General features: G+C 66.4%; 48 protein-coding genes, 5 pseudogenes and 2 riboswitches (2 of these 55 cut by a window edge). Of the genes and pseudogenes, 24 read left to right on the top strand and 29 right to left on the bottom strand.

Annotated elements, in window-relative coordinates; all coding sequences use genetic code 11:
* Positions 1–283: the 3' portion of a HigA family addiction module antitoxin gene (locus ROP_RS15255; protein WP_012690288.1), read on the top strand. The gene continues 11 nt to the left of window position 1, outside the view; only the last 283 of its 294 coding nucleotides appear in the window; its start codon lies off the left edge, out of view; the stop codon is at positions 281–283.
* A gap of 274 nt (positions 284–557) precedes the next feature.
* On the opposite strand, the gene ROP_RS15250 is transcribed toward ROP_RS15255, so the two are convergent.
* Positions 558–1,283 carry a recombinase family protein gene (locus ROP_RS15250; RefSeq protein ID WP_012690286.1) on the bottom strand — a complete coding sequence of 242 codons (726 nt, stop codon included), beginning with the start codon at positions 1,281–1,283 and terminating at the stop codon, positions 558–560.
* Positions 1,284–1,589: 306 nt separating this feature from the next.
* Between ROP_RS15250 and ROP_RS15245 the strand changes: the two genes are divergently transcribed.
* Positions 1,590–2,537 carry a hypothetical protein gene (locus ROP_RS15245; RefSeq protein WP_012690285.1) on the top strand — a complete coding sequence of 316 codons (948 nt, stop codon included), beginning with the start codon at positions 1,590–1,592 and terminating at the stop codon, positions 2,535–2,537.
* A gap of 1,031 nt (positions 2,538–3,568) precedes the next feature.
* On the opposite strand, the gene ROP_RS15240 is transcribed toward ROP_RS15245, so the two are convergent.
* Together ROP_RS15240 and ROP_RS15235 are read right to left on the bottom strand one after the other, a co-directional pair.
* The gene (locus ROP_RS15240) at positions 3,569–4,357 is read right to left on the bottom strand and encodes an alpha/beta fold hydrolase (protein WP_012690282.1); all 789 of its coding nucleotides are present in this window, start codon (positions 4,355–4,357) and stop codon (positions 3,569–3,571) included.
* Positions 4,358–4,418: 61 nt separating this feature from the next.
* Complete coding sequence (locus ROP_RS15235) at positions 4,419–5,330, bottom strand: LysR substrate-binding domain-containing protein (RefSeq protein WP_012690281.1); 912 nt, start codon at positions 5,328–5,330, stop codon at positions 4,419–4,421.
* Between the two features lie 121 nt (positions 5,331–5,451).
* Here ROP_RS15235 and ROP_RS15230 point away from each other — a divergent pair, with 121 nt between their 5' ends.
* The 4 genes from ROP_RS15230 to ROP_RS43415 are packed head-to-tail and all read left to right on the top strand — an operon-like array spanning position 5,452 to position 8,355.
* Positions 5,452–5,985 (top strand): thiamine pyrophosphate-binding protein, encoded by a 534-nt coding sequence (locus ROP_RS15230; protein WP_012690280.1) that lies wholly within the window; start codon positions 5,452–5,454, stop codon positions 5,983–5,985.
* A complete protein-coding gene (locus ROP_RS15225) occupies positions 5,982–6,596 on the top strand; it encodes a thiamine pyrophosphate-dependent enzyme (protein WP_012690279.1) in 615 nt (204 codons plus the stop codon). Before ROP_RS15230 ends, ROP_RS15225 begins: the two co-directional genes overlap by 4 nt.
* A gap of 49 nt (positions 6,597–6,645) precedes the next feature.
* Positions 6,646–8,121, top strand: a complete 1,476-nt coding sequence (locus tag ROP_RS15220; protein ID WP_012690278.1) for an aldehyde dehydrogenase — start codon at positions 6,646–6,648, stop codon at positions 8,119–8,121.
* A gap of 30 nt (positions 8,122–8,151) precedes the next feature.
* Positions 8,152–8,355, top strand: a complete 204-nt coding sequence (locus tag ROP_RS43415; RefSeq protein WP_012690277.1) for a hypothetical protein — start codon at positions 8,152–8,154, stop codon at positions 8,353–8,355.
* A 14-nt stretch (positions 8,356–8,369) separates the two neighbouring features.
* Here ROP_RS43415 and ROP_RS15210 read toward each other — a convergent pair whose 3' ends face one another.
* The 3 genes and pseudogenes from ROP_RS15210 to ROP_RS15200 form a co-directional block, all read right to left on the bottom strand.
* Entirely contained in the window at positions 8,370–9,149 is a 780-nt protein-coding gene (locus ROP_RS15210; RefSeq protein ID WP_012690276.1) for an enoyl-CoA hydratase/isomerase family protein, read from the bottom strand.
* Between the two features lie 16 nt (positions 9,150–9,165).
* The gene (locus tag ROP_RS15205; RefSeq protein ID WP_012690275.1) at positions 9,166–10,539 is read right to left on the bottom strand and encodes an MFS transporter; all 1,374 of its coding nucleotides are present in this window, start codon (positions 10,537–10,539) and stop codon (positions 9,166–9,168) included.
* A 59-nt stretch (positions 10,540–10,598) separates the two neighbouring features.
* Positions 10,599–11,144 (bottom strand): annotated as a pseudogene (locus ROP_RS15200) (acyl-CoA dehydrogenase family protein); the annotation flags it as partial.
* A gap of 77 nt (positions 11,145–11,221) precedes the next feature.
* Here ROP_RS15200 and ROP_RS42590 point away from each other — a divergent pair.
* Positions 11,222–11,374 (top strand): annotated as a pseudogene (locus ROP_RS42590) (acyl-CoA dehydrogenase); the annotation flags it as partial.
* 63 nt (positions 11,375–11,437) lie between these two features.
* On the opposite strand, the pseudogene ROP_RS41180 reads toward ROP_RS42590, so the two are convergent.
* Positions 11,438–12,297, bottom strand: a pseudogene (locus tag ROP_RS41180) (CoA transferase).
* A gap of 30 nt (positions 12,298–12,327) precedes the next feature.
* On the opposite strand from ROP_RS41180, the gene ROP_RS15190 reads away from it, so the two are divergent.
* On the top strand, positions 12,328–13,029 hold the full coding sequence (locus ROP_RS15190; protein WP_012690271.1) for an IclR family transcriptional regulator: 702 nt from the start codon (positions 12,328–12,330) through the stop codon (positions 13,027–13,029).
* An 82-nt stretch (positions 13,030–13,111) separates the two neighbouring features.
* On the opposite strand, the gene ROP_RS15185 is transcribed toward ROP_RS15190, so the two are convergent.
* A complete protein-coding gene (locus ROP_RS15185; protein ID WP_012690270.1) occupies positions 13,112–14,485 on the bottom strand; it encodes an MFS transporter in 1,374 nt (457 codons plus the stop codon).
* A gap of 489 nt (positions 14,486–14,974) precedes the next feature.
* Complete coding sequence (locus ROP_RS15180; RefSeq protein ID WP_231868921.1) at positions 14,975–15,379, bottom strand: acyl-CoA thioesterase; 405 nt, start codon at positions 15,377–15,379, stop codon at positions 14,975–14,977.
* 40 nt (positions 15,380–15,419) lie between these two features.
* On the opposite strand from ROP_RS15180, the gene ROP_RS15175 reads away from it, so the two are divergent.
* Positions 15,420–16,787 (top strand): MFS transporter, encoded by a 1,368-nt coding sequence (locus ROP_RS15175; protein ID WP_012690268.1) that lies wholly within the window; start codon positions 15,420–15,422, stop codon positions 16,785–16,787.
* An 80-nt stretch (positions 16,788–16,867) separates the two neighbouring features.
* On the opposite strand, the gene ROP_RS15170 is transcribed toward ROP_RS15175, so the two are convergent.
* On the bottom strand, positions 16,868–18,463 hold the full coding sequence (locus tag ROP_RS15170) for an AMP-binding protein (protein ID WP_012690267.1): 1,596 nt from the start codon (positions 18,461–18,463) through the stop codon (positions 16,868–16,870).
* A 224-nt stretch (positions 18,464–18,687) separates the two neighbouring features.
* Here ROP_RS15170 and ROP_RS15165 point away from each other — a divergent pair, with 224 nt between their 5' ends.
* Complete coding sequence (locus ROP_RS15165) at positions 18,688–19,920, top strand: PucR family transcriptional regulator (protein WP_012690266.1); 1,233 nt, start codon at positions 18,688–18,690, stop codon at positions 19,918–19,920.
* 1 nt (position 19,921) lies between these two features.
* On the opposite strand, the gene ROP_RS15160 is transcribed toward ROP_RS15165, so the two are convergent.
* Together ROP_RS15160 and ROP_RS15155 are read right to left on the bottom strand one after the other, a co-directional pair.
* The gene (locus ROP_RS15160; protein ID WP_012690265.1) at positions 19,922–21,103 is read right to left on the bottom strand and encodes an acetyl-CoA C-acetyltransferase; all 1,182 of its coding nucleotides are present in this window, start codon (positions 21,101–21,103) and stop codon (positions 19,922–19,924) included.
* A gap of 32 nt (positions 21,104–21,135) precedes the next feature.
* On the bottom strand, positions 21,136–22,275 hold the full coding sequence (locus tag ROP_RS15155) for an acyl-CoA dehydrogenase family protein (protein ID WP_012690264.1): 1,140 nt from the start codon (positions 22,273–22,275) through the stop codon (positions 21,136–21,138).
* 101 nt (positions 22,276–22,376) lie between these two features.
* Between ROP_RS15155 and ROP_RS15150 the strand changes: the two genes are divergently transcribed.
* A complete protein-coding gene (locus ROP_RS15150; protein ID WP_012690263.1) occupies positions 22,377–22,961 on the top strand; it encodes a TetR/AcrR family transcriptional regulator in 585 nt (194 codons plus the stop codon).
* A gap of 6 nt (positions 22,962–22,967) precedes the next feature.
* On the opposite strand, the gene ROP_RS15145 is transcribed toward ROP_RS15150, so the two are convergent.
* On the bottom strand, positions 22,968–24,803 hold the full coding sequence (locus ROP_RS15145) for a helix-turn-helix domain-containing protein (RefSeq protein WP_043824792.1): 1,836 nt from the start codon (positions 24,801–24,803) through the stop codon (positions 22,968–22,970).
* Between the two features lie 141 nt (positions 24,804–24,944).
* Here ROP_RS15145 and ROP_RS15140 point away from each other — a divergent pair, with 141 nt between their 5' ends.
* Complete coding sequence (locus ROP_RS15140) at positions 24,945–26,312, top strand: FAD-binding oxidoreductase (RefSeq protein WP_043824790.1); 1,368 nt, start codon at positions 24,945–24,947, stop codon at positions 26,310–26,312.
* Between the two features lie 79 nt (positions 26,313–26,391).
* Here ROP_RS15140 and ROP_RS44130 read toward each other — a convergent pair.
* The 7 genes and pseudogenes from ROP_RS44130 to ROP_RS15110 all read right to left on the bottom strand — a co-directional run.
* Positions 26,392–27,126: pseudogene (locus ROP_RS44130) on the bottom strand (MFS transporter); the annotation flags it as partial.
* A pseudogene (locus ROP_RS41175) lies at positions 27,125–27,259 on the bottom strand (pyridoxal-5'-phosphate-dependent protein subunit beta); the annotation flags it as partial. The pseudogenes ROP_RS44130 and ROP_RS41175, both read right to left, overlap by 2 nt.
* Positions 27,260–27,507: 248 nt before the next feature.
* Positions 27,508–28,740, bottom strand: coding sequence for a Dyp-type peroxidase (locus ROP_RS15130; protein ID WP_012690258.1), 1,233 nt, complete (start codon positions 28,738–28,740; stop codon positions 27,508–27,510).
* Positions 28,733–29,278, bottom strand: a complete 546-nt coding sequence (locus tag ROP_RS15125) for a copper chaperone PCu(A)C (protein ID WP_012690257.1) — start codon at positions 29,276–29,278, stop codon at positions 28,733–28,735. Before ROP_RS15125 ends, ROP_RS15130 begins: the two co-directional genes overlap by 8 nt.
* A 1-nt stretch (position 29,279) precedes the next feature.
* Positions 29,280–29,804, bottom strand: a complete 525-nt coding sequence (locus ROP_RS15120; RefSeq protein ID WP_050785076.1) for an Rv2732c family membrane protein — start codon at positions 29,802–29,804, stop codon at positions 29,280–29,282.
* Complete coding sequence (locus ROP_RS15115) at positions 29,804–31,318, bottom strand: PepSY-associated TM helix domain-containing protein (RefSeq protein ID WP_012690255.1); 1,515 nt, start codon at positions 31,316–31,318, stop codon at positions 29,804–29,806. The genes ROP_RS15120 and ROP_RS15115 overlap by 1 nt, the downstream gene beginning before the upstream one ends.
* Positions 31,319–31,592: 274 nt before the next feature.
* Entirely contained in the window at positions 31,593–32,123 is a 531-nt protein-coding gene (locus ROP_RS15110; RefSeq protein WP_012690254.1) for a hypothetical protein, read from the bottom strand.
* 100 nt (positions 32,124–32,223) lie between these two features.
* Between ROP_RS15110 and ROP_RS15105 the strand changes: the two genes are divergently transcribed.
* Positions 32,224–33,819, top strand: coding sequence for an FAD-binding oxidoreductase (locus ROP_RS15105; RefSeq protein WP_012690253.1), 1,596 nt, complete (start codon positions 32,224–32,226; stop codon positions 33,817–33,819).
* Positions 33,820–33,863: 44 nt separating this feature from the next.
* On the opposite strand, the gene ROP_RS15100 is transcribed toward ROP_RS15105, so the two are convergent.
* Positions 33,864–34,271, bottom strand: a complete 408-nt coding sequence (locus tag ROP_RS15100; RefSeq protein ID WP_012690252.1) for a hypothetical protein — start codon at positions 34,269–34,271, stop codon at positions 33,864–33,866.
* Positions 34,272–34,418: 147 nt separating this feature from the next.
* Positions 34,419–35,840, bottom strand: coding sequence for a short-chain fatty acyl-CoA regulator family protein (locus ROP_RS15095; protein WP_012690251.1), 1,422 nt, complete (start codon positions 35,838–35,840; stop codon positions 34,419–34,421).
* Between the two features lie 152 nt (positions 35,841–35,992).
* Here ROP_RS15095 and prpD point away from each other — a divergent pair, with 152 nt between their 5' ends.
* From prpD to ROP_RS15065, 6 genes are all read left to right on the top strand, one after another.
* A complete protein-coding gene (gene prpD, locus ROP_RS15090) occupies positions 35,993–37,495 on the top strand; it encodes a 2-methylcitrate dehydratase PrpD (RefSeq protein WP_012690250.1) in 1,503 nt (500 codons plus the stop codon).
* Positions 37,495–38,433, top strand: coding sequence for a methylisocitrate lyase (gene prpB / locus ROP_RS15085; RefSeq protein ID WP_012690249.1), 939 nt, complete (start codon positions 37,495–37,497; stop codon positions 38,431–38,433). Before prpD ends, prpB begins: the two co-directional genes overlap by 1 nt.
* Complete coding sequence (locus tag ROP_RS15080; protein WP_012690248.1) at positions 38,433–39,557, top strand: bifunctional 2-methylcitrate synthase/citrate synthase; 1,125 nt, start codon at positions 38,433–38,435, stop codon at positions 39,555–39,557. Before prpB ends, ROP_RS15080 begins: the two co-directional genes overlap by 1 nt.
* A gap of 72 nt (positions 39,558–39,629) precedes the next feature.
* Positions 39,630–39,774, top strand: a riboswitch (cobalamin riboswitch).
* 42 nt (positions 39,775–39,816) lie between these two features.
* Complete coding sequence (locus ROP_RS15075) at positions 39,817–40,857, top strand: ABC transporter substrate-binding protein (RefSeq protein ID WP_012690247.1); 1,041 nt, start codon at positions 39,817–39,819, stop codon at positions 40,855–40,857.
* Positions 40,858–40,859: 2 nt separating this feature from the next.
* A complete protein-coding gene (locus ROP_RS15070) occupies positions 40,860–41,894 on the top strand; it encodes a FecCD family ABC transporter permease (protein WP_012690246.1) in 1,035 nt (344 codons plus the stop codon).
* Entirely contained in the window at positions 41,891–42,679 is a 789-nt protein-coding gene (locus ROP_RS15065; RefSeq protein ID WP_012690245.1) for an ABC transporter ATP-binding protein, read from the top strand. Before ROP_RS15070 ends, ROP_RS15065 begins: the two co-directional genes overlap by 4 nt.
* A gap of 188 nt (positions 42,680–42,867) precedes the next feature.
* On the opposite strand, the gene ROP_RS15060 is transcribed toward ROP_RS15065, so the two are convergent.
* The 3 genes from ROP_RS15060 to ROP_RS15050 all read right to left on the bottom strand — a co-directional run bounded on the left by ROP_RS15060 (position 42,868) and on the right by ROP_RS15050 (position 46,077).
* On the bottom strand, positions 42,868–43,893 hold the full coding sequence (locus tag ROP_RS15060; protein ID WP_012690244.1) for a methionine synthase: 1,026 nt from the start codon (positions 43,891–43,893) through the stop codon (positions 42,868–42,870).
* Between the two features lie 26 nt (positions 43,894–43,919).
* A complete protein-coding gene (locus ROP_RS15055) occupies positions 43,920–44,891 on the bottom strand; it encodes a putative oxygenase MesX (RefSeq protein WP_012690243.1) in 972 nt (323 codons plus the stop codon).
* Positions 44,892–45,123: 232 nt separating this feature from the next.
* Positions 45,124–46,077, bottom strand: a complete 954-nt coding sequence (locus ROP_RS15050; protein ID WP_012690242.1) for a LysR family transcriptional regulator — start codon at positions 46,075–46,077, stop codon at positions 45,124–45,126.
* 189 nt (positions 46,078–46,266) lie between these two features.
* On the opposite strand from ROP_RS15050, the gene ROP_RS43200 reads away from it, so the two are divergent.
* Positions 46,267–46,413 carry a hypothetical protein gene (locus ROP_RS43200; protein WP_158306510.1) on the top strand — a complete coding sequence of 49 codons (147 nt, stop codon included), beginning with the start codon at positions 46,267–46,269 and terminating at the stop codon, positions 46,411–46,413.
* Between the two features lie 22 nt (positions 46,414–46,435).
* On the opposite strand, the gene metE is transcribed toward ROP_RS43200, so the two are convergent.
* Together metE and ROP_RS15040 are read right to left on the bottom strand one after the other, a co-directional pair.
* Positions 46,436–48,697, bottom strand: a complete 2,262-nt coding sequence (gene metE / locus ROP_RS15045) for a 5-methyltetrahydropteroyltriglutamate--homocysteine S-methyltransferase (RefSeq protein WP_012690241.1) — start codon at positions 48,695–48,697, stop codon at positions 46,436–46,438.
* Between the two features lie 135 nt (positions 48,698–48,832).
* Positions 48,833–49,028, bottom strand: a riboswitch (cobalamin riboswitch).
* Between the two features lie 132 nt (positions 49,029–49,160).
* Positions 49,161–49,976 carry an enoyl-CoA hydratase gene (locus tag ROP_RS15040; RefSeq protein ID WP_231868920.1) on the bottom strand — a complete coding sequence of 272 codons (816 nt, stop codon included), beginning with the start codon at positions 49,974–49,976 and terminating at the stop codon, positions 49,161–49,163.
* A gap of 303 nt (positions 49,977–50,279) precedes the next feature.
* Here ROP_RS15040 and ROP_RS15035 point away from each other — a divergent pair, with 303 nt between their 5' ends.
* Positions 50,280–51,635, top strand: coding sequence for an MFS transporter (locus ROP_RS15035; protein WP_050785208.1), 1,356 nt, complete (start codon positions 50,280–50,282; stop codon positions 51,633–51,635).
* Positions 51,636–51,648: 13 nt separating this feature from the next.
* Here ROP_RS15035 and ROP_RS15030 read toward each other — a convergent pair whose 3' ends face one another.
* Positions 51,649–52,122: an Lrp/AsnC family transcriptional regulator gene (locus ROP_RS15030; protein WP_012690238.1), complete on the bottom strand. Its 474-nt coding sequence runs from the start codon at positions 52,120–52,122 to the stop codon at positions 51,649–51,651.
* Positions 52,123–52,522: 400 nt separating this feature from the next.
* Between ROP_RS15030 and ROP_RS15025 the strand changes: the two genes are divergently transcribed.
* Complete coding sequence (locus tag ROP_RS15025) at positions 52,523–53,131, top strand: TetR/AcrR family transcriptional regulator (protein WP_012690237.1); 609 nt, start codon at positions 52,523–52,525, stop codon at positions 53,129–53,131.
* A gap of 138 nt (positions 53,132–53,269) precedes the next feature.
* On the opposite strand, the gene ROP_RS15020 is transcribed toward ROP_RS15025, so the two are convergent.
* Positions 53,270–54,718 (bottom strand): APC family permease, encoded by a 1,449-nt coding sequence (locus ROP_RS15020; RefSeq protein WP_012690236.1) that lies wholly within the window; start codon positions 54,716–54,718, stop codon positions 53,270–53,272.
* Positions 54,719–55,191: 473 nt separating this feature from the next.
* Here ROP_RS15020 and ROP_RS15015 point away from each other — a divergent pair, with 473 nt between their 5' ends.
* Together ROP_RS15015 and ROP_RS15010 are read left to right on the top strand one after the other, a co-directional pair.
* A complete protein-coding gene (locus ROP_RS15015) occupies positions 55,192–56,835 on the top strand; it encodes a fatty acid--CoA ligase (protein WP_012690235.1) in 1,644 nt (547 codons plus the stop codon).
* A 71-nt stretch (positions 56,836–56,906) separates the two neighbouring features.
* A protein-coding gene (locus ROP_RS15010) for a phytanoyl-CoA dioxygenase family protein (RefSeq protein ID WP_012690234.1) crosses the window boundary here: on the top strand, positions 56,907–57,671 show its 5' portion. The gene runs 129 nt beyond the window's last position; only the first 765 of its 894 coding nucleotides appear in the window; it begins with the start codon at positions 56,907–56,909; the stop codon falls past the right edge of the window.

Below are 57,671 nucleotides of genomic sequence, written 5' to 3'. Positions count from 1 at the left end.
CCTGAGCCCCATTCACCCCGGCGAGATCCTCCGCGAGGACTTCCTCGAGCCTTTCGGTATCACGCAGAACCGCCTGGCCACGATCATCGGTGTGCCGCCCCGGCGGATCAACGAGATCGTGCTCGGCAAGCGGTCGATCACCGCAGACACCGCGCTGCGGCTGGCCCAGGCGTTCGGCAACAGCGCCCAGTTCTGGCTCAACATCCAGGACCGCTACGAGCTCGACCTTGCGGCCGACAAGCTCGGCGACACCCTCGCCAAGATCACGCGCCTCTCGGCATAGATCGGCAGACATCGGACTCGGCACCAGGCGGACGATCCGGCGCACTCGCCGAGCTGCGGTTGCCCCAGCGCTTCCCCGTTAGGTGCCACCGCTGGTGAGCATCAACGTTTGCGGGGTTGGATATCGAGTCGCTGTCGCGTGTTGTGGTTGCCGCAGACGAGTTCTGGAGTAGTGGTCCATTCGTGACGTTCGAGCCACGCCAGGACCGGCGGGGGTAGGTCGTCCCTGGAGGAGCCGGTGAGCAGCGGGCCGTCACCGCACCTCGAGCAGCTGATCACCACGACGTGGCCGTGCGGTTGGCAGCGGGCGCAGTGCCGCGCCTCGTGCAGGTGCTCGCGCTCGTCGAGGTCCGCGCCGCCGCCGGATCCGGTGACGGCGAGGGCTTCTCCTCGCCCGTGGCGGCGTCGTCGGCGGTGAGCGTCTCGGCCTGTCGGGTCGGCAGATGCCGGTAGAGGGTCGAGCGGGTGAGCCCGGTCTTCGCGGTGATCTCGGCGATGGTGGCCCCGCCGTCCCGGAGCTGGGTGGCGTAGGCGAGCTGGGCGTCGGTGACCACGCTGGGTCGGCCGGTCCGGCGGCCCGTCTTCTCTGCCACCGTGCGGGCGTGCGCGGTCCGCTCGACCGCGTAGGTGCGTTCCATCTGCCCGAATAGTGCCAGCAGCACCACCGCCAGCTGGCCCATCGGGTCGTCCGGGTTCGTCGAGTCGATGCGGATCGGGTCGGCCAGATTGCGGAAGCCGATGTCGCGTTGGTGCAGGTCGTGGATCAGGTTCAGGGTGTCGCGGCCGGTGCGGCCGAGACGGTCGAGGGTGTGCACCACGATCACGTCACCGCAGCGGGCGTATTCGAGCAGCGCCTGTAGTCCGGGCAGTTCGGTAGTGGTCCCGGACTTCTTGTCCACGTAGATGTTCGCCGGGTCGATCCCCGCCTCGGTGTGCGCGTCGATCTGCCGGGCGAGGTCCTGCTTGCTCGTCGATACCCGTGCATACCCCAGCTCCTGCACCGAGCGTACCGAAAGTCAGGTCTGTACGAATATTGTGACATGCAATTGTGGGACTAACTTTTGAAACGCAGTGACCTAGGTGTTGGCGGCATCCGGAAGCGGTCCTGGTGGCGTCTCATTTCCAAGGATGTGAGACGCGGGTCGGAGTCGGAGTCGGAGTGAGATCGGGGGATTCGGTTCGACGTTCGCAAATCAACGCGAAGGGGGAAGCGGGGATGGGGTGTCGGTCGTCGCCTCTATGCTCCGGATTTCGGTACGCGAGATTCCGGGCCCGTCTCTTGCGACCTCGGCAGACAGGACACGGAGATGCCTGACACGGACTCCAGCTATGTGCACCCGAAGAGTTACGCGAACACGAGAGGCGGCTGTTCGACCACTATCTCGGGCGAGCACTACATATCTCACGCGCTGATCCGCCTCTACACATTCGACGATCCCGACGTCCGGATCCAACCGACACCGAATTACCGGATCCCCGTCGGCATCCAGCCAAGGAGATTCGTCGCTAATGTGCTCTGCACGGCGCACAACAATGGACTCAGCGATGCGGACAGCGCAGCGCTCGCCTTCGCGACCTTCCTGCGCAGCATCGCTCTCCGGTACATGAACGGAGCCGGCACCTGGGGTGAGCCGGAAGAGGTCGAGGTGTCAGGAGAGGACTTCCAGCGATGGGTGCTCAAACTACTGATCACCCATGCCGCGGCGGACGTGTTCACCGGGAACAACGGCGAGCGCGTAACGACCGTCTCCGATGAGGCGATCGACCTGTTGCTCGATCGTGCGGGCTGGCCCAGCACGTGGGGACTCGGTGTGACTGGCGATCTCTCAAACACGCATCTGTCGTTCGATCCGTTCACCCGAATCGAGACGGTCACGAGCGACTGGTGTTCGGCTGCAACACTTATCAAGCACGATCCGAAATTGCTGTTCGGCGGAGTCGTCGAGCTTGCGGGTGTCAGCTTCACGCTCTGTCTGTTCAACCAGTCCGAAGCACTGCTGCACGATGACGAGATCAATCCACTTCGCCGGGTCACTCGAACGCAGTCCCACCACGATTCCTGGAGCCCGGGCGAGGACTCGCGGGCCGTGGGCAAGCGCACCCATCTCCATCGCGTCGGGAGGCACGACACGTTGCGGCCAGGTCATCATTTGAGCGTGACACATGCCGTTGGTGTCGAACGGTCGAATCCGGCGCGTGCTTTCGCGCCGACTCTCTGCCGCTCAGGGCGACCATCGTCGTCCGGTTGTGGTTGACCGCGATCGTGTCCGCAAGCGGAACGCTGACCGGCACGTTCCGATAGCCATCCCCTGACCGGAACTCGCTGACCTGCGACGTCCCGTAGAGATCGTCCGTTGACCATTTCCGCAATGGGGGGGGCGGTAAGTGGGACATCGTCATGTGTGACTTGTCCCGCCCGCTCGCGATATCGATGTAAAGCTCCTGGTCGCCGTTCCCGCCTACTTGGCGGTTCTCCCCTGCAGTTCGTCGAATGATACGCAACTGGATCTCGCTGGTCGAAAAGCATCTAGGGTCCTTGTCACGGGTGTCGGCGAATGCTTCGTGCAGGTCGGGCAGGATCCCGGCGAGGTGGTTCATCGGTCATGCCGGTCGACCCGGCGGCAGGAACAACCCGAACAAGCGCAGGCCGATCTTCTCCTCCGAGAAGAGCCGCCATCCCCGACAAGCTCATCGATCACCCCCATTCCCCACGGTCTGCCACCCCACCTCTCGCAGAGCCTCGACTGTAACGCCGACCTCCGACAAGAACCGCTCGATCCACGCCACCGGCGAATCGGGGCAATCGATCCCGCCACACCCCACCACCGTGGACCGGCCCACAGGCCGCGTCGTCGAGCATCCGCCCGCGCCCCGCCCGCTGCTCCCTCGAGACACGAACCGCGATCCTCGCAGATCCGAGATCCCGCACCAATAGCATTCTCCCCCACCATCGTGCTGATCGGCCGGCGAACCCTCCCATCCTACCGAACCCGGCACCCGGCACCCCAATGAATACCTCCTCCCTCGCGGGAGTCGCTCCCGCACAACCCGATACAGCCCTTCCCAGGTAGGCGCCCCGGGTCCGCGCGACCACAGAATTGAGGACCCGGCCCCACGCGCCGAGACGGAAACCAGGACTCCGTCGGCGCCCTTGCGCACCCGACGACCGACAACCCACGAACTCCGCAGACGCCAATTCCCGGTGACAGACAGGGCCAGAAGCTGACAGAGAGTATTAGATACATTGGCAACAGATGAGAGCCTTGACATCAGTGGATCGCATCCATCATCTCGTGCTGCACCATCGGATGAATTCGATTGCGGCAGGGGATGCCTGCTGTCTGAATTCATCGAAGTAGGCGTGCCGGGCGCCGGGCAGGATTACCACTTGCGTGTCCGGGATTCGTTCCTCGAGGAGATGGGCGTTGTCCACAGGAGAGAGCAGGTCCTCGTCGCCGTGCAGGATCAAGGTGGGAGTAGCGATCTGCGCCAACTCGTTCCAGGCGTCGTGGCTATTGCTGGCAACCAGATGTGCGTTTCGCGCAAACGGGGACATCTCGGGATCACCGAGCACGTGGTACGGGCCGGCGTGGTCGTGTTGCCACGCCGGGGTGTACATGAGGTCGATCAGCGCCGTCCTCACGGCGTCCTGATCCGCGGAGGCCAGGGTGTGACGGATGTCGGCAGCTCGTTCGTGAGCGTGCGGACCGCCGGGGGAGGTGCAGCCGAGGATCAGGGACCGCACACGCTCCTGGTGGTCGATCGCGATCCACTGTGCGACACGACCTCCCATCGAGGTTCCGTACACATGCGCGGTGTCGATCCCCGCCGCATCGAGCACCCCGACGACGTCGCGAGCGAACTGCCTCGTGGAATAGCCGGTGCGGGGACTGTCGCTGCTCCCGGTGCCGCGGTAGTCGACGGTGATCACCTGCAGGTGCGGCTCGAAGTCGGAACGGACTCCGTCCCACCAATGATGGTTGTTCGCTTGGCCGGCGAGCAGCACCAGGGGCTCGCCGCCACCGGAAACCTGATAGGCGATGCGGGTACCGTCCACGGTTGTGGCGATCGGCATGCGATTGGTCCTTCGTTTGTACTGAGGGTCGATTGGGTCTATTTCGGTGTGCCGTCGGCGGTCACGGCGCGGTCCACAGCCCCTGGTCGACCATCGCGGTCACGGCATCGAGCAGGGCGTTGTGCACCACCGCTTCGGCCGCCGACATCCGTCCACGTGGGCGGACCAGTGTCAGCGTCCGGGTCAGGGAGGGGGTGGTGGGTACCGCGATCACCTCGTCGCCGTGCGCGCCGGCCGTTGCCATACTCGCCGGCAGCATCGACCACCCGAGTTTGTCGGCGACGAGGGCGCGTTGGAGGGTGGCGTCGTTGGTTTCGAGGGTAACCGACGGCGTGATGCCGAGCCGGGCCGCGGCGACGTCGATCAGTGTCCGCAGTCCGTGGGGTGGGTTCGGAATGATCATCGGTTGCGAGAGAACATGTTCGAGAGGGATCGGCGCCCCGGTGTCCTCGAGTGAGCCGGGGGGAGCGATGGCCCACAAGTCCTCGATTGCGACCGGGTCCATCGAGAAGGCCGAGGACATCGGCTGGTCGAAAAGTATGGCGAAGTCGACGGCCCCGCCCTCGAGCCATTTCGCCAGGTGACCGGCGTAGCCGACCGTCAACTGGAGTTGTAGGCCGGGATGCTGGGAGACGATCGCGTCGGACAGCCGTGGTCCGATGACCCGCGCGACGCTGGGCAGCAGTCCCACCGACACGTGCCCGGAGACCGAATGGTCGGACGTCGAGGCAACTTCCTTCGCACGCTCGATCTCCCGTAGCGCCCTGCGGGCACGTTCGAGCACCTGCTCGCCGACCTCGGTGAGCAGCATTCCCGCCCGTGAGCGTTCGAACAGCTGGGTTCCCAGTTCGTCCTCGAGGGTGGCGATGTGGCGAGTCACCGCCGGCTGCACCAGATGCAACACCTGGGCCGCCCTCGTGACGCTGCCGGTGTCCGCCACGGCTACCAGGGCTTTGAGCTGCCGAATCTCCATGAACCCGCCTCTTCCTCAGCGTGACTAGAACGGTGATACAAGCATCACGAAACATTATTACCACTCTCGCAGCATGTTGCATCATGATCCATGGAGCCCATCGTAATGAATCGGAGCACCAATGAATCCCACAGTCAGCGCCCCCGGCTGGCAGAAGTCCGTGTTCGACGTTCTGCGTGAAGGAGATGTCCAGCAGATCGTCTACGTCCCGGACGCCGGCCACTCGTACGCGATCCAAGCCGCGATCGCCGATCCCAGCATCGAAGACGTCGTTCTGACCACCGAGGAAGAGGGCGTCGGAGTCGTCAGCGGAGCCTGGCTCGGCGGACAACGTGCGGTCCTGCTCATGCAGAGCAGCGGAGTCGGCAACTGCGTCAACATGTTCTCTCTTCTGGAGATGTGCAAGTTCCCGTTCCTCACGCTCGTGACGATGCGCGGTGAGTACGCCGAGTTCAACCCGTGGCAGATCCCGATGGGCTCGACGACGCAGCAGGCCCTCGAACTCATGGGCATCACAGTTTTCCGGGTCGACGACCCCGATCAGGTCGGCGAGGTTGTCTCTGCCGCCTTCGACCAAGCTTTTCTCGCTGGTGAGCGCGTCGCCGTGCTCCTGGGTCAGCGGCTCATCGGACGTAAGAAGTGGGAGCGCAAGTGAACGCACACAATTCGACCATCGGAACCCTCGCCGGAGACCGCATCGACCGGCGCGAGTTCGTCGCCGCACTGCTCGACCGGGCACCGGAGGCACTGGTCGTCACCGGGCTCGGCTCCCCGTCCTACGACGTCTTCGCCGCCGGCGAGCGCGACCGGAACTTCTACCTCTGGGGGGCCATGGGCGCGGCCGTGCCCACCGGTCTCGGCCTCGCGCTCGCCCGACCGGACGAATCCGTTGTCGTCATCACCGGTGACGGCGAGCAGCTCATGGGCATCGGCGCGCTCGGATCGGTCGCGGTGAAGGCCCCGAAGAACCTCACCATCGTCGTCCTCGACAACGGGCACTTCGGCGAGACCGGGATGCAGCGCAGCCATTCCAGTCTTGGCGCCGACTTGGCAAGCGTTGCTTCGTCGTTCGGAATCGCGCGGACCGAACGCGTCCGTGACATCGGCGAGGTCGACCGCGTGGCGGAGTTCGTCACGGCCCGCGAAGGCACCACCTTCGTGCAGGTCTTCATCGAGCAGACCGAGCCGCCGCGCGCCCTTCCGCCCCGTGACGGCACCGCCGTGAAGAACAAGTTCCGCGCCGCGCTCGGCCTCGACACGTTCTGATCGCCGACCCCGACCCCGACGCCGACGCCGAATCGAGAGAGGCACCGCCATGCAGACTTACCTGCTCCACATCGACGGGCAACGGCGCCCGTCCGCCGACGACACGTACTTCGAGACGGACAACCCCTACACCGGCCGGCCCTGGGCACAGATCGCGCGCGGGCAGGCTCAGGATGTCGAGGACGCCGTCCAGGCCGCGCACCGTGCCATGACCACCGGGCCGTGGGCGGGCATGAGTCCCAGCGCTCGTGGGCTCGTCCTCCAACGCATCGCGGATGCCCTCGAGGACAACGCCGAACTGCTTGCCCGCACCGAGGTCCGCGACAACGGCAAGCTCTACAGTGAGATGCTCGGCCAGTGCCGGTATCTCGCGCAGTGGTACCGCTACTACGGCGGACTTGCCGACAAGATCGAAGGCCGCGTCGTTCCCGTCGACAAGCCGGGATACTTCACCTACACCCGGCGCGAGCCGATCGGGGTTGTCGGGATCATCACCCCGTGGAATTCGCCGCTGCTGCTGCTCACCTGGAAACTGGCGCCGGCGCTGGCGGCCGGGTGCTCGGTGGTGGTCAAACCGTCCGAGTACACCTCCGCCTCCACTCTCGAATTCGTGCGTATTCTCGAGCAGGCGGGTCTGCCGGCCGGTGTGGTCAACGTGGTCACCGGTTTCGGCCCCGACGTGGGCAGTCCCCTGGTCGACCACCCACTGGTCCGCAAGGTCGGCTTCACTGGGTCGGACGCCACCGGACGGCACATCGGAGCCGCGGCCGCGCGCGGACTCAAGCGGGTGTCCCTCGAACTCGGCGGCAAGTCACCGAACATCGTCTTCGCCGACGCCGATCTCGATGCCGCGGTCAACGGCGCGGTGTCCGGCATCTTCGCCGCAACCGGTCAGACCTGCATCGCCGGAAGCCGCCTTCTGGTACAGCGATCCGTGCACGAGGAGGTTGTTGCCAAGCTGGTCGCGCTCGCCTCGACCGCCCGGATCGGAGACCCGATGGACCCCGACACCCAGGTGGGGCCGATCACCACTCGGGACCAGTACAAGAAGGTTCTCGAGTACATCGACATCGCCGCCGCCGAAGGCGCACACCTCGCGCTCGGCGGGGCGGCGGCCACCGACACCGGAACCGACGGGTGGTTCGTACAGCCGACCGTGTTCACCGGGGTGCGCAATCAGTCGCGGCTCGCGCAAGAGGAGGTCTTCGGACCGGTGCTCGCGGTGATCCCGTTCGACACCGAAGACGAGGCGGTCGCCATCGCCAACGATTCGAAATACGGTCTCGGCGCCGGTGTCTGGACCACCGACCTGCCTCGGGCGTTTCGCATGGCGGAGGCGATCGAATCGGGAACGGTCTGGGTGAACACCTACCGGGCAGTGAGCTTCATGCTGCCGTTCGGAGGTGTGAAGGACTCCGGTATCGGCCGGGAAAACGGCACCGAGGCAATCGACGAGTACCTCGAAACCAAGAGCGTGTGGATCAACACCGGGGCGCCGACCGGAAACCCGTTCGTCCTGCGCTGACCCACCGGTGGCGACGAGCGTGCTCCGCGCATGTTTGTCGCCACCGCTGAGGGGCTACCGGCCAGTGGCGCTCCGCCGCAGACATCACCCGCATTCTCCAGTTCCATCGCGACTACCGATGCCATCGCACAGCAGAACCGCACCGTCGCCGACGACTTGATGTTCGCGCACATCGGTGTCGGACACGTCGCCTTCGCCCGAGGCTTCGGCGACGAACCCGAAGCTTCGGCGTAGCTCCGTCTTTTACGTCAGGACCCCGTGAACGTCGGAGTCCGCCGTTCACGGAAGGCGGTTACGGCCTCGGCGGAGTCTCGGGTGGACTGGACGACGGCTTGTTCCGCGGCGACCATCGACAGGGATGTCATGAAGTCGACGCGTTCGCCGTTGCGCACGAGACGTTTGATCGCACTGATCGCGACCGGGGGGCCGGCCGCGAGGCGGCGGCAGAGATCGTTGGCAGCGTCCGCAAGTTGCTCGGGGGTGTGCAGGGATAGAACGATGCCGAGGTCGAGGGCTTCCTGCGCTTCGACGAACCGTCCGGTCCACAGCAGTTCTAGGGCGCGGGCCTGGCCGACGATGCGGGGAAGCAGATGTGCGCCGCCATCGCCGGGGATGAGGCCGACGCGCACGTAGGCTTCGGAGAATCGGGCCCGGGTGGAGGCGAGGCGGATGTCGCATGCCAGTGCCATGTCCATCCCGGCGCCTACGGCGACGCCGTCGATGGCGGCGATGAGCGGTTTGTCGAGTTCGGCTGTGGCGGCGGCAACGCGGTGGACGCGGTGGTGGAGGACGTGCTGGCGGTCGAGGGTGGAGGTGATCTGGGCGAAGTCGTCAAGATCGACTCCGGCGCAGAACGAACCGTCGGCTCCGGTGACGAGTACGACCCGCACGTCCGGATCGGTTCTCGCCGAGCGGAGGGCGTCGGCCCACTGGTCGAGCATGTCGAGGGTGAAGGCGTTCTTGCGGTGCGGGCGGTTCAGCACGATGGTGCCGATACCGTCGGCGATGGAGTATTCGAGGTCCGCCATGGGTGTGTTTCCCTGTCTAGGTGTGGGAGTCGACCCGCGTCGCTGCGGTCGCGGTGGTGGCTGTTGGGCCGACGAGGTCGACATCGCGTGTTTCGCGCATGAACAGGTACGTGAGAAGTGAGATGGCGGCGCAGACGGAGACGTACACGAAGAAGTAGTTTTCGTGGCCGGCATCGCGCAGGGCGAGCGCGATGTAGGAGGCCGTTCCACCGAAGACGGCTTGGGCGATGTTGTAGGGAATGGCCACACCGACGGTGCGGACTTCGGTGGGAAACAGCTCGGCCTTGACGACGGCGTTGACCGCCGAGTATCCGGCGACGAACGTCAGGCCGATCAGTGTGAAGGCGAGGCACCATAGCCAGGTGGGGGAATCCTGCATGCCTTGCAGGATCGGATAGGTGAATACGGTGGTGCCGAGGCCGAAGAAGATCAGCACGGGTCGCCGCCCGATCTTGTCGGAGATGTAACCGCCGAGGGGGAGGAGGAACAGGAAACCCACCAGCGCAACGAAGTTCACACGTGCGGCATCTTCCTTGGACAGACCAACACTGTTGACAAGGTAGCTGGTCAGATAGGTCGTGTATGTGTAGTAGGCGACCGATCCACCGAGGGTGAGGGTAAAGACGAGGAATGCGGCCTTGCGGTGCTTCCATACTTCGCTCAGTGTGCCGCGGCGCTCGTGCATGTCCTTCTTCTCGAGTGCGGAGTAGGCATCGGTTTCGTGCATGCCACGACGCAGGCAGAACACGGCAACGGCGGCGATGGTGCCGATGACGAACGGGATGCGCCATCCCCATGACGTGAGCTGTTCCTCGCTGAGCAGGAATTGAAGGATGATCAGCAGCAAAACGCCGGCGATCTGGCCGAGGGTGACAGAAATGTACTGGAAGCTCGCGCCCAGCCCTCGCCAGCCCTTCTTTGACACCTCGGTGAGATACGCGGCGGAGGTCGCGTACTCCCCACCCACGGAGAGTCCCTGAAGGATACGGGCGGCGACGAGCATTCCGGCGCCGACGTATCCGGCAGTGGCGTAATTAGGCGCCAGGGCGATGAGCAGCGCGCTGAAGGACATCAACGAGACGGTGATGGTCAGGCCGGCCTTGCGGCCCTTGCGATCCGACAGCCGGCCGAGTAGCCATCCACCCACAGGGCGGGCGAGGAAGCCGACGGCGAAGATTGCGGCGGTGTTCAGCAACTGTGCGGTGGTGTCGCCCTTGGGGAAGAACTGGCCCGCGAAATAGATCGCGAAGGTGGTGTAGACGAACCAGTCGAACCATTCGATCATGTTGCCGATAGAGCCGGCGATAACGGATCTGATGTAGTAGCCGCGCGAGTGCGGGTGTTCCTGCGATATTGCGGGGACGGGGGGTCCGGGTGGGGTGGAGGCCATGGTGTTTCCTCGAAGGTCCGGGCTTCTGCGGATGCAGAAGCGTGGGGTGGAGCCGGGGTTCAAACCGTGATGCGGTGCCAGAGATCGCGACCTGCGTCGAGTGCGGCGTGGGTCACGGTGTCGTCCCAGTAGTGGACGGAGCCGAACTCCGAGCGCCAGGCGAGGGCGGGTGTGGTGAATTCGTGGAGTCGGTGCTCGTGGGTGGTGCCGATCGCGCCGTGCACCTGGTGGGCGTTGCGGACGACCACGGATGCGGCGTGTCCGGCGCAGGACCGTGCCACGGCAATGAGGAATTCGAGGTTCGATCCGGTCCAGTCGGTGCGCACGGCCTCGGCCAGGGCGGCTTCGGCGGCGGCTCGTGCGAGAGCGGCTTCGGAAGCGATGTCGGCGACCAGGTGTTGGACGGACTGGAACTTGGCGAGGGGCCGTCCGAATTGGGCACGTTCGGTGGTGTGGGTGATCGACATGTCCAGGATCCGGTCGAGCGCGGCGCACACCTGCAGACCGCGGACAAGGGCGCCGCGCAGCAACAACTGGTCGATGACCGCGTTCGCGATCGGCGATCCCGACAGGGCGGCATGGTCGGCGGTGACGGTGTCGCGCGGTGGGCACCGGAGGTCCAGACCTTGGCGCCGGTGATCGACCAGCCACCATCGACTGGGGTGGCCCTCGTTCGCACGCTGGCGGGTTGAGCCAGTTCATCGTCGACCTGCGCGATCCAGGCATCACCATCCGGCCGATCCTCTCGATGAACGGGAGCCACCATTTCAACGAGGTCGTCCTCGACGACGTCTTCGTTCCCGACGACTTGGTCTTCGGCACCATCGGACATGGCTTGCGGATCGTCGGCGACCGGCGCGACCAGTCGGAGAGTAGTCATGGGGATGTTTCCTTCGGTTCAGGCCGACACGGGTTCGGTGTTCGGGGTTGCGACGACCGAGGCGCCCGCCAGGGTCTCGATGCGGCCCGCGGAATAGCCGAGTTCGGTCAGGACGTCGACGGTGTCTGCCCCGATCCGCGGAGCGTGGCGGCGGAAGGCGACCGGGGTCCGTGACAGAGCGAACGGTGTGCGGGTGGTGTAGTACGTGCCCTCGGTGGGGTGCTCACGTTCGGTGATCAGTTCCTGGCCGCGGACGTAGGCGTCTTCGTGTGCGTGGGCGAGGTCGAGTAGGTCAGAGGCGGGGATCCCGTGTGCCTCGCAAACGGATACCAGTCACCGGTGGTGCGCTGGGGTGCGACGTCACGGATAGCGGAGAGTAGTTCTCCCATGTGCCGGTGGCGGTCGTCGACCGTCGCGTACCGGCGGTTGGCCACCATGTCCTTCCGGCCGGCGAGGGTGAAGAAGTCGTCCCAGTTCTTGGACGAGTACGGCATTATGCAGATCCAGCCGTCGGCGGTTGGATGCGGAACCCGTTCGGGAGTCAGTACGCGGGCCCAGCCGAAGTCTCCCTCCGCCGGTGAGAACGTGTGCCCGCCGAAGTGCTCGACAAGGTTGAATCCGATCATCGAGTCGACCATGGGGACGTCGACCGCTTGGCCCAGTCCCGTGAGGTTCTTCTCCATCGCTGCGGCGAGCACGGCGATGACGATGTACAGGCCGACGACCTTGTCGGCGATGACGTACGGGGCGTATCGCGGTGCACCGTCCACGAGTTCGGTGAGTCTTGCGGCACCGGACGCGGCTTGGACGATGTCGTCGTAGGCGGGGTAGTCCCGGTACGCGGTTTCGGATCCGTACGCCTGTGCGGTGCAGAGGATCAGACCGGGATTGATCTGCGCGAGCGCACGGTGGATCGCGTCGCTGCGATTCTCGAATCCGCGGCCCGATCCCGCGGTGGGATCACCCTCAGTGAGATCTCGAAAGATGCTGGCTCGCCAGTCAGTTCGGTGCGGGGTTTGGTCAACGGGCTGGTATCGACCGGCTACCTCGACGAACACGATCGACGTTATTCCTTGGGGAGTGCGCCGTATCTGCTCAACCGCCTCGCGGGGCGGCAACCGGTCTCGACGGTGACCCGCGCCGACCTCGAGGACATTCACCAACGGACCGGCTTGACGACCGTGCTATCCATCGCAGTCGGACCGAATATCTTCTACGTCGACTACTGCTCGTCCGATCCGCGGTTCGCCTACCTTGCCGAGAACTATGTGCGCCGATCCTTGATCCGCACATCCGGTGGCTGGGTACTCCTTGCCGGGATGGAGAAGCGGGATCTGTGGGCGAATCTTCGGAACGTCGCTGCCGACGAACACCCCCTCGTCGACAAGTTCCTCACCGCCCTGCCCGAGATCGAACAGACCGGTGTTTGCATCTCTCCCCATGCATCCGAGCAGGGTGACGGCGTTTCCATCGCAGTGCGGGAGTCCGGCAAGACCGTCGCTGCCGTCGGCGTCATTGCCTCGCACTCGGTCATCGTCGGTGCGAAGGACGGGATTGTCGACGTTCTGCGCGACCGAACGCGAAGCTGGGCGGCACGGAACGTCGAGTAGTCCGGCAACCTCCTGCAGAGGAAAGGCCTGTCCCACACGTGTCTTGTGGGACAGGCCTTACGAGAAGTCGGATGCGGTGACGCTATGACGTCGTCACACGCGGTTGGGACTGGTTCGGCGCGGTCTCGGTCACGAGATCGGTGTCCTTGGTCTCGCGCATGAACACATAGGTGACGAGGGAGATGGCCGCGCAGATCGAGACGTAGACGAAGAACCAGCTCTCCCGGCCCGCGTCGCGGAACGCGAGCGCGATGTAGGGCGCGGTGCCACCGAAGACCGCGGTCGCGAGACTGTAGGGGATGGCGACGCCGACGGTCCGCACACTCGTGGGGAAGAGTTCGGCCTTGACCACCGCATTGACCGACGAGTACCCCACGACGAACACCAGGCCGAGGATGGTGAGAACCAGGCACGTCAGCCACGTCGGATTGTTCTGCATGCCTTGCAGAATGGGGTATGTGCCGATCGTGGTGCCGACGCCGAAGAAGATGAGAACCGGCCGCCGGCCGATACGGTCGGAGACGTAGCCGCCGAGCGGTAGCAGAACGAGGAACACGAGCAGACCGATGAAGCTGATCGTCGATGCCTGTGCCTTCGCGAGCCCGACACTGTTGACGAAGTAACTCGTCAGATAGGTGGTGTACGTGTAGTACGCCACCGTGCCGCCGAGCGTCAGGGCGAAGACCACCATTGCTGCGCGCCGGTTCCGCCAGACCTCGGCGAGCGTGCCACGCCGGTCCTTCGCATCGGCGGTTTCGGCGACAGCATAGGCGTCGGTCTCGTGCATGCCGCGCCGCAGATAGAAGACCGCGACGGCACCGAGCGCGCCCATCGCGAACGGCACCCGCCAACCCCATCCGGTCAGCTGTTCCTCGGTGAGGAAGAACTGCAGGACGATCAGGACCAGAAGGCCGGCGAGCTGGCCCAGGGTGACGGAGATGTACTGGAAGCTGGCGCCGAGGCCGCGCCACCCCTTCTTTGACACCTCGGTGAGATACGTGGCCGACGCCGCATATTCGCCGCCGACGGAGAGTCCCTGCAGGATCCGCGCCGCGACCAGCATTCCTGCTCCGACATAACCGGCCGTCGCAAAGTTCGGGGCGAGAGCGATCATCAATGCGCTCGCCGACATCATCGCCACGGAGACCGTCAAACCGGCCTTGCGGCCGGTGCGGTCGGACAGGCGGCCGAGTAGCCAGCCGCCGAGCGGCCGCGCCAGGAATCCGACAGCGAAGATGGCTGCAGTGTTGAGCAATTGAGCCGTGGGGTCGCCGCTGGGAAAGAACTGTCCGGCGAAATAGATGGCGAACGTGGAGTACACGAACCAGTCGAACCACTCGATCATGTTGCCGACCGAGCCGACCAGGATCGACTTCACGTAGTGGCCGCGAGTGCGAGGTTTCCCAGTCGGCTGATCGTCGCACCGGGGCGCTGGTGGCGGTGTCGATGGGCTCATGAAAACTCCTCGATGTTCCTGGGTGTGGGCAGAATCGAATGCGGCTGGATGGCCGCATGTGTGACCTCTCCAATTTCACGGTTCTCAGGTGACCTGCATCTCAGAGAAGCGTCTGGAAGCGATTCTGCACCCTGATGGATACGAGGTGTTAATGCCGTTTCATGATGGTTGTATGCGGCCCCGGTATGCCGGAGGGGAGTCGGTGAGTTCTCTTGCGGCGGGCGATTTTCCTGCGATACGGTGACGGCCGTTCCCGAGGCGGTGCAATGGCGAACTACCCTCTGCTACTGCACAACTGCCGTGTTGACCGCCTCGGTACCTGATGTCACTGCGCCACTACCCGAACGAGGCCAGAATGTGTGCAGCATGTGTGACGAGACCCGGTATCGTGCGAAGGCCGGCATCGCAATCCCATTGGCGGGTACGTGAACCGAGGGGTGGTGTCATTCCGCACGGCGGTGTCGTCAGCGACTTGTAATGCGGACGGTCTCAGGTTGTTTCGACTCGAACTTCCCGCTCGAGCGCTTCGGCGACGTCGGTGGGCAGTGGGCGCGACCGCGCCGACGCGAGATCGACGTTGACGTAGGTGTTCTCGATGGTCGCGACGACGCCCCCGCTTCGCCGCAGAGTGATGCGTAGCCGGAAGCTCGACGTTCCGACGCGGGTCGGAACCGTCTCGGCGTCGAGAACGTCATCGAAACGGCAGGGACTGACAAAGGCGATCTCGCTCTTGACGACGGACGGATCCGTTCCCGTCGCGATGAGTGCGTCGTACTGCCATCCGAGCGAGCGGAAGAATTCGGTCATCGCGACATCCGCGATCTCCAGGTATCGGCTGTTGAAGAGATATCCCTGCTGGTCGACCTCGTGATACCGAATCCGGTGGGAGTACACGACCGCGATCGTACCGGGCCGAACCAAGCCGTTGACGAGTATGTACTTCCCATCCCGCCGACGGGAAAGATCAATATCCGTGAAGAACACAACTACCGATCGGGGTCCGGGCTCGGAGGCGAGTAAACGTCGCTTCATGATCAGGTTGGTCACTGTCCTGGTCGGAGGAATGTTCCTGGACGGCTACATCCTCGGCATCATCGGTCCGGTCTCGGCCACGATGGCCGACGACCTGCAGATCTCGGAGCTGTGGGAGGGCATGATCGTCGCGGCGGCCCTGATCGGTGTGCTGCTCGGCTCGCCCATCGGCGGGTGGGCTGCCGACAGATGGGGCCGCAAACCGCTGTTCACCTTCGACATCGCCCTGTTCACCGTCGCCTCGGGCATGCAGGTGTTCATCGATTCACCGATGTGGCTGTTGGTGGTGCGGGTGCTGATGGGTATCGCGATCGGCATCGAATACTCGGTCGGCTGGCCGCTGATGAGTGAATTCTCGCCCACCCACTTGCGAGGGCGACTGCTCGGCGCGATGCAGATCGCCTGGTACGGCGGCTTCATGACGGCGTACCTGATCGGCTATCTGCTCAACGAGTACACCAGCCTGAGTTGGCACCTGATCCTGTCGACCAGCACGGTCATCGCCGTGGTCCTGTTCCTCGGCCGGCTCGGACTTCCGGAGTCCCCGCGCTGGCTGTGGAGCAGGGGCCGAAAGGACGAAGCCCGCGCCCTCGCCCGAAAATACGTTGCGGGTGACGTGCTCGCCGACGTCGAGCACGAAGACATAGCCAAGGGCACCTTCGGGATGCTGTTCAACGAGCACCACTGGCGATCCACGCTGTTCATCTCAGGGTTCTGGTTCTGCGCCGTCACTCCGTATTTCGCGATCGCCACGTTCGCCGACAGCGTCCTGCATGAGTACGGGCTCGGTGGTGGCCTCGCCGGTGGCGTCGGACTCTCCGCGGTCGCTCTCGCCGGAGTCGTGCTCACGTTCTTCCTGATCGACAGGGTCGGTCGCCGCGTCCTGACCGTTCCCCCGCAGTGGCTGTGCGCCGCCGTCCTCGCCGTCATCGGGCTGTGGGCAGGTGCGCCGGCGGCCGTCGTGCTGGCCCTGTTTTTGGTCTTCTCGTTCTTCAACGCGATGTACAACGCTCTGACCGGCGTCTACCCACCCGAAGTTCTTCCGACCGAGATCCGGGGCATCGGAACGGGTTTCGCGACTGCGGTCAGCCGAGTGGGCGCGGGCATCGGCACCTTCCTGATGCCGGTGTCGATGAGCAGTCTCGGCGCCGGCCCGACCATGCTGATCGCCGCCGCCGTGGCCGTCGCGGGTGCCGCGCTGTCGCAGTGGTTGGCGCCGGAGACGAAGGGAATGAGCCTCACCGAGGCAGCGGCCAAGCTCACCCACTGACCAGGCACTTTCAGTCGCGGAGCGCGCGTCCTCCGTCCCGGCCGGCGCTGCCGTGCCGGACCGGGACGGAGGAGGCACGACTACTGTGCTGCTGTTTCCCGTGTGCGGAGGTCTTTGCGGAGGATTTTGCCTGCGGCGGACTTGGGGACGAGGTCGATGAACTCGACCTTGCGGACCTTCTTGTGCGGGGAGACCCGGTCGGCGACGAACGCGATCACCGCGGCCTCATCCAGATCTTCGGCACCTGGTTGGGGGACGACGAACGCCTTCGGGACCTCCTCACCCTCGTCGTCGAGGACGCCGATGACGGCGGCGTCGGCGATCTGCGGGTGCGTGAGCAGCAGCGCCTCCAGTTCGGCGGGCGGCACCTGGTAGCCCTTGTACTTGATCAGCTCCTTCATCCGGTCCACGATCGTCACCACCCCTTCCGCGTCGACGGTCGCGATGTCCCCGGTGTGCAGGTACCCGTCCGCGTCCAGGGTCTCGGCGGTGGCCTGCTCGTTGCCGAGGTACCCGGCCATGATGTTCGGTCCCTTGCACCACAACTCCCCCGGCGCGCTGACCCCCTCGGTGGGGTAGTCGACCTCCTCGCCGGTGGCGGGGTCGACGAGTTTGCATTCCATGTTCGCGATCGTCGGGCCGACCGAATCGAGGGCGATGTCGTCGCGGTCGAACGGGATCGCATGGGAGACCGGGCTCATCTCCGACATCCCGTAGCCCTGCCGGACCCGGCAGCCGAGCCGGTTCGCGACCGCCTTGCCCAGTTCCTGATCCAGCGGGGCGGCACCGGAGAACACCGAATGCACACTCGACAGGTCGTAGTCGTCGACCAACGGGTGCTTGGCCAACGCGACCGCGACCGGTGGGGCGATGAACACATACGTGCACTTCTGCCCGGAGACGATGGACAGGAACTCGACGAGGTCGAACTTCGGCATCGTCACCAGCGACGCCCGGTTGAACAGGGCCGCGTTGAGCAGCACCGTCATCCCGTAGATGTGGAAGAACGGCAGCACCGCCAGCAGTCTGTCGTCGGCGCCGATGCCCATCCGCGGGTTGATCTGGCAGACGTTGGCAACCAGGTTGCGGTGGGTGAGCATCACCCCCTTCGGGCGGCCGGTGGTCCCCGACGAGTACGGCAGCACCGCCAGCTGGGTGGCCGGGTCGAACGACACCTGCGGCGCCGGGTGGGCCTCGGCCAGCAGATCACGCAGCGACGGGTGCCCGTCCGCGCCGTCGAGGACGATCACGTTCTGATCCGCGATACCGACCTTCGCCGCCGCGGCCCGGGCTTGCGGGAGCAGTGGGGAGACGGTGAACAGGAACTTCGCGTGCGAGTCGGTGAGCTGTTTGGCGATGTCCTCGGCGGTGTAGAGGGCGTTGATCGTGGTCGCGACACCCCCGGCGCGCAGGATGCCGTGGAACACCGCGGCGAACGCGGGCACGTTCGGTGAATGCAGGGCCACCACCTCCCCGACCGCCAGGCCGCGGGCGGCCAGCGCCCCCGCCACGGCGTCGATCTGCGCCACCAGGGTGTGGTAGCTGGTCACCGCACCCGAGGCGCCGTCGACCAGTGCGGGCCGGTCCGCATCCGCCGGCGCGAGGTCACCGAACAGGAAATCGTAGACACTCAGGTTCGGGATCTCGACATCCGGAAACGGGCTCTTAAAGCTCACGTGGGTCACTCCCTCGAAGATTGCGGCGGGCTCCCACGCGCGAACGGCGGCGAGCCTCGTGGGTCGTCCGAGCAACCATAGGCCGTGACAGCCGTCACTTCATCGTGGTGCGGCACCGAACATGTTTGTGGTCGGCCCACAGTTCACTGGTGGGAATGTGCCGTAGGTCCGAATTCGAGCTGTAGCCTGGCCACAGCGTGTGGACAGTATCGGAGGTCGGGGAGATGACCACAGCACCCGGAGCCCTGCGGCCGTTCGACGACGCGGCGATCGGTCTCGCGAGGTGGGTGCACGACCGGCGTCCGGAAATCGCGCGAGCCGCCAGCGACGCGATCTGGGCAGAACTGCCGTCCTACCGCGCCACGGGCCTGTATGACGACGTGGTCGCCCACGTGACCGCCGTGTTCGCGGTGTTCACGACCAGCGTCATCGAACAACGGGATCCGCGCCTCGACGATTTCGCATTCACCTCCCACCATGCCTCGGAGCGCGTGGCGCACGGCATCTCCCTGATCGACTTCCTTCACGCGTTTCGCATCGGGCAGATCGTCCTCTGGTCGTATGTTCTCGAATTCGTCCGATCGACGGAGGGGCAGCAGGAGACGGCGCTGGGCCTCGTCGAGCACCTCATGCGCACGATCGAGGCGGGCTGTTCTGCCGCCGCGACCACTTACCTTCAGGCACAGCAATATCTCGTGGCCGACCAGGAGCGCATCGCACTCGACTGTCTCGAGGATCTGCTCGCGGGGAACGTGCCCGCCGTGCCGGTCCGCCTGGAGGCGATGCGCCGGGCCGGTCTCGCGGACGGTGCCGGGTTCGTCGTCCTCGTGTGCCGGGCGAGTTCGGAGGCGGACGGCGCGGATCCGATCCTCGACGCACGCCGGGTGCTCTCCCGGCACCTGTCTGGGATGCTGGTGCCGTGGCGGCAGGAACTCGTCGGACTTGTCCCGCTCGAAAGATTCAGCCCTAGCACCCTGTCTCAGAAGGTCGCTCGTGCAGCCACGGAGCTCGGGACGACTCGTACCGCGGCGTCGATCGGGATCAGCTCGGCGCACCTCGGGTTCGAGCAGACCGCCGAAGCGTTGCTGGAGGCCCAGGTCGCCTGTGACCACCTGGGAGGTCGGCGCGAGGTCCAGATCTTCGACGACCTTTCGCCTCTGGACTATCTGGTGCGTCGCGCGGACCCGACCGCGCGACGACTCGTCGACCCCCAGCTGCGTGCGTTCATCGCCGAAGATCTGTCGGCGGGCGCGATCTACATCGAGACCCTGACGGCGTATGTCGCCCACGACATGAACGCCAAGTCGGCCGCCTCGGCGCTACAGATTCACGTGAACACGATGTACTACCGGCTGGGCCGGATCGCCGAGCGCACCGGCAAGGACCTTCGGCGCGTGGAAGACGTCGTCAATCTCCTTCTCGCGGTACGGATCGCGTCGACGGAGCCGCCGCGCTGAGTCAGGGGACGCGCAGAATCAGGGCGTCGCCCTGTCCGCCTCCGCCGCAAAGGGCGACGGCGCCGGTGCCGCCGCCGCGGCGCTGCAGTTCGAGCGCGAGGTGCAGCGTGATCCGGGCACCGGACATGCCGATGGGGTGGCCGAGCGCGATGGCGCCGCCGTTGACGTTGACGCGTTCGGGGTCGACGCCGAGTTCGCGGGTGGAGGCGATCCCGACCGCGGCGAACGCCTCGTTGATCTCGATCAGATCCAGCTCGGCGGTCGAGATTCCGGCTGCGTCACAGGCTTTCGCGATGGCGCCGGACGGCTGGAACTGCAGACCGGAATCCGGTCCGGCGACCATCCCGTGCTCACCGATCTCGGCCAGCCAGGTCAGCCCCTCCGACTCGGCACGCTCCTTGCTCATCACCACCACGGCGCAGGCGCCGTCGTTGATGGTCGACGCGTTCCCGGCGGTCACGGTGCCGTCCTTGCGGAACGCGCCCCGCAACCGGGCCAGGGTCTCCACCGTGGTGTCGGGGCGGATGCCCTCGTCGCGGCGCAGCCAGGTGCTCTCACCCCTGCGGGAGGGGATCTCGACGGGGACGACCTCGTCGTCGAAGATTCCGCTGTCCCACGCCTTCGCGGCGAGCTGGTGCGAGCGGGCGGCGAACGCGTCCTGGTCCTCGCGGGCGATGACGTCCTTGTCGTTGCCGGCCTCGGTGAGCAGTCCCATCGGCTGGTCGGTGAACGCGTCGTGCAACCCGTCGTGGGCCATGTGGTCGACGAGGGTGACGTCGCCGTACTTGAACCCGCCCCGGGACCCGGGCAGCAGGTGCGGGGCCTGGCTCATCGACTCCATCCCGCCGGCGACGACCACGTCGAACGCACCGGACCGGATGAACTGGTCGGCGAGGATGATCGACTCGACTCCCGACAGGCACACCTTGTTGATGTTCAGCGACGGCGTGCTCATCGGGATCCCGGCCTTCGCAGCCGCCTGACGGGCGGGCATCTGCCCGGCACCGGCGGTGAGGACCTGACCCATGATCACGTACTGCACGCGGTCCGGGGCGACACCGGCCTTGCCGAGCGCGGCCTCGATGGCGATAGCACCGAGGTCGGCGCCGGAGAACCCGGCGAGCGAACCCTGCAGGCGGCCGATCGGGGTGCGGGCGCCTGCGACGATCACGGAGGTGGGCATGTGAAGAGGGGCCTTTCTCGAAGGAAGGAGAGTCAGTGTGCGAGGCTGCGGCTGATGACCAGACGCTGAATCTGGTTGGTGCCCTCGAAGATCTGGGTGATCTTCGCTTCCCTCATGTACCGCTCGACGCGGAAGTCGCGGGTGTAGCCGTAGCCGCCGAGCACCTGGACGGCGTCGGTGGTCACCTTCATGGCGGCGTCGGTGGCGACGAGCTTCGCGACGGACGCGTTGCGGGAGTACGGCAGGCCGGCGTCGCGGCGTCGGGCGGCGTCGAGGTACGTGGCCCGGGCGGAATCGACGGCCGCGGCCATGTCGGCGAGCAGGAATCCGAGGCCCTGATGGTCGATGATCTTCTTCCCGAACGTGGTCCGCTCCTGGGCATAGGCCACGGCCTCGTCGAGGGCGGCCTGCGCGAGACCGACCGCGACCGCCGCGATGCCCAGCCGGCCGGAATCGAGTGCGCTGAAGGCGATCTGCAGTCCCTGGCCCTCGGCGCCAAGGCGTCGCTCCGTGGGCACGAACGCGTCGTCGTAGTGCGCGGACGTCGTCGGCACGGCGTGCAGGCCCATCTTCTCCTCGGGCTTGCCGAACGTGAGTCCCTCGGTGTCCTTCGGGACCAGGAAGCAGGAGATGCCCTTGGAACCCTCGCCGGTGCGGGCGAAGAGGTTGTAGAAATCGGCGATGCCGCCGTGCGTGATCCACGCCTTCGCGCCGTTGACGACGTACCCGCCGTCGGTCGCGGCGGCCTTGCACGCGAGCGCGGCAGCATCGGATCCGGCCTGCGGCTCGGACAGGCTGTAGGCCCCGATGGTGTTGCCGCCGAGCATGTCCGGGAGCCACTGCTGCTTCTGCTCGTCGGTACCGAACGCCATCAGCGGGTGGCAGGCAAGGCTGTGGACGCTGACCGCGACCGCGACGGAGGCCCAGCGGGCGGCGATCTCCTCGAGCACCTGCAGGTACACCTCGTAGGGTTGCCCGCCGCCGCCCCACTCCTCCGGGTACGGCAGGCTCAGCAGCCCGGCCTCGCCGAGGGTGGCGAACACCCCTTCGGGATACGTCTCGGACTTCTCGTGCTCGTCGACGATCGGCGTCAGGGCCTTGTCGGCGACGTCGCGCGTGAGCTGGATCAGGTCACGGGCTTCGTCGGTGGGCAGTAAACGATCGACGGCCACGGTTTCTCCTCGCGAAGGCTACGGAAAGCAGTACTGGATTACGGCCCAGAGTACTGATTGTGAAATAGTACTGCAAGGCGCTGCCCAGTACTATTTCGGTCATGGAGCAGCCCACCCGACCCGGTTTCGCCACCCGACGGCGCACCCAGCTCTTCGACGCCCTCGTCGACCTCTTCCTGGTCGAGGGGTTCGCGCACCTGACCCTCGACGAGATCGCGAACCGGCTGCGCTGCTCGAAGTCGACGCTGTACACCCTCGCCGGCAGCAAAGAGCAGCTCGTCCGGGCCGCCACGGTGCACTTCTTCCGTCGCGCCACCGAGGACGTCGAGTCGCACATCGAGCCGATCCACGGGGCCCGCGAGCGGATCACCGCGTACCTGTCGGCCGTCGGCAACGCCCTCGCGGCCGCATCCGACCAGTTCATGGCCGACCTCGACGCCTTCCCCCCGGCGCGGGAGGTCTACGAACGGAACACCCAGTTCGCGGCCGGCCGGGTTCAGGAGTTGATCACCGAAGGCGTCGCCGCCGGCGACTTCCGCGACGTGCACGCCGCCTTCGCCGCCGACCTCGCCGCCACCATGATGGTCCGCATCCAGCAACGCGGGGTCCGCGACAGCACCGGCCTCGACGACGCGCACGCCTACGCCGAACTCGCCGCCATCCTCACCGGCGGCATCAGCGCCTGAGCCGGGTCACCGCGTTCGTGCGCCGAGCAGGTCCGCCGTTCTCCGCAGCCGCATCAGCACCTGCAGGTCGAGCGCCTTGTCGGGGTCTCGCCAGTCCGGGCCGAGGAGGCGGTCGATGGCGTCGAGGCGCTGGTAGAGGGTGTTGACGTGGACGCCGAGGCTCGACGCGGTCGCCGAGTGGTGACGGCCGTGCGCCAGATACTCCGACAGTGTTTCCAGCAGTGGCACTCCGCGTTTGGACTGTTCCGCCATCAACGGCCCCAGCTGGGCCTCGGTCAGTTCGTCGAGGTGCTCACGCGCCATGTGGCTCAGCAGGATCCGGTAGATGCCCAGACCGCGCGCCGAGGAGACTTCCCCCGCGCGCCCGAGGGTGTCGAGCACGTCGACGGTCTGCTGCGCTTCGACGTAGGCGTGCGCGAGTGCCTTCGCGCCGATCGCGGGGTCCGCGATACCGATCGTCGCGTCGAGTCGCCCGGAGGTGAACACCGCCTGCACGGACGCGGAGTCGTTGGCGGGTACGACGGCCAGTGCGCGGGAGCCGTGTTCCGCCGCAACGGTTCCGGATGGGAGCGGCAAGGCCCCGAGGGCGGTGCGGATGGAGGTGTCCTGCCCGCCGGCGGTCGCCACGGCGATGCAGTAGGTGGTGTCGGGGTTGAGCCCGGCCAACCGCAGTTGCCTGCGTTCGTCCTGCGCGGTGGCGGCGGGATGAGTCAGCAGGTCGACGAGAAACGCGTCCCGCGCGCGACGCGTCGCCTCACCGGCCGCACGTTCCCCGGCGAGGGACAGTGCGATCGCGGGTGCCGCGCGTTCGAGCAGCAGCCGGGTGGTTGGCTGCTCCGCACCGAGGGACACCAGCGCGCCGAGCATCTCCCCGGCTGCCGCGACGCGTTGCGCCAGCACCCCGCGCCGTGCGACGTGGTCCTTCCCACCGGAGCGCAATTCGCGGACCGCCGCCGCCACGTCGTCGGCGTGGGGCGTCAGTTCCGCCGGTAGGGCGGATTCGTCCAGCACGAAATATGCGGGCTGCCGGGAGAGCTGGGCCACCTCCTGCACCAGGCGTTGCACTCCCGCGCCGAGCAGCACCACCTGGGTGAGCGTCCGGTCCCACTGCAGGATCTGTTCGAGCTCGTTCGTCCGCTGCGACAATTCGGCGTTCACGGCTTCGAGTCGAGCGACGGTGTCCCGGTCGCGTTCCAGTGAGCGCACGTTCTCGATCGCAATCGCCGCGTGGGCCGCCAGCGCCGACAACAGCGCGATCTCGGATTCGGTGAATGCCCGCTCCTGACGCTTGCACGCGAACAACGCGCCGATGACGCGGTCGGCGACGCGGAGGGGAACCCCGAGCAGGCCGCGCATGTTCTCGGACCGCGCCGCGCTGTCGGCTCCCGTGATGTGCCGAAACGCCGGTTCGCTCTGGTAGTCGGGTGTCCACTCCGGTGCGGACCCTCGGACGATCAGGCCCACAAGTCCCTCGTCCAGTGACAGGCGGATGCCGACTAGATTCGGGGTCAGCGCCCCGCTGGTGACCTCGATGACAAATTCCTCGTCGTAGACCGATCCCATGTAGGCGAGATCCACACCGAGCAGTTGCCGCGCCTGGTCGACCACCTCCTGCAGCAGCGCCCGGTCGTCACGGACCGTCGTCAGCCGGACCGCGATGTCGTTGAGCGCCGCCAGCTCCCTGCTGCGCTGCCGACGCTGGTCGAGCTGTGCCCGCAGCCGCAGTGCGGCGCCGGCCTCCCGTTCGATCGCCGCCCGGCCGGACCGGGTGGAGCCGTCGATCAGCGTGCGCCGGAGGGTCTCGAGTTCGTCGATGGGTGCGTCGTCGAGCAGCAGTTCCATCCAGCCGCGATCGGCAGTACTCACTGGTGTCTCCGTCCATGGATCCCCGGATTCGATAGATGGAATCTACATTGGCCGAGATTCAGATCACAGCTACGTTTGAATCATCACCTTCTCGGCCGCAAAGGACTGGTTCTCGTCATGTTGATCGATGCACTCTTGGCAGCCCTTCCGGCGGATCGTGTCGTGCGCGACCCCGACGTCGTCGCCAGGTACCAGCACGACGAGGCGGAGTGGGCGCCGTACGCCGCCCCGCTCGCCGTCGTCCGCCCCCGAACGGCGCTCGAAGTCCAGGCCGTCGTGCGTGCGTGCCTCGAGCACGACACCGCCGTCGTCACGCGGGGCGCCGGCACCGGGCTGTCCGGCGGGGCGAACGCGACCGACGGCTGTGTCGTCCTCGCGCTCGAGGGCATGAACGCGATCAGGGAGATCGATCCCCTCGAGCGGTACTCCGTCGTCGAACCCGGCGTGGTGAACGACGATCTCCGCGCCGCGTGCGCCGAACACGGACTCTGGTATCCCCCGGATCCGGCCAGTTCACCGTGGTCGACGATCGGAGGAAACGTCGCCACCAACGCGGGCGGGCTGTGCTGCGTCAAGTACGGCGTCACCCGTGACTACGTGCTCGGCATGCAGATCGTCACCGGCACGGGTGAACTCGTGCGCCTCGGACGCAAGACCGCCAAGGGCGTCGCCGGTTACGACCTGGCGGGTCTCATGGTCGGGTCCGAGGGAACGCTCGGCGTCATCACCGAGATCACGGTCAAGTTGCGCCCGTTGCAGGACCCGCAGCGCACGGTGGCCGGCTACTTCGACTCCATCGTCGACGCGGGCCGGGCCGTCAGCGCCGTGGCCGCGGCGGGACTCACCCCGTCGGCGCTCGAGTTGGTGGACAAGCAGTGCCTCATAGCTGTCGACGCCTGGAAGAAGATGGGACTGTCGGTGGAGGCGAACGTCGTGCTCCTCGGCCGTATCGACACCGCGGGGGTCATCGGCGATCAGGAGGCCGAGAAGATGCTGTCGTGCTTCGACGAAGCCGGAGCCACGTGGTCTGCCGTCTCCACCGACCAAGAGGAGGCGGATGCGTTGTTCGCCGCGCGCCGCCTGGCCTACCCCGCGATGGAGCGGCTCGGACCGGTCCTCACCGAAGACGTGTGCGTGCCGAAACGGACTGTCCCCGAGATGCTTGCGCGCATCGAACAGATCGGCATCGCCCACGAGACCACGATCGCGAACATCGCACACGCCGGCGACGGCAACCTGCACCCGCTGCTCATCACACCCCGCGGCGACGAGGCCGCACGAGCCCGCGCCCAGGCGGCGTTTGCGGAGATCATCGACGCAGCACTCGAACTCGGCGGCACCGTCACCGGCGAGCACGGTGTCGGCCTGCTCAAGATGGAAGGTCTTGCCCAGGAACTCGATCCGGTCGTGCTGGACATGCACCGATCGGTGAAGAGGGCCCTCGACCCGCACGGAATCCTGAACCCCGGCAAGGTCTTCTCGTAGGTGCACTCACACGGGCACGGCATTCGGTGTCGGCTCTACCTGTGTGGTGCGGCGTCGGCGGATGCGCCCGCGGTGTCGAGCCCGCCGTGGTTGCGGCGGGAAACAGAGCAAGTGGGGATGAGGGCGGCGGCGAGGATGCCAATGCCGATGACCAGACTGCGGGTCGGTCCCCACCGGGTCGCGAACCACTCAGTGATCCAGAGTTGCCCGGCTATCGAGACCAGGCCGGAGATGACGAACAGCGCGGTGACCAATGCGGTGTCGGAGGAGTCCTCGACGAGCAGGCGGGCTTGCAGGGGTAGCGCGAGGTAGATCTGAACGGGATAGTACGTGGGACCCGATCAACGCCAGCGAGAACAGCACGAAGGGGCGGTTCGTGGCGACGGTGCGCCAGTCGGCGAGGACTGCCGTCCGTTTGCCGGTGGCGCTTTGGTGGGGGCGGGGGGCAGGGCCCAGATCTGCACGACAGGCAGGGCCCCGAAGACCGCGGCGGCGACGAGGCAGCTGATCCGGAATCGGCGGCGAGGTAGGCGCGTACCGCAGGGGTTGAACAGGGTGCCGGCGAATCCGGTTGCCGCTGAGGCGATCAGGATCGCGGGAAGGTTGCTCAGAACCGCCAGCAGGGCGAAGCCGCCGGTACGGAGCAGGCACCGGCGATGATCAGCGGTTTGTATCCGAGGTGATCGGCCAGGGTGCCGCCGACGACGAACATGCCCTGTTGGGAGAAGTTCCTCGCTCCGAGGACCGGTCCGACCGCCCAGGCGGCCATCCCGAGCGGGCCGGCGAGATACCCGGCGAGGTAGGGCATCAGCAGGGTAGATGCTCGAGCCGAGGCCGCGCGTCAGCCGGGTGCCGGCGGGTTGCCCGAAGATGGTGGAGTCGATGGTATCGACCCCGATCAGGTTCAGGTGTGGGCAGAACTGGCGGAGGGTGCGGGCGATTCCGGCGGGTTTCGCCCGGAATCCGGTGCCTGCGGTGGTGAAGGGTTCGCCCACTCACAGGACGGGAGTGTTACCGACCATGTGCCTCGGCCGCGGGCAGCGGTGGCCGGAGCTGAGCAGCTGCGCGGCCGGTGTGGTGGGGGAGTACGTGGGTGCGTTCATCACGGATGTGTTCTCCTGTGTCCGGGCCGTTGCCGGCCCGGGTCGGGGACGGTGTGCGCGCTGCACCTCCGCGGAGGAGGCGCGGCAGGTGCTCAGGCCGTGGCCTCCAGCAGGGTGTCGCCGAGGTAGCCGCCCGGGTCGGTGCCCGGTGGCAGGGCGTAGACGGCGGAGCCGATCGGGGTCGTCCACTGGTTGAGGGCGTCGAACTCGGCGAGTCGCTGCTGGACGGGCAGGAACTGGGTGTCGATGTCTCGTTGGTAGGAGGCGAAAATCAACCCAGAGTTCGACACCTGCCCGGGCTGGGGTGGGTCGTCGTAGTTGTAGGCGCGGCGGTGGAACCGTTCCCCGTCGTGGGTGTGGTGGGCGCGGGCAATATGCGAGCCCGGCGGGATCACCGGGATGCCGAACCTGTCGGTGGCGGTGAAGTCGGGGTCGTCGTGTTCGTCGGTGCCGGTCAGCGGCGCCCCGGTATCGAGTGTGCGCCCGACCGTCAATTCCCTTCCGGGCCGGTCGATTTCTTCCCAGGTGTCCAGTTCCATCCGGATCCGTCGAAGCACCAGGGACGTGCCACCGGTCAGCCATCGATGGGCGCTGCCGTCGTCCCAGACCAGGCGGTCGAACTCCTCCGTGTCCGGGTCTGGGTTGACGGTGCCGTCGACCTGCCCCATCAGGTTGCGCATTGTGGTGCCCTCGGGGTGGCTGCGGCGAGCATTGCGGAACCCGCGTTGGGACCAGCGAACCGTTACCAGCGAGCGCACGTTCTTGGTCAGCACCCGGACCGCGTGCGCCACCGTGACAGGGTCGTCGGCGCACACCTGAAGCAGCAGATCCGTTTGCCCCCAAGAATTCTCGTTGAGTCGATCGATCGGAAACGCGGGTAGCGGTCGTAGCCACGACGGCTGCCGGTCCGTGACGTCGGCGGCGCCGAACACTCCGGGACCCAGACCCACGGTGACGGTCAACCGGGCCGGGGTGGCCGCGAGTTCGGGTTCGGTGTCCGCCAGCGCCGACGTGCCGGCGGTCAGCCGGGCAGCGTCCTGTGTCCACACTTTCAGCAGGCCGGCGACAGTGGCGCGGTCGGCGTTCTCCCGCAGGTCCACGCCGACGAACTGGGCGTGCGCCTGTGGCGGGGTCGCGATCCCACCCTGATGCGGGCCGTGGAACGGTTCGGTCAGCCCGCCCTCCGCGGTGGCCTCGGTGGTGCGGTGGTCGACGATCTCTTGTGCGCCCCAGCCGAGTCCGGCGGCTCCGAGCGCGGCGGCACCTGCTCCGAACAGGTGCCGCCGACTCAGGCCACGGGTCGGCGGTGTCTGCCGCTCAGCCACCGTGTCCGGGTGCGGTTGCCGCCGGCGCGGGGGAGTCGTGGCCGCCGGAGGGGTCGTAATTCTCCTGGTTGCCGGAGAAGTCACGCACCTGCGCGTCGAAGTCGGTGGTCGATCCGTCTTCGAAGGTGAGGGTGAAGGTGGTGGTCACGCCGGGGGTGAGTGGGGCAGTCAGTTCCATCAACATCAGGTGGTCCTCGCCCGGGGCGAGGGCGTGGGTGCCGTTCGCCGCGATGGTGACGCCGCCCTGCTTCTCCCGCATGACGGTGGCGCCGTCCGCGCCGGTGGCGATTTCGTGCAGTTCCATTCGGGTGGAGGCCGGGCTGGACACGGACACGATCCGCACGTCCCGGTCGCCGGTGTTGGTCAGCTGCGCGAACGCCGCACTCATGCCGGTGTCGGCGGCCTTGACCCACTGGTCGGACACGGTGATCGCATCCGCCTCGGTCGCGGGGGCGTCCGTGCTCGAGGAGCATCCGGTCAGCAGCACGGCCGCGCAGGCGCCACCGGCGGCGAGGCTTCGAAGAGTGAAGGAAGACATGTCAGTTCTCCGTTGTGTCAGGCCGCCCGGCGTCGCCGGGTGGGGGCAGGATGTTGCTGCGGGAGGCGACGATCGGGATCCACAGGACGGCCAACGCGGCCATCGCAGCCCAGGTGAGCATCAGCCCGATCCCGGCACCGCCACGCAGGGCGGTGCCGGGCATGGCCTGTTGGGACCAGTACGCGAACATCCCCAGCAGGGTGCCGAGACCGGTGCCGGCCATCGCAATCCACGCCGCTACCCATCGGCGGGTGGTCGCCGCAACCGTGGAGACCACGACTCCGAAGACGATCGCGAATCCGGTGAACACCCGAAGCGGGACCCCGGCACCGGAGTGTGCGGCCGTGGCGACCGACCACCCCGGCACCGCCCCGGTCCCGGTGTGGGGCAGGGCGAGACCGATGACGAGCACGGTGACGGCGGCGGCGATCGCCGGCCCGCGCCACCCGGTCTCGACCTCGCGCGCCACCCGAGACTCGATCGCGACCAGATCGTCGCGGTACTCCGACAGGTCGGACTCGACCATCACTGCGGCACCGCGGTGGTCGCCGACGGCGGGCGGTTCGCCCGGGCCCGGCCGATCGCACCGACGGCCGCGTCGACGAGCAGGAACGCCGCCAGGGACAGCCCGAGCAGCGGCACGAACCAGCCCACCGCCACCGTCCCGACGCCCACTGCGACCGCGGTGGCGGGGTGGACGCGACGCCACGCCCCGCGCAGCGGTGCCCGCCCGACCCGGCGGGTGCCCCGCGTCGGCCGGCGCCGCCACCACAGGATGTAGCCGCGCACGATCACGGTCAGCAACGCCACCGCCAACGCGGCGAGGGCGAGTTGATTGAGCAACCCGAACAGCAGGCCCATATGCAGGGCGATCCCCCAGGAGGTGAGTTTCGCGGCCAGCGGCCAGTCCGCGAACCGCTGCACATCGGTCACGGTGCCGGTGGCGCCGTCGACCGCGACCGAATCGGTCGAGAACTGCCAGGGCTGGCGGGTCTGGGTGACGGTGAATGCGGTGCCCGCGTCGGCCGGAATGCCGGCCTCGACGGCACCGGTGACCCCGTTGCTCGCGGCGATACCCAGGACCGTGTCGAGTTCGCCGATGTTCCGCTCGAGCAGACCGGGATCGGCGGCTGCAGGCGTGTGCCCGCCGCCGTGCCCGTCGTGACCGCCCGACCCGCTGCTCTCGGTGGGCGTGGCAGCCAGCTTCTTGTCCAGCTTCGGGGTCGTCCAGCTCAGGGCGGTGCGCAACTCGCTGACGTTCTCACCCGCGTACTTGGACCAGGTCAACCCGGTCGCCGAGAGGAACACCAGACCGACCGCGATCCAGATGCCGGCCACCCCGTGCCAGCTCAGGGTGCGGGCCCGGCCGCGCGACGACCGATCCAGGGTGAACAACCGGGCGGCGTCGGCGCCGCGGGCACGGCGGGTGGTGCGGTAGCGCTGCACCCACAGGTAGACCCCGCCGAGGGCGATCACCCACAGCCAGGAAGCGGCGAGTTCGCTGTAGATCCGCCCCGGCTCGCCGAGGTGCAGGTGCCGGTGCAGCTGAGAGATCCAGGTCCGCATCGGCAGTGCGCTGCTGCTGCCGTAGGCCACCGACTCGCCCACCGACCGGGCGGTGGCCGGGTCGATGAACACTGCACGGCGTTCGGATTCACCCAGGCTGGGGTCGGTGAACAGCACACGCGTCGTCTCGCCCTCCGAGGCGGCCGGCCGGACCGCCGCAACGGTGAGGTCGGGCTGGGTCTGCTGGGCGGCGCGCACCTGGTCGGGCATCGGTACCGCGGGACCGGTGGAGTCGACGTGCAGTAGGTCGCGGTAGACGAGTTGCTCCACGGAGGGTGCCAGGGCGTAGAGGAGGCCGCTGATCGTGGCGATGATCAGGAACGGGGCCACGAGGATCCCGGCGTAGAAGTGCAGACGCATGATCAGTGGCCGGAAGCTGCGCGGCGGCGGCGAGTCCTTCGTCGCCGCCCGCGACGGTGTCGGCGGCGCGGTGTCGGCGACGGGAGCGTCGCGTTCGAGTTCGGGAAGGGACATGGGCACATCTCGATTCGGTGGTGGGGCGACCGCCGCTTCCGCCCCCGAGCCCATCATTCGGGTGGGGGGAGGGGGTGTCGTCTCCCGATGGGGTCGCCGCCCGGACTCGCTCAACGAATCCCGCTGGTGCCGACCAAGGAACGCGCGTGCCGCAGCTCACCCATAGGAGGGTGGTGCGGGAACGGCGGAAGAGGAGGGGAGTCGAACCATGGACACCAGCCGTTCCGCGACGCAGTCACATCGCGGAACGGGCGGAGTACGACAGGGATTCGACTCAGACGAGCGCGGGTGGACCGCGGGTGCCGGCGGCCGAGCCGACCAGCAGCCAGAGCGACAGCTTCGCCCGATAGACGGGGGTCGCCGACCAACTTGCGGTATACACCGGCGCCGGGGTCAGAATCGCGAGGACGATGCGGGTGACGGCAGCCAGTGCTCGTAGGCAGGCGCGTTCGGCGCCGCGCACCAGCGTGGCGGAGACCGCGATCGCGGCGAGGTGGGCGGCGATCATCGGGGTGGACAGTCCCAGGCCGTGGGCGTGCTCGACGGCCAATCCCAGGGTGGTGTGACCAATCAATTGCCCGGTGGCCAGCCCCGCCACGAGGACCAGCCCGTCCCGACCGGTGATCCGGAGGGCGGCGACGGCCGCGCCGACCGCGGCGCAGGCGACCAGCAGCAGCACCACCGACGCCTCATTCGGTGGCATACCGCCACCGGCGATGCCGTGGGCGGCGATGCTGACCGCCCCGGAGGAAGAACCCACGACGGCGCCGCGCACCTGCGCCAGCACCTCGGTCCGTGAATTCACCCCGCGAGAGTACCGCTGCTACTACCGGGACTAGTACCCCGGACCCGGGGTTCGCGTCGATTCCCACAGTCCAGGAGCCCCCGAGAAGTACACTGACGCGATGCCCGGACTGTCCCGCCGACGCCTGCTCCTCGGCGGTGCGGCACTCGCTGGGGCCGCCGCGACCGGCGTCAGGCTCCCGTCCGCCCTCGCCGACCCCCGCGTGCCTGTTGCCGCAGCCGAGCTCACGCCCGCCGATCAGGGGTTCGCCGACCTTGCGCAGCGTGGATACAACCCGCGCTTTCTCGCTCGCCCCCAGGCCATCTTCGTGCCCACCACCACCGAAGAGACCGTCGCCGCCATCCAGCGGGCGGTCGACGACGGGCTGCGCATCGCGGCCCGCTCGGGCGGGCACTGCGTCGACGCTTTTGTCGACAATCCTGCGACCGGGGTGATCGTCGACCTCCACCGGCTCACCGGCATCGATTTCGACCCGGCGCACCGGGCTTTCTCGGTCGGAGCGGGTGCCGATCTCGGCTCCGTGTACGAGCAGCTGTACCGGCGTTGGGGTGTGACGATTCCCGGCGGCAGCTGCCTCGGGGTCGGCATGGGCGGGCATGCCGCCGGCGGCGGCTTCGGTCCGCTCTCGCGATTGTTCGGCTCTGTCGTCGACCACATCTACGGTGTCGAGGTCGTGGTGGTCGACGCTGACGGGAAAGCATCGGCCGTGCTCGCCACCCGCGACGGTCCCAATCCGGATCTGTGGTGGGCGCACACCGGCGGTGGTGGCGGAAACTTCGGTGTGGTGACCAGGTACCTGCTGCGCTCGCACGATACGGACGGGTCCGATTCCGCGCGGATCCTGCCGGCACCCCCGGCAAATCTGATCACCAGCCAGATCGTCCTCCCGACCGCGACCGAGGAATCCTTCGTCCGATTCGTCGGGAATTTTCAGCGTTTCTTCGAACGCAACAGCGAACCGGGGTCGCGGTTCGCGAGCCTGTACGCGCAGTTCTTCGCCAGCGCGTTCCTCGGCGGGTCCTGCCAGCTCACCCCTCGTCTCGACGCCGGCCTTCCGGGCGCCAGGGGACTGCTCGACGAGTTCGTCGCCGCGGTGAGCGACGGGGTGTGGCCGCCGCCGGTGGTGATCCCCGCGACCGAGGGCCCGTTCCTGGACGTGTCGACGCGGCTGTCCGCACCCCGCGGCCGGGCACCGTTCCTGGGAAAGTACAAGAGCGCGAATCTGCGCCAGGCCTACAGCCCCGAGCAGCTGCGCACACTGCACCGGTACCTGACCGATCCGCGCTTCCAGAGCCCCGACTCCGGTGTGGAGTTCTTCCCCGCCGGCGGCGCGATCAACGCCCGCCCCGCCGACGCCACCGCGATGCCGACCCGCAACTCGTTCATGAAGGCGGTCTTCGTCACCGGCTGGCGCAACCCCGCGGACGAAGCCGCGCACCTCGAATGGTCACGGAACATGTTCCGCGACATCTACGCCGACACCGGCGGTGTCCCCGCACCGAACCACGCCAACGCCGGCAGCTACATCAACTACCCCGACACCGACCTCCGGGATCCGCGCTGGAACACCTCCCCGGTGCCCTGGTCCACCCTGTACTACGGCGACAACTACCCACGGCTGCAACGGATCAAAGCCACCTGGGATCCCGGTGATCTCTTCCACCACGACCTCGCGATCGAACTCCCGGGGCGATGAGAGCTGCGTACGACCTGCCACCGGGTAGCGCAGCGGTGGGATTCCTAGGCGTGAATTGCTGTGAGGACCTGGCGGCACATGTCGGCGCAGCGGCGCGTCGCGTCCGCGCACATCCGGCAGTGAGCGTGGTGGTCGGCGTGTCGGCTGCACAACTCGTAGCTACGTTCGCAGGCGAGCAGGCAGGCTTCGAGTTGGGCGGTGATCAGCGTGTGGTCGGGACCGCTGCCCCGAGTCAGGATGCGGCGGGTGACGCCGAGGATGTCGGCGCAGTCGAGGTCCCGGCTGATAGCGGGGGCCAGTTGCAGCGCATCCTGCGCACCGAGCATGCCCATCGAGCAGGCCGCCACGATTTCCTCGCCCTCCTGCAGGGCGTCCACGGCGGCGGCGAGTACGTCACTGCTCAAGCCGGAATTGGCGATCATGGTGTCGAACAGTTCCCGGGTCGAAGTCATGACCCCTCCTCTGTGGAATGGTGATGCGATTCCCTTCTGACGGTAGTCCGGTTCCGGTGGTGCATGCGACGGCGAACCGGTGATCTCTTCTCCGTCGGTCACGGGCGCTCTACCTCTGCGACCCTTCGGCTGAAGGGTGGGCCGCGTTCAGCGGGCGCCGGGGGTGTAGGGGATGGTGGCTGCGCTGTTCTCGTCGACGTTGATGGTGCGTCCGAGTTGAGGGAAGGCGCGTTGGGCGCAGCCTGCGCGCTCGCAGACCTTGCAACCGGGGCCGATGGGGACGGCGGTGGACGGGTCGTCGATCTGCAGGCCGTGGGAGTAGACGAGTTTGCTCGCGTAGGTGAGGTCGCAGCCCAGGCCGATCGCGAAGTCCCGCTTCTGCGCAAGGTAGCCGGGGGTGCTCTCGTCGGTGGTGCGGGCGAGCCACAGGTAGGAGCGCCCGTCGGGCATCTGCGCGATCTGGGTACGGATCCGGCCCGGGGTGGCGAATGCGTCGTGTACCACCCACAGTGGGCAGCTGCCGCCGACCCTGGAGAAGTGGAAGGCGGTGGCGGATTGGCGTTTGGAGATGTTGCCGGCGCGGTCGGTGCGGACGAAGAAGAACGGCACCCCGCGCTGGCCGCGGCGTTGCAGGGTGGAGAGGCGGTGGCAGATGGTTTCGAAGCCGACCTCGAATTTCATCGACAGCAGGTCGATGTCGTAGCGCAGTGCTTCCGCGGAGGCCAGGAACGGGGTGTAGGGCAGGATCAGGGCGCCGGCGAAGTAGTTCGCGAGCCCGATCCGGGCGAGGTCCCTCGACTGGGCCGGCAGCGATTCCGTCCGGGTGACGATCCGGTCGATCGTCTCGGCCTGAGTGAGAAACGCCAGCTGGGTGGCGAGTTGGAACGCGCGTTGTCCGGGTGCGAGCCGCCGGGCGAGGGTCAGCACCCGGGTCTGCGGGTCGAAGGTGCGTTTCGGGCCGGGCCGGTCGGGGTCGTCGGTGCGGATGGTGACGGTGATGTCGTGTTCGTCGTGCAGCAGCCGGCTCAGTTGCAGATCCATTCCGCCGAGGGTCAAATCCCGGGAGGTGAACAGGTTTTCGGCGGCGATGTCGAGTTCGGGGATGTGGTTGCGCTGGTCGTAGAAGAAGTCGCGGACATCCTCGTAGGGCATCGCGGTCGACGGGTCCGCCAGTGTGCCGTCGACGCCGGTGGAGAACTGCTCGAGTTGCGCCGTGGCGCCGCGTAGCCTCCGGTGCAACCCGACAAGTACCCGGGCTGCGGCCGGGACTCGGGAGATGAGTTCGTCGATGTCGGTGGTGGACAGGTCGGCGGCCTCGGGGTTCTCCCCGAACACCTCCTGCAGGTCGGCCAGCAGCCGGGCGTCGGTGTCGGCGGCGAAGAACGACATGTCGAGATCGAGGTCGGCATTCAGGCGCAGCAGCACCGGGACCGTCAGCGGGCGTTGGTCGTTTTCGAGCTGATTGACGTAGCTGGTGGACAGCCCGAGCGTTTTCGCGAGCGCCGACTGTGTCAGCCCGCGCTCCTCGCGCAGCCGCCGAAGCCGACCACCGGCATACATCTTCTGCATACCCGAAAAGGTAGCACCCGCTGATTACGCAAAGTTCGCAGATTTGCAGGATCCGATCCGCAAAAGTAGGCATTTGCGGCGTATTTCGCTGGTCGATGCGTCTGTGTAGCGTGCGAAAGCGAGACAGCTCAACGATGCCCGGAGGAACACCTGTGAAGACCCATCTCGTACGCACGCACCGCTCCGCCGAGGACTTCCCGCGCGAGGAGCACCTGGCGTGGAAGATCGCCGAGGTCGCCACCGACCCCGTCGAGGTGCCTGCGGACACCGCGGAGATGATCGTCAACCGGATCATCGACAACGCTGCCGTTGCCGCGGCCTCCCTGACCCGCCGCCCGGTTGCCAACGCGCGGGCGCAGGCGCAGGCACATCCGTACAGCCCCGGATCGACCGTGTTCGGTGTCGGTGGCACCTTCTCGCCCGAGTGGGCGGCGTGGGCGAACGGCGTCGCGGTGCGGGAGCTCGACTTCCACGACACGTTCCTCGCCGCCGAATACTCGCACCCCGGTGACAACATCCCGTCGATCCTCGCGGTCGCGCAGCACACGGGCCGTAACGGCAACGACCTGATCCGCGGTCTGGCCACCGGCTACGAGATCCAGGTCGACCTGGTCCGTGCCGTCTGCCTGCACGAGCACAAGATCGACCACGTCGCGCATCTCGGCCCCTCTGCGGCCGCCGGGATCGGCACCCTGCTGGGCCTCGACACCGACACCGTCTACCAGGCGATCGGCCAGGCCCTGCACACCACCACCGCCACCCGTCAGTCGCGCAAGGGCGAGATCTCCAGCTGGAAGGCGTACGCGCCGGCCTTCGCGGGCAAGATGGCCGTCGAGGCCGTGGACCGGGCATTGCGCGGCGAGGGGGCGCCGTCGCCGATCTGGGAGGGCGAGGACGGGGTCATCGCGTGGCTGCTCGGCGGCCCGAAGGCGGAGTACAACGTGCCGCTGCCCGGTCCCGGCGAGGCCAAGCGCGGCATCCTCGACACCTACACCAAGGAGCACTCGGCCGAGTACCAGAGCCAGGCCCCGATCGACCTCGCATGCCGCATGCGCGAGCGCATCGGAGACCTGGACCAGATCGCGTCGATCGTGCTGCACACCAGCCACCACACCCACTACGTGATCGGCACCGGCTCGAACGACCCGCAGAAGTTCGATCCCAAGGCGTCGCGCGAAACGCTCGACCACTCGATCATGTATATCTTCGCGGTCGCGCTGCAGGACGGCACCTGGCACCACGAACGCTCCTACGCCCCCGAGCGGGCGCAGCGTCCCGACACGATCGAGCTGTGGAGGAAGATCTCCACCGCCGAGGACCCGGAGTGGACCCGCCGCTACCACTCCACCGACCCGAACGAGAAGGCCTTCGGCGCCCGCGCCGAGATCACCCTGAAGAGCGGTGAGGTGATCGTCGACGAACTCGCCGTCGCCGACGCCCACCCGCTCGGCGCCCGGCCGTTCGCGCGTGACCAGTACATCGCGAAGTTCCGCACCCTCGCCGAGGGTGTCGTTGCGCAGGCCGAGCAGGACCGCTTCCTCGACGCAGCGCAACGCACCCCCGAGCTGAAGGCCGACGAGCTGGACCAGCTCACCTTCACGGTGTCGGACGAGGTGCTGGGTCGCTCGCCGAAGTCGCCGAAGGGTCTCTTCTGATGGCCGGCCTCATCGCCGCCGCGACGTCCGCGGCCGACAAGCGCGCAGCCTTCCGGGCGAGCCTGACGTCGGAGGGCATCACCCGGCTGCCGGGAGCGATCAACCCGCTGACCGCGAAGCTCATCCAGGAGATCGGATTCGAGGGCGTCTACGTCTCCGGTGGTGCGTTCTCCGCCGGCCTCGGACTGCCCGACATCGGGTTGACCACGCTCACCGAGGTGATGGCACACAGCGCTCAGATCGCCGGGGTCACGGACCTTCCCGTCCTCGTCGACGCCGACACCGGATTCGGTGAGCCGATGTCCGCAGCTCGCACCGTCCTCGCCTTCGAGGACGCGGGTATCGCGGGCCTGCACCTCGAGGATCAGGTCAACCCCAAGCGGTGCGGTCACCTCGACGGCAAGGCGATCGTGCCGATCGATGAGATGGTGCGCCGACTGCGGGCCGCGGTGTCCGCCCGGCGGGATCCGAACTTCGTCATCTGCGCCCGCACCGACGCCGCCGGGATCGACGACATGTCCGCCTCCGGCAGAGTCGGCATCGACGACGCGATCGAGCGGGCCGAGGCGTACGCCGCTGCCGGGGCCGACCTGATCTTCACCGAGGCCCTGCACACCGAGGAGGAATTCGCGAAGTTCCGGGCGGCCGTCGACATTCCGCTGCTTGCGAACATGACCGAATTCGGCAAATCCGAGTTGATCCCGGCGCAGACGCTGCAGGACATTGGCTACAACGCCGTGATCTACCCGGTCACGACTTTGCGGTTGGCGATGGGTGCGATCGAGGCCGGGCTGCGCGAGATCCACGACAAGGGAACCCAGGAGGGGTTGCTCGGCCGGATGCAGACCCGGTCGCGTCTGTACGAGGTGCTCGAGTACGAGCGCTACAACGAGTTCGATTCCGGAGTCTTCAACTTCACACTCACGGGGAGCCAGTGATGACCGAAACCGCGATACCCACCATCTACAAGGGGCTGGCCGGTGTCGTCGTCGACACCACCGCCATCTCGAAGGTGGTGCCGGAGACCAATTCGCTGACCTACCGCGGCTACGCGGTGCAGGATCTGGCGGCACATTGCAGCTTCGAGCAGGTCGCGTATCTGCTGTGGAACGGGGAACTGCCCACCGACGCGCAGCTGGCCCTGTTCACCCAGCGTGAGCGGGCCGCCCGCCGGGCCGATCGGTCGCTGCTGTCGCTGGTGACGAAGCTGCCGGAGAACTGCCACCCGATGGATGTGGTGCGCACCGCGATCAGCTACCTCGGCGCCGAGGACCCTGAAGAGGACGACAACACTCCAAACGCCAACCGGGCCAAGGCGTTGCGGATGATGGCGGTGCTGCCGACCATCGTTGCCGCCGATCACCGCCGCCGCCGCGGCCTCGACCCGATCGCCCCGCACAGTCATCTGGGGTTCGCGGAGAACTTCCTGCACATGTGCTTCGGGGAGGTGCCGGCCCCGGAGCTGGTCAAGGCGTTCGAGGTGTCGCTGATCCTCTACGCTGAGCACTCCTTCAACGCGTCCACCTTCGCCGCGCGGGTGGTGACCTCGACGCTGTCGGACATTTACAGCGCCGTCACCGCCGCCATCGGGGCACTGAAGGGGCCGCTGCACGGCGGCGCCAATGAGGCCGTCATGCATCACATGCTCGAGATCGGCGACCCCGCCCTCGCCGAGCAGTGGCTGCTTGGCAAGCTCGCCGCCAAGGACAAGGTGATGGGTTTCGGGCACCGCGTCTACAAGAACGGCGACTCCCGCGTTCCCACCATGAAGCAGGCTTTCCTCGACGTCGCCGCCCGCACCGACGGCGACAGGTGGGTGCAGATGTACGAGATCCTCGAGAAGACGATGAACGAGGCCACCGGAATCAAACCGAACCTCGACTTCCCCACCGGGCCCGCCTACTACCTGATGGGCTTCGACATCGAGGTGTTCACCCCCATCTTCGTGATGAGCCGCATCACCGGGTGGACCGCCCACATCATCGAGCAGGGAGAATCGAACGCCCTGATCCGCCCGCTGTCGGAGTACACCGGCGTCGCGCAACGCTCTGTCGTCGCCTGACCCCACGAACTGCGTCCCGGGGTCAGCGCGTGGGCATCACCGTCTCCTGACCCCGGGGCGCACCCACACATGTCTGTGACCGCCGTATATGGTGTCCGAGGCCGTCCATGCGGCCAGGATCGGCGAGGGAACCCGGTGGAAATCCGGGGCTGACGCGCAACGGTAACGAACCCTTTGGTTCGGAGTCCGACTACTCGTCGATCGAGTTGTGACGATCCTCGGCTCCGCGACTGGGCCCTGATGAAGGAGTTCGCTCTTCATGCGCACGTCTTGGCGGCACCTCGCCGCCCTCACTGCCGGCTCGGCCCTTCTGGTCTCGGCATGCTCGTCGTCGTCCGACGCACCGGCGCCCGAGAAGGCCTCGGCGTCCTCGAGCTTTCCGATGACCATCGAAAACTGCGGGCACACCGTCACCATCGACGCCCCGCCGCAACGAGCGGTGTCGCTCAACCAGGGCTCGACCGAGATCCTGCTCTCCCTCGGCCTTGCCGACCGGATGGTGGGAACCGCCACCTGGACCGACCCTATCCGCGACAACCTGGCCGAAGACAACGTGAAGGTTCCGCGGCTCGCCGACAACAAGCCGTCGTTCGAGGTGGTCCTCGACACCGAACCCGACTTCGTGTCGGCCTCGTTCGGCGGCACTCTCGGTCCGGGCGGTGTCGCCGACCGGAACCAGTTCGACCAACTCGGCGTCCCCAGCTACCTCTCGCCCACCGACTGCGACGGCAAGACGGACGAGAGCGTGAATGCGGACGGGGCACGCACCGAACCGCTGCGCATCGACACCGTCTACAAGGAGATCCGCGAACTCGCCGCCATCTTCGACGTCCGCGACCGCGGCGAGCAGTTCGTCGCGGAACTGCAGCAGCGATTCGACGCCGCGTCGCGGGAGGTCGAGGCGTCCGGCGTCTCCCTCGCGTACTGGTTCGCCGACACCAACACTCCGTACATGGCGGGCTGCTGCGGATCCTCGGGCATCATCACCAACTCCGTCGGCGCCGACAATATCTTCGCCGACACCACCAACGAATGGCCCCAGGTCAGCTGGGAGAGCGTCCTCGACCGCGACCCGACCGCCCTCGTCCTCGCGGACCTGAGTCGCCGCAGCATCGACGGTGACGCTCTCGACAGCAAGATCGCGTTCCTCGAATCGAACCCGGTCACCCAGCGGCTCGCCGCCGTCCGCGACAAGCGGTACATCGTGGTCAACGGCGCCGACCTGAACCCGTCGATCCGCACCATCGACGGGGTGGAGAAGACCGCGGCCGCGCTGAAGCAGTGGGGACTGGCGAACTGACCGTGGTGGCCACACGGTTCGACTCCCGGCCGCTGCTCGGGGCATGCCTGCTCGGCGGGCTCGCCGTACTGGCGGCGTCGATCGCCGTCGTCATCACGATCGGACCCGCCAGCCTGTCCGTCGGCGACGTCTACGCGGTTGTGTTCGAGCGCCTCGGATTCGGCGCCACCGACATCAGCCGCATCAAAGAGGGCATCGTCTGGGAACTGAGACTGCCCCGCACCCTCCTCGCCGCCGTCTGCGGCGCGGGACTCGCGCTGTGCGGGGCGATCATGCAGTCGCTGTTGCGGAATCCGCTCGCCGATCCGTTCGTGCTCGGCATCTCGTCGGGGGCGTCCACCGGGGCGGTGCTCGTCGCGGTCCTCGGTCTCGGTGCAGGCGCGGTGTCGCTGTCGGCGGGAGCGTTCGCGGGCGCGGTGATCTCGTTCGCCCTGGTGATGCTGCTCGCTGCCGGCGCAGGCGGCGGTACGTCCCGGGTGGTGCTCGCGGGAGTGGCTGGGACGCAGCTGTTCTCGGCGTTGACGTCGTTCATCGTGATCTCGTCGGCAGACGCCGAGCAGACCCGCGGGGTGCTGTTCTGGCTGCTCGGTTCGCTCTCCGGTGCCGATTGGGCCGACGTCACCCTGTGCGGGGCAGTCACTCTTGTGGGACTGCTGGTGTGCCTGACCCAGTCGTCGGCGCTGGACGCGTTCACGTTCGGGAACTCCGCGGCCGCCGCACTCGGGGTGTCTGTGCGATGGATTCGGATCCTCCTGCTGACCATCACCGCACTCGTCACCGCCGCCCTGGTGAGCGCCGCAGGCGCGATCGGGTTCGTCGGACTGGTCCTGCCGCACGCCGCACGGTTCCTCGTCGGTCCCCGGCACAGCCGGCTGCTCCCCACCACCGCCGTGGTCGGTGCCGTCTTCATGGTGTGGGTGGACGCGATCGCCCGCACGGTGTTCGCACCGCAAGAGGTTCCCGTCGGCGTCGTCACCGCCCTGATCGGCGTTCCGGCCTTCGCCGTCATCCTCTTCCGCATGAGGACCAGCCGATGACGTTGCACGCGAAGAACCTCGGCTGGAGCCGCGGCGGACACCTCGTGCTCGACGGGGTATCCGTGGATCCCGCCGTCGGCGAAACGATCGGACTGCTCGGCCCCAACGGCTCGGGCAAGTCCTCGCTACTGCGACTGCTCAGCGGGCTCGCGGAACCGGGCTCCGGCAGTGTCCTCCTCGACGGCACCGACATCAGGACCCTCCGACGACGGCAGATCGCGCGCCGGGTGGCGATGGTCGATCAGCATTCCGACACCGAGGTCGACATCACCGTGCTCGACGTGGTCCGACTCGGCCGGATACCGCACCGCGGGGTCTTCGGCGGCGACGAGTCGGCGGACACCTCGGCCGTCGAGCGGGCGCTCGAGCACACCTGCATGACGTCGAAGTCGCACCGACTGTGGCACACCCTGTCCGGTGGGGAGCGGCAGCGCGCCCAGATCGCGCGGGCCCTCGCACAGGAACCGGACGAACTGCTGCTCGACGAACCGACCAACCACCTGGACATCCAGCATCAGCTCGACATCCTGTCCCTGGTGGCGGAACTTCCCCTCACCAGTTACATTGCCCTCCACGACCTCAACCTGGCCGCGATGTTCTGCGACCGCGTGGTGGTGCTGAAGGCCGGCCGCATCGTGGCCGCCGGCCGCCCCGCCGAGGTGATCACCGAGGCCCTCGTCGAGCAGGTGTACAACGTGCGGGCTGGGGTCGCCGTCGATCCCGTCACCGGCTACCCGACCGTCACGTACCGGCCGCGGTCCTCACGGTATTTCGCCGACCGCTGATCCACAACCGCTGCGCCGGAACCGCTTTGAGTGCCTCTTTCGGCGACGTTACGAAACATCAATTCTATCTGGAGGGCCATAACGTAGCCGCAGAACTGACGAACCCAGCCGTTCTATCCACAGCAGCACGGGCAATCCCGCAGTGCCGATGTCACACGTACTCGGGTGCCGCCGAGTCGTCGGAGTCGCTAGGACAACTCACGTCGCAGGAGTTCAGCCCCAGCGGCGAGCGCGACCATCTTGTCTCGTGCGACGCGTCGGCCCAGTGGCGCCATACCGCAATTGGTACTCGGGTAGAGCTTGTCTGCGTCAACAAACGGGAGTGCGCGACGAAGGGTTGCGGCGACCTCTTCGGGCGTCTCGATGGTGTCGCTCGCCACATCGATCGCACCCAGCATGACCTTCTTGCCCCGAAGCAGTTCGATCAGGTCGACAGGTACCCGCGAATTGTGGCTCTCCAGCGACACGATGTCGATCGATGACTGTTGCAACAGTGGAAACGACTCTTCGTACTGGCGCCACTCTGCCCCGAGCGTTGCCTTCCAGTCGGTGTTGGCTTTGATGCCGTAGCCGTAACAGATGTGAACGGCAGTTTCGCAGCTCAGCCCTTCGGTCGCACGCTCGAGCGCCGTTACCCCCCAGTCTTTCAGTTCGTCGAAGAACACGTTGAAAGCGGGCTCATCGATCTGGATTATGTCGACGCCGGCCGCTTCCAAGTCCCTTGCTTCTTGGTTCAGGATTGTCGCGAACTCCCATGCGAGCGTTTCGCGACTCTTGTAGTGGTCGTCATAGAGCGTGTCGATCATTGTCATAGGGCCGGGCAGGGCCCATTTGATCGGCCGGTCGGTCGCTGCTCGAAGACGCGTTGCATCCGCTGCGAACACTGACTTTTCGCGGCTCACCGCGCCGACAACCGTCGGGACGCTCGCATCGTAACGGTCACGAATTCGCACGGTCTCGCGCCGGTCGAAGTCAACGCCACTGAGGTGCTCGATGAACGTGGTCACGAAATGCTGACGCGTCTGTTCACCATCGCTGATGATGTCGAGCCCGGCGCGACGCTGCTCATGTGCTGCGAGCGTCTGGGCGTCGAGTTTCCCTTCGCGCAGTTCGTCGTCTCGCAACTTCCACGGCGACCAGAGCTTCTCTGGCTCCGAAAGCCACGAGGGCTTGGGCAGGCTACCGACGATCGAGGTGGGCAGGAGTGTGTTCATCTCTGGTACCTTTCGGTCTCACACGGTCAGGCGGATTGCTTGGTAGCCCACCGTTCAAGAACAGGGCCATACGGTTTCATGAGATTCACCTCGGTGAACTTTCCCTGTGTGGTCGCGAGCTGAGTGCGCTCGACACGGTCGTAGCTCACTTGCGGAAGTGAATAGTTGCCGTTGTCGAGACTCGGCTGGTACACCTCCGACGCCGCAGTGTTCGCGTTGTAGATCTCGGGACGATAGATCTTCTGAAACGTCTCCATCGTCGCGATCGTTCCCGCGAGTGCGAGGAATGAATAGTCGTTGAGCAAGTCACCGCGGTGGTAAAAGGCCAATGGAGCGACGGACCCCTGAGGCATGAAGTAGCGAACCCTGAGCCCCATCTTTCCGAAGTACTGATCGGTGAGCGACTTCTCCTCTGCCACATACTCCACCCCAAGAATCGGGTGGTAATTCGTGAGTCGGCGGTACGTCCTGGACGTCGAAACGCTGATGCAGATGACTGGTGGCTGCGAGAACCGTTCGCGATACTCGTCCGATTCAACAAAACGCTGAAAGACCTGCCCGTGCAGATCGCCGAAGTCGCTGGGGATTCCCGTCGCTTGGTGCCCCGGAAGCCGAACGCTGAAATCGTAGTCGCGAATGTAGGAGGAGAAGTTGTTTCCGACGATGCCCTCCGTGCGGGCGCCCGTAGTGGTATCGACGATGTCGACGTCGAGCACTTCGATCACCGGAAACGCGGCGTCATCCCCGGCCGACGCGAGATGCAGGTCCACCGAGACGATGTCGAGTTCGAGTTCGTAGCGGTCACCACGCGGATTGTCCCAGTGCACCACCTCGTTGACACGGGTGTTCATCATCGTCACCGCGTTGCGCAGATTCTGCCGACGATCCTCGCCACGTGCGAGATTCGCGAAGTTTGTCGTGCTGCGCGAGTTGGTCGTCGGGGTGTAGTCCTCATCGAAGCGCGTCGTGCTAATGCTGAAAACACAGTCGTTCGTCATGCTGATCAGTTGCCCCAATCACTTGCGGTGAGTGCAGCGACGAGCGCGTCACCGCACGGGTTCACTGCCTGAGTTTTCGCAGCACTTCAACCGAATCTCCCGATGGTCCAGGGCCGATCTTTCAGGCCGAAAACCCCGGGAGCCGACTGTTCGAAGTGGCGTGGAAGTCAGTGTAGGTAGACCCGCCGCCATAGCCTAATTACCTCCTGCGATAGCTGGATATAGTCAATGCCTATGCCAGCAGATCGACTCCGAACCCCGAAACGACGTCGCGCATCTCCGCCACGAAGCGCTGAGCCTGGGCGGTCAAAGACACCGAGGCATGACCGATCCAACCGATCTCGATGCGATCGTCCACGTCGAGCGGAACAGCGACGATAGACGGATCGAGATCGTCCGAGACGATGCCGGTAGAGATGGTGTACCCGCCCAGACCGATCATGAGGTTGAAGATGGTCGCTCGATCGCTGACCCGAATGTCTTGCTTCGATGAACGGGTGGAGAGGATCTCTTCAGCGAGGTAGAAGGAGTTGTTCACACCCTGGTCGAACGTGAGCCGGGGCAAATCTTCAAGATCACTCAGCGCCACACTCTCTCGCCCTGCGAGAGGGTTCGTGCGGGCGATGAAGATATGCGGCGACGCCAGAAACAGCGGCGTGAAGACCAGCCCTGCTTCGCGAATCAGCTTGTTGATCACGTTTGCGTTGAACTCGTTGCGATAGAGCACACCGAGTTCACTTCGCAGCGTGCGAACATCCTCGATGATGTCCCACGTGCGGGTCTCTCGAAGACTGAACGCGTACTCCGCGGCCTCAGACGCTTTCACCATGCGGGCGAAGGCGTCGACGACGAATGAGTAGTGCTGAGTTGATACGGCCAGGAGCCGGCGCGAGGGCCCGCGGCCAAGATAACGCTGTTCCAGGAGTTCCGATTGCTCGACCACCTGGCGCGCGTAGCCGAGAAATTCCGCCCCGTCTTCGGTGAGCGTCACCCCACGGGTCGAGCGAACGAAGAGCGTACGTCCCACGCGACGTTCGAGGTCTTTCAGCGCGGCCGACATGGTCGGTTGCGCGACATACAGCAGGTCCGCCGCGGCACTGATGGATCCTTCGGCGGCCACCTCCACGAAGTACCGCAACTGCTGAAGGGTGATTCCCCGCACCGTTCTCGCGATGTCCCGTGCCATGGCAAAAACCTATCGCACCTGTACACCGGTGTGCCGTCCATGGGCGCGTCAGCGACGATCGGCTCGAGGCCGCCCGACGATGACAAAACCCGCTCCGACTCAGCCGGAACGGGTTTCGTGATTGTGAAGCCAAGGGACTCGAACCCCTGACCCCATACTGCCAGTGAGGGAATGGGCTTCTCACCAGATGTGAATGCACCTCTTGGGACGCTCGCCGCCGGACCTGCGGCGCACATCGTCGAGCAGGGAGACTCCAACGCCCTGATCCGCCCGCTGTCGGAGTACACCGTCGTCGCACAACGCTCCGTCGTCACCCAGCGTCCCGTCGTCGCCTGACCCCAGGAACTGCGTCCCGGGGTCAGAGGCCGGCGCGGACCAGCTTCGCGGCGTCGACGAGGTTACGCAGGGATGCCTCCACCTCCACCGGGCCGCGGGTCTTCAGTCCGCAGTCGGGGTTGACCCACAACCGCTGCGCGGGGACTGCATCGAGTGCCTCCCTCAGCGACGTTGCGATCTCCGCCACGCTCGGCACGCGCGGGGAGTGGATGTCGTAGACGCCGGGGCCGACGCCGAGGTCGAAGCCGACGGCGTTGAGGTCACCCAGAACTTCCATGTGTGAGCGGGCCGCCTCGATGGAGGTGACGTCGGCGTCGAGGTTGGCGATGGCGTCGATGACCTCACCGAACTCCGAGTAGCACAGGTGGGTGTGGATCTGCGTGGTGTCGGCGACTCCGGAGGTGGCGAGCCGGAACGCCCCGACCGACCAGTCCAGGTAGGCGGTCTGCTCGGCCGCCCGCAGTGGGAGGAGTTCGCGCAGTGCGGGTTCGTCGACCTGGACGATCCGGATCCCGGCGCCCTGCAGGTCCACCGTCTCGTCGCGGATGGCGAGGGCGACCTGGTTCGCCGAGTCGGCCAGTGGTTGGTCGTCGCGCACGAACGACCACGCCAGGATGGTGACCGGACCGGTGAGCATGCCCTTGACCGGGCGCTGGGTGAGGGACTGGGCGTAGGTGATCCAGTCGACGGTCATCGGGTTCGGCCGGCGCACGTCGCCGTAGAGGATCGGCGGACGTACGCACCGGGACCCGTACGACTGTACCCAGCCGTTCTCGGTGGCGAAGAACCCGTCCAACTGCTCGGCGAAGTACTGCACCATGTCGTTGCGTTCCGGTTCGCCGTGCACGAGGACGTCGAGGCCCAGTTTCTCCTGCAGGGCAATGACATCGGCGATCTCGGCGCGCATCCGATCGTGGTATTCCGCCTTCGTGATCGCACCCTTGCGCAAGGACGCGCGGGCGAGGCGGATCTCCGTCGTCTGCGGGTACGAGCCGATCGTGGTGGTCGGCAGCAACGGCAGATTCAACCCGGCCTGCGCCTCACGACGCCGATCCGCCGGAGACCTCCCGGGATCGGACGACAGGATTGACTCCAGCCGAGCCCGGATCGCGCCGTCGTGCAGCCGCGAATCCGTGGCCCGGGTCGCTCGTGCCGCCCGGTCCAGCGCGAACCGTCCCTCCACCGCCTGCCGGCCCTGCGTCAATGCGGTGGCCAGGGTCACCACCTCGCGGACCTTCTCCGACCCGAACGCCAGCCACGAACGCAGCGCCGCGTCCACAGACCGCTCCGCATCGAGCGTGTAGGGGACGTGCAGCAGCGAGCAGGAGGTGGACACCGCCAGTGATCCGGTGCTGCCCAACGCGGTGCCGAGGGTGGTCAGCGCGTGCTCGAGGTCGGTGCGCCAGACGTTGCGACCGTCCACCACACCGGCGACGACATGCTTGCGGGTCAGCTCGGGAACCGCGGCGAGGGTGTCGGATCCGGCGACCAGATCGACCGCGATGCCCTCGACCCCGGTCGAGGCGAGCGCGGGCAGCGCGTCGCCGAGGCTGCCGAAGTACGACGCCAGCAGGATCGCGGGACGGGATTCGACGGCGGAGAGCTGGTCGTAGACGCGCTTGGCGGTGGCGATCTCCTGTGGGGTGCGGTCGGCGACCAGGGCCGGTTCGTCGATCTGCACCCACTCGGCGCCGGAGTCGTGGAGCCGGGTCAGCAGATCCGCATACAACGGCACCAGCTCGTCGATGCGCTCGAGCAGGGGTGCGTCCGAGCCGACGGTCTTCGACAGCAGCAGGAACGTCACCGGGCCCACGATCACCGGGCGGGCCGCGATGCCGAGTTCGAGCGCCTCACCGAGTTCGCCGATCACCTTCGACGCGTCCAGGGTGAACGTGGTGGAGGGGGCGATCTCGGGGACGAGGTAGTGGTAGTTGGTGTCGAACCACTTCGTCATCTCCAGCGGGGTGACGGTGTCGGTGCCGCGGGCGGCGGCGAAGTACCGGTCGAGGTCATTGCCGATGCCGGCGACTCGGTCGGGCAGGGCACCGAGCATCACGGCGGTGTCGAGGACCTGGTCGTAGTACGAGAACGTATTGACCGGGATCGAATCGAGCCCGGCATCGCGCAGGTCGGTCCAGTTTCGTCGGCGCAGGTCGGCGCCGACCTCGGTCAGGGCGGCGGCGTCGGCGCGGCCCGCCCAGTAGGCCTCGACGGCCTTCTTGAGTTCGCGGTTCGGACCGATGCGAGGTGATCCCAGTACGGTCGCGGTGAAGAGGGTGGTCACGGTGTTTCTCCAGTTACAGGCAGGGAAGGACCACCACCGGCAGAAACGAGTACACCTCTCGAGCCCGAGACAACGCATGCTGCGACACGAGAAGGCCTACACGCCCATTCCCCGAGGCGGTGGACCGTCGGGCACGGCGTGCCCGACACAGTCGGCAGGTCTTCGGACTCGTGGGCCCCCGGTGGCATCCACCGGACCTAGTGGCCGTCGCTTCCCAGGCAAATGCCCAGTGCATGATGACGGCGGTCGTTCCCACTCACCGCTGCGGGACAGTCCCGGATTCTCACCGGGTTCCCTCTCACACCCCGAAACCCCGGCAGGGATCCGCGGTGCTTCGACGCCCGGTGCGGTCTTCGGGGCTCCTCACGACCGAGCCGGGCGAACCAGCTGCACCGGTCAGCATAGGACACCACCCGCCCGGGTGGGACACCCCGCCGGACCCGCCTCGGGACGCCACCGATGCTCACCTTCCCGACCACTCCGCGCGTTCGCCCCGCAGGAACGCGGCCACCCCCGCCCGGAAATCGTCGCTCCCGTACGCGGCGCGGACCAGGTCCGCGGACTCCGGCAATACCGTGGTCCGGATTCGGCGCAGCACCTCACGGGTCGAGCACACCGTCAAGGGCGCGGCGGCGAGTAGGTCCCCGGTCACGACGGCCACCAGGTCGTCGAAGTGGTCGGGGACGGCGGTCTCGGCCACGAATCCGATCGACGCTGCCTCGGCGGCAGGCAGCATCCTGGCCCGCGCCACCATCGATGCCAGCCGGGCCGAGCCCAACCTGTCGGCGAGCAGCGCCAGCGGATACGCGGACAGCGCGTTGCCCAGGGTGCGGGCGATCGGCAATCCGAAATACGAGCGCGTGGTCGCGACCCGGACATCGCACGCCGCCGCGACGATCAACCCCGCACCCACACAAGGTCCGTCGATCACCGCCAACGTCGGCACCCGCACCCGTTCCAGGCGCGCGAGCACCGCCACGAACCGGTTCTCGTACTCCACCCCGTCCTCACCATCGGTGAAGGACCGGAAGTGCGCGATGTCGGAGCCGGCAGCGAATGCCCGGCCGGCACCGCGGACGACCAGCAACCGCACCGCCGGATCCACGTTCACCCGCTCACACACGCGACCGAGGTCTTCGTACATCTGCGGTGTCAGCGAGTTGAGCTTGCCCGGCCGGTTGAACGTGACCGTCACAACCGTGTCCGCCTCCTCGACGAGCAGATCCGGGACGGTGAACTCCGCGGCCACTTCTGCAGTGCCCGTCGTCATGGTCGTCATCGCATTCCCGTCCTCACTGCTCACCCGTTCGATCACACCCTTCGGTGTGCGGCACCGATTACGCTACGGCGCCGATCGGATCGGTGAAATATGTTGCAGCTGAGTAATTGTGCGATATGCGACGAGGCGGTTTGCGAATATTGCAACCACGGTGAGAGGCGAATTCCCCGGGGGCGACGCCCAGATGACAATCCCTCCATTCATCCGGGCGTCGCATGTGTGGTTTCTCCATAGTGTCGTGCAGATCCGGCTCATACAGTGGTCCACGTCACGTCGCCCGCTCTCCAGAAAGCCGAGGCATTCATGTCGTCCGTACTGCAGAAACCCGAGATCGAGGCGAGGGTGGTCCGGAAGGTCGCCCGGCGGCTCATTCCGTTCCTCGGCCTGGCCTACTTCGTCAACTACCTCGACCGGACCAATATCGGGCTGGCGAAGCTGACCATGAGCGAGGAACTCGGCCTGACCGAGACCATGTTCGGCCTGGCCTCCGGTCTCTTCTTCATCGGGTATCTCCTGTTCGAGGTGCCGAGCAATCTCGCGCTGCACAGGTTCGGGGCGCGGCGCTGGATCGCCCGGATAATGCTCACGTGGGGAATCATCGCGGCGGCCATGGCTTTCGTGCCCAATGTCGGATCGCTGTACACGCTGCGGATGTTGCTGGGTATCGCCGAGGCCGGCTTCTTCCCCGGCGTCCTGCTCTACCTGACCCTGTGGTTCCCGCGCGCCTACCGGGTGCGGCTGATGGGTCTGTTCCTTCTCGCGCTGCCGGTGTCGTCGGCGCTCGGAGCACCGTTGTCGAGCGCCATCATCCAATACTGGGACGGGATCTTCGGACTCTCCGGCTGGCGGGTCATGTTCCTGATCGAGGGAATACCCGCCGTCCTGCTCGCGGTGGTCACCTGGTTCTACCTGACGGACCGGCCGTCGCAGGCCGGATGGCTGGATGAAGACGAAAAAGGCTGGCTCACTAGTGAACTCGAATCCGAGGCCTCGGAATCCGGTTCCCGCATCAGTGGGTCGGTGCGGCGGGCGCTGACGGATTCCCGTGTCTGGATGCTGGGCCTCGTCTATTTCGGGATCACCTACGGGCTGTACTCGCTCAGCTTCTTCCTGCCCAGCATCGTCGCGGGCTTCCAGAAGACGTTCGCCACCGACTTCTCGCTGTTCACCACCGGGTTGATCGTCGCGGTTCCGTTCGCGGTCGGCGCCGTCGCAATGGTGTTGTGGAGCAGGCACTCCGACCGGACAGGTGAGCGGATCTGGCACGTCGCCATGCCCACCCTGATCGGAGCCGTCTCGATCCCGGTCGCCCTGTACATGCAGTCGCCGCTCACGACGATGATCGCGGTCACCGTCAACGCGGTCGGCGTGTTCTGCGCACTGCCCGTGTTCTGGTACCTGCCCAGCACGTTCCTGACCGGAGCGGGCGCCGCGGCGGGCATCGCCGTCGTCAACTCGGTGGGCAACATGAGCGGTTTCGGGGCTCCGTACGTCACCGGGTGGCTGTTCGACGCCACCGGAAACGCACGCGCCGGACTGTGGGTCGTGGGGGCGGTCATGCTCGTCGCCGTGATCCTGGTTCTCGTGCTCAGGTCCCGCGTAAGTGCCACGTGCAGTATCGAAGGCGCCGACAACGGGATGGTCACCGCCGGTCGTTGAGTGCGCGCCCGGGTCAGTGCTCCTCGGCGATCCGCTCGAGCAGTGGGCGGGTCCGGTAGGGGATGGCGTCGCGCATGGCGACGGACACCGTGGTGCGCTCGATCCCGGGCACGGCGAGAATGAGGCCCGCGACGCGATACAGGTCGTCGGCATCGACAGCGACCACGCCGATGTGCAGGTCTGCCGCTCCCGAGATGCCGACGACCTCGACGACCTCGGCGATGTCCCGCAGATGTTCGATGACGTCCTCGAGGCGGTGCTGGTCGACCACCGCGGTGACGAACGCCTGCAAGGGGTACCCCAGGTCGCGGGGTGATACGCAGCGGTCGACCGGTGCGAGCACGCGCTGCTCCTCCCAGCGAGACATTCGTGCCTGCACGGTATTCCGAGCCATCCCCAGCAGCGTCGCCAGCTGGACGCCGGTTGCGCGGGGAGCGTCGCACAGCGCGAGCAGCAGGCGGGCGTCGGTTCGGTCGAGTCTCGACATGTAGCTCAGTATCCCCCGCTCCCGGTTCGAGGGGTGGGCATTCTGCGTCATTTGATAGACGGAACCTGCGCATGGTGCGCGCGCTGCACGAGGACGTCGTCGTGGTGCCGCGCATCGACGCGGAGGCGATCGCGCTGCAGTGTCAGAGCGAGCCGCGGTTGTGAACGCTCGGTTTTCATCACATGCTCCGGTTCCGGTGGGGATGACGCACTCAGGCTGGATCCCGTTCGAGTACGACATGATAAATAGCGCGTCGGCGTCGAGGTGGTGGTGATCCCAGCGCGCGCATGTCGGCGCCACGCTGCCGTTCCACGCTCAGTCAATACCGCGACCAAGTCAACAGATCCAGTATCCGGTAGGCTGACTGCTACTGGATTTATGGAAGAAGCGAGGAGCGAAGATGGCACGTCTGCCGGCCGGGCAACGCCGAGAGGACTTCATCACCGCGGCGGTGCAGATTATTGCCGAACGCGGTGTGCATGGTGCGACCACTCGACGCATCGCGGAACGTGCGCAGGCACCGCTTGCGAGCTTGCACTACTGCTTCCATACGAAAGAGGAGCTGTTCCTCGCCATCTACGAGGATATGGCCGCGACGCAGTTAAGAGAAGGTTTTCACGTGCGCGAAGGCTCAGGACTCGGCCGCGCGGCGGCGGGACTTCTGCGTCAGGTCGCAGCATGGTTCGGAAAGGAGCAGACATACGCGCAGGCCCAATTGGAAATGTTCTTCTGGGTCTTGAGGCAAGACAGCGACCTGGCGAAGCGGCTGTATCAAGTCCATCTCGACATGCTCGAAGGCTTGCTGCGTCAGGGGTTGAGGCCCGACGACGACGTCAAGTTGGTCGAGGTTCTGGCTCGAACCATCGCCTCGGTTGCAGATGGTCTGGTTCCACAATGGCTGACCTTCAAGGATCCGGTCATGCGTGACACGACAGTCGATGTCATCGCCGAATCCCTGGAACGCCTCGCCGACGCGCACCGAATCCCGCAAGTGACGGCAGCCGGCTGAAAACCCGTCAAGGGGAGGCTGCTCAACTGCGTCGGGAATCGCTCACCCGTCACCCGCTATTGCGAGGGATGAGCGATTCCCGTCTACCGTCCGATTGTGGCTCGCGGATCGCGAAGGCTGGCTCGGGCGGTCAGCGCGTCAGAGGACGATTTCCTCCTCGCCCCGGATGGGAGCGGGCGCGGTGGTGGGGCGCCGGCGTCGGCTGGAGATCACGAAGACCGCCAGCACGAGCGCGATCACAACGACGATTACCCATGACATGGCATCGCCTGGTGGTGCCGGAGGATTGATCACCCCGTTGAGGTAGACCCAGGCCATCGTGATGCCGCCGAGTGCTGAGCACACGAGGATGAGGGGACGTGTCGTCTTGGCGCGGAGCATCAGAATGATGGCGCCGACGGTGATGAGGATGTACGGGGCGACCCATGCGTACACGATCAGTGGTGCGCTGGCGTAGTACGCCTGCGTCACTGTTCCCGTGACGGCCATGACGGCGGCCATGGCGGCGAACCCGAGTACCGACAGGACGATGATTGCCACGTGCGGAGTTCGGAATCTGTTGTGCACCTCGGTGATTCGTTCGGGTAGTAGCTTGTCGATTCCCAACGCCATGACGAAGCGCGCGCCGTAGTTGATGAACCCGATGAGCGCGGCGAAACACGCCACGGCGAGCACCAGGTCCGTTGCCGTGGCGACCGCGGATCCGAGCCCGGCATTGAGCGCCAACGCGGCCGGCGCCGACATTCCGGCCTCGAGATCGGACGAAGCGGCGATGAGCCCGGGCACTTGCAAGATGGTGCAGAGCAAGTACAGAACACCCAGCACCACGGGCACGGACATCACCGCGAGTGGAATATTGCGTCGAGCATCCCGGGTTTCGGCAGCCAATGCCGTGCAGCTTTCGAACCCGATGAGGAACGTGGTGCCGGCGGCCACACCCTGCAGGATCCCACTGACGCTGATGCCGTCGAAGTCGAACTGCTGGGACAGGTCGAGTCCCGTATGTACTGCGCTCGCGACGGTGATGATGAGGACGAGTGGAATCGACAGCGCAGCGAGGCCGACCGCGACCCGCACCGACGTGTCCAGTCCGCGAATTGAAACGATAGCACCGATAGCGATGGCACCGAGGATGATCGCTGATTGCGGGCCGAAGTCGAGGGCGTTCTCGAATCCCCGCGAGATGAGGAAGCTACCGGTGAAGATGCCGAAGATTGCGCCGACACCACCGACCTGTAGGACGAACCCGACGAAGAGTGCTGCTGCGGTGAGATATCGGGCCCATGGTCCGAATACCTCGGAAATGTAGCTGTACAGAGAGCCGGTGCTGATGAATCGGCGAGCGAAGGTGATCACGGACAGTCCGACGCAGATCACCGCGAGCGCACCGAGGAGGGCGGACGGCCATGCCGCTGGGCCGGCGGTCTCGAACATCAGAAGCGGTACGAGGGCCATGCCGACCGCGGGAATGAACGAGGTGAGGGACAACGAAACCAGTGGTACCCGACCGAGATGTCCGGTGTCGAGATCTTCGACCCCCGACTGATGTGGGTGCTCGTTTCCATGGGGCGATGCAGTATCGACCATGCGATTACTCCTAGAAAGTTTCGCGACAGACGTCGCGTAGGTGAAGGGAGGCCTGCGGGGGCCTCCGGGTCGGCACAGCGAATCGGCGACGGCAAATGCCGGGGAATGTTCAACCGATTAGGTCAACCGACCCCCAGATGATTGCAGTATGTCCGGCTGTGGTCAATGCCACAGTCGATATTTGCCCCGTGCACCCGAGAACCAGGGTGCAATCAGGACAAATCGCCCAGCTATTCACGGCTTGCCGCTGCGATTCGTGTGATCTTCGCTGCGGGGCGCTGGGCATTGACATGCCGCTGCGGGCGACATAGTGTCTCCAATCACACGACTTGGGCAAACGATCAGAAATTGTCTACTTCCGCGGTAGGCGGTAGGCGGTAGGCGGTAGGCGGGTGCGGCGAAAAGCCGTCTGTCGAACCCAGTCCACGACTGCGCCGTAGAACCTGCGGGCACCGAATTCGAAGGGCGAGATCATGCGCAGCACAATGAACGACGGACCGCTATCACTCGCGCGGTTGCTGCGCTATGCCACCACCGCGCACCGCGAAGCAGTAGTGTCGACCTGGACCGGCGGCGGCTGTCGGCGCCGAACCTTCGGCGAGCTGGCTCCCCGAATGGCGCAGTTGGCGAACGCGTTACAGGGCCTCGGCGTGGGGCGGTCGGATCGGGTGGCCACTTTCATGTGGAACAACAGCGAGCACCTCGAAGTGTATGCGGCGGTGCCTGCGATGGGTGCGGTGGTGCATCCGCTGAACATCAGGCTCTCGCCCAGTCAGGTGGCCTTCGTGGCAAACCATGCCGAGGATCAGGTCGTGATCGTCGATGCTTCGCTGTTGTCCGCGTTCGGGCAGGCGTTGCCGATGATGACGACGGTGCGGCACGTCGTCGTGGTGGGCGCGCTCCCCGAGAGTTTCCAGGCGCCCGCGCACGTCGCGGTGCATGATTACGAGGAGCTGCTCGCCGACCGATCGGAGACCTACTGCTGGCCGGATATCGACGAGCAATCGGCTGCCGCCATGTGTTACACCTCCGGGACCACCGGAGATCCGAAGGGTGTTGTCTACTCGCATCGTTCGCTCTACCTGCACGCGCTGCACGTCACCACGTCCATGGGGATGGGATTGAGCACCCGGGACACCTGCCTGGTCATCGTGCCCATGTTCCACGTCAACGCCTGGAGCTTGCCGTATGCGTCGATGCTCTCCGGCGCGTCGCTACTCATGCCCGATCGCTTCCTGCAACCGGAGCCGCTGCTGGCGATGCTGGCGGCCGAACGCCCGACCATCGCCGCGGCCGTGCCGGCGATCTATACCGGCATACTGCAGACCCTCGCGCGCACGCCGCAGGACCTCACACACCTGCAGCGGGTGTTCGTCGGCGGATCGGCGGCACCGTTGTCGTTGCTGCAGGCCTACCAGGACGAGCTCGGTGTCGAGATGATCCAGGGGTGGGGTATGACCGAGACATCGGCGGTCTCGGCCACCGCGGCACTGCCCGCGGGTCACTCCGGTGACGATCCGTGGGCGCATCGCGCGACGCAGGGCCAGTTCGCGCCGCTCGTCGACTACCGGCTGAAGAACGATGCCGGTGACGTTGTCGCCAACGACGATGTTTCACTGGGGGAGCTTCAGGTGCGGGGGCCGTGGGTCACGGCGGCGTACTACGCGCGCGATGACGCCGAGCGGGAGCGGTACGCCGGGAGTTTCGACGGTGATTGGCTGCGGACCGGCGACGTCGGTCGGGTGTCGCCGGACGGGTATCTGACGCTGGTGGATCGCGCCAAAGACGTCATCAAGTCCGGCGGGGAATGGATCTCGTCGGTGGAGCTGGAAAACGACCTGATGGCACATCCGCATGTCGCAGAGGCGGCCGTGTTCGGTATCCCCGATCAGAAGTGGGACGAAAGGCCATGCGCGGTGGTCGTCCTCGAGGAGGGTGTGGAGCCCGATCCGAAGGTACTCCGCGACCATCTGAGTGGGAATCTCCCCAAATGGCAATTGCCCGACAGCTGGGTCTACATCGACGAAGTGCCGAAGACCAGTGTGGGCAAGTTCGACAAGAAGCTGCTTCGGCAGCAGTTCGCCGACGGCCACCTCGAGGTTCTCAGTTCCGAATAGTCGAGTGGCTGAAATTCATATCGAATCCATTGAAAGAACAATTCCGCCCACACATCTTTGAAGGAGACATCGTGGCAGGTTTGACCACCCTGGAAGCAAGCGCCTCACTGGACGACGTGATCGCGCACATCGATCGTGACGGCGGCGTCATCATCCGCGACTTTTTCGACGGCGAAACACTGAACGAAGCCCGAGTGGAGATCGATGCCGCGTTGGAGACAGCGGCCTGGGGCCAGGACGACTTCTCCGGGCAACGGACCAAGCGGCTGTACGGCGTTTTCAACCACATCAAGCATGCCGCCACGGCTGCACGTCACCCGATCTACAACGGCGTAGCGGCGCACTACCTGGAGCGCACCCGGCCGGTCTACCTGGGTGAAGATCAGGTCGAGATGGTGCCGAACTATCAGATCGGGGTCACCTCGATCATCGATATCCACCCCGGCGAGGGCGCGCAGCCGCTGCATCGGGATGACAGTGTGTGGCAATGGCGCCACCACGAGGGCTACAACCAGGCCCGTGTCCAGTTGATGGTCGCCATCACCGATTTCACCGCGGAAAACGGGGGAACAATGGTGGTTCCGGGCAGTCACAGGTGGGACGACACCCGGGCACCGAAGGTCGACGAAGCCTTGCCGACGGAGATGGCCGCGGGGTCGGCGTTGATCTGGGTGGGCGGTACCTATCATGGCGGCGGCACCAACAACTCCGACAGCAGCCGGATCGGATTCACCCTGGGCTTCGATCTCGGGTTTCTGCGTCAGGAGGAGAACGCATTCCTTACGTACCCGCCGGAGATTGCCAGGACCTTCGACGAGGATATTCAGAAGCTGCTG

The organism is Rhodococcus opacus B4 (assembly GCF_000010805.1).
In the GTDB taxonomy this organism is placed as follows: Bacteria; Actinomycetota; Actinomycetes; order Mycobacteriales; family Mycobacteriaceae; genus Rhodococcus_F; species Rhodococcus_F opacus_C.
The sequence above is the reverse complement of the archived record's forward strand: the minus strand, read 5'-3'. Positions and strand labels throughout refer to the sequence as shown.

Coding starts and splice junctions, on each gene's coding strand:
- ROP_RS15245 (WP_012690285.1), top strand. CDS start 1,590: ATGCCTGACACGGACTCCAGCTATGTGCACCCGAAGAGTTACGCGAAC.
- ROP_RS15240 (WP_012690282.1), bottom strand. CDS start 4,357: ATGCCGATCGCCACAACCGTGGACGGTACCCGCATCGCCTATCAGGTT.
- ROP_RS15235 (WP_012690281.1), bottom strand. CDS start 5,330: ATGGAGATTCGGCAGCTCAAAGCCCTGGTAGCCGTGGCGGACACCGGC.
- ROP_RS15230 (WP_012690280.1), top strand. CDS start 5,452: ATGAATCCCACAGTCAGCGCCCCCGGCTGGCAGAAGTCCGTGTTCGAC.
- ROP_RS15220 (WP_012690278.1), top strand. CDS start 6,646: ATGCAGACTTACCTGCTCCACATCGACGGGCAACGGCGCCCGTCCGCC.
- ROP_RS43415 (WP_012690277.1), top strand. CDS start 8,152: ATGTTTGTCGCCACCGCTGAGGGGCTACCGGCCAGTGGCGCTCCGCCG.
- ROP_RS15210 (WP_012690276.1), bottom strand. CDS start 9,149: ATGGCGGACCTCGAATACTCCATCGCCGACGGTATCGGCACCATCGTG.
- ROP_RS15205 (WP_012690275.1), bottom strand. CDS start 10,539: ATGGCCTCCACCCCACCCGGACCCCCCGTCCCCGCAATATCGCAGGAA.
- ROP_RS15185 (WP_012690270.1), bottom strand. CDS start 14,485: ATGAGCCCATCGACACCGCCACCAGCGCCCCGGTGCGACGATCAGCCG.
- ROP_RS15175 (WP_012690268.1), top strand. CDS start 15,420: ATGTACTTCCCATCCCGCCGACGGGAAAGATCAATATCCGTGAAGAAC.
- ROP_RS15165 (WP_012690266.1), top strand. CDS start 18,688: ATGACCACAGCACCCGGAGCCCTGCGGCCGTTCGACGACGCGGCGATC.
- ROP_RS15160 (WP_012690265.1), bottom strand. CDS start 21,103: ATGCCCACCTCCGTGATCGTCGCAGGCGCCCGCACCCCGATCGGCCGC.
- ROP_RS15150 (WP_012690263.1), top strand. CDS start 22,377: ATGGAGCAGCCCACCCGACCCGGTTTCGCCACCCGACGGCGCACCCAG.
- ROP_RS15145 (WP_043824792.1), bottom strand. CDS start 24,803: ATGGAACTGCTGCTCGACGACGCACCCATCGACGAACTCGAGACCCTC.
- ROP_RS15140 (WP_043824790.1), top strand. CDS start 24,945: ATGTTGATCGATGCACTCTTGGCAGCCCTTCCGGCGGATCGTGTCGTG.
- ROP_RS15125 (WP_012690257.1), bottom strand. CDS start 29,278: ATGTCTTCCTTCACTCTTCGAAGCCTCGCCGCCGGTGGCGCCTGCGCG.
- ROP_RS15120 (WP_050785076.1), bottom strand. CDS start 29,804: ATGGTCGAGTCCGACCTGTCGGAGTACCGCGACGATCTGGTCGCGATC.
- ROP_RS15115 (WP_012690255.1), bottom strand. CDS start 31,318: ATGTCCCTTCCCGAACTCGAACGCGACGCTCCCGTCGCCGACACCGCG.
- ROP_RS15105 (WP_012690253.1), top strand. CDS start 32,224: ATGCCCGGACTGTCCCGCCGACGCCTGCTCCTCGGCGGTGCGGCACTC.
- ROP_RS15100 (WP_012690252.1), bottom strand. CDS start 34,271: ATGACTTCGACCCGGGAACTGTTCGACACCATGATCGCCAATTCCGGC.
- ROP_RS15095 (WP_012690251.1), bottom strand. CDS start 35,840: ATGCAGAAGATGTATGCCGGTGGTCGGCTTCGGCGGCTGCGCGAGGAG.
- prpB (WP_012690249.1), top strand. CDS start 37,495: ATGGCCGGCCTCATCGCCGCCGCGACGTCCGCGGCCGACAAGCGCGCA.
- ROP_RS15080 (WP_012690248.1), top strand. CDS start 38,433: ATGACCGAAACCGCGATACCCACCATCTACAAGGGGCTGGCCGGTGTC.
- ROP_RS15075 (WP_012690247.1), top strand. CDS start 39,817: ATGCGCACGTCTTGGCGGCACCTCGCCGCCCTCACTGCCGGCTCGGCC.
- ROP_RS15065 (WP_012690245.1), top strand. CDS start 41,891: ATGACGTTGCACGCGAAGAACCTCGGCTGGAGCCGCGGCGGACACCTC.
- ROP_RS15060 (WP_012690244.1), bottom strand. CDS start 43,893: ATGAACACACTCCTGCCCACCTCGATCGTCGGTAGCCTGCCCAAGCCC.
- ROP_RS15055 (WP_012690243.1), bottom strand. CDS start 44,891: ATGACGAACGACTGTGTTTTCAGCATTAGCACGACGCGCTTCGATGAG.
- ROP_RS15050 (WP_012690242.1), bottom strand. CDS start 46,077: ATGGCACGGGACATCGCGAGAACGGTGCGGGGAATCACCCTTCAGCAG.
- ROP_RS15040 (WP_231868920.1), bottom strand. CDS start 49,976: ATGACGACCATGACGACGGGCACTGCAGAAGTGGCCGCGGAGTTCACC.
- ROP_RS15035 (WP_050785208.1), top strand. CDS start 50,280: ATGTCGTCCGTACTGCAGAAACCCGAGATCGAGGCGAGGGTGGTCCGG.
- ROP_RS15030 (WP_012690238.1), bottom strand. CDS start 52,122: ATGTCGAGACTCGACCGAACCGACGCCCGCCTGCTGCTCGCGCTGTGC.
- ROP_RS15025 (WP_012690237.1), top strand. CDS start 52,523: ATGGCACGTCTGCCGGCCGGGCAACGCCGAGAGGACTTCATCACCGCG.
- ROP_RS15020 (WP_012690236.1), bottom strand. CDS start 54,718: ATGGTCGATACTGCATCGCCCCATGGAAACGAGCACCCACATCAGTCG.
- ROP_RS15015 (WP_012690235.1), top strand. CDS start 55,192: ATGCGCAGCACAATGAACGACGGACCGCTATCACTCGCGCGGTTGCTG.